The sequence below is a fragment of the Synechocystis sp. PCC 7509 genome, assembly GCF_000332075.2.
GTDB lineage: Bacteria > Cyanobacteriota > Cyanobacteriia > Cyanobacteriales > Chroococcidiopsidaceae > Aliterella.
In genome coordinates, this window is the sequence record NZ_ALVU02000001.1 from 1,606,216 (window position 1) to 1,663,150 (window position 56,935).

Sequence of the window (56,935 nt, forward strand, 5' to 3'; positions counted from 1 at the left end):
TTGAAGTTGAAGCCAAGCGGCTTTAAACCATCGGTTGCGGAGATTTTTTCCTTGCAACACTCTTGAGCTATATCCGCCGTGCGGCGTTACTATATAAGGCCGTCGTAAAATTGCCGCTAATTCTATGTTGTGCGGCATAAAAACTGAGTGTAAGTGCATTAGGTCTATTACCTGTTGCCGTTGTTGGACAAAATTTCTGGCGGCGGGAGTAAGTTTCAATAGAAAGTTCCAGGGGCGACGGTAAGCTGGAATATCAAAGATTTGCATTGAATCTACACTACGTTCTCGAACTGTGTCTACTTTGGTGGTAAAGTGCCATGCTTCAACCTCTACGCCGTATTGTGGCAACCAAGACATTAATCCTGCCACTGTTTTATCTACACCTATAGAACTTTCCGTTATATAGTTACCGACATGAACTACCCGCATCTTCACCTCCAAATAAACCTTTTTTCTTGAAACCAATTATTAAAAATGCTTTGTTGTAATACTGAACTGCAAATTATCAAAGGGCAATTTATTTAAAATACAATTTTTATTTAATATGAAGTTTTTTAAATAATTAATCTCAAAATTTTAGAGCGCATAAAGTTTTATATTTCTCAAACCTTAACTGTAGTTAATTTTTTCAAGTTCTAGATGCATAGGAACTCTAACGGCTTTTATGAGCTATAGTTGCTTAACTAAATTGATTAACTACTGGCTTTATATTTTCTTTTGAATCATTATCCCCCACAATTATTTCATAAAGGTTCTGCGATTAAGTTTGCTTTTGGAACATTTTTAAACAATTTTCTAAGCGTTTAGAGTCATTGAAAACTGGAATTATTACAGTTACAAAGGGATTGGCTAGTTTAACCATAGCTAGGTTAAATAACTTAATTTACAATGATGAATTGTTAAGAGATTATTGTTGATATACTTGCAGGGTTTTATTTGCAACATAATTCCAACTCCATTGTTCAACTATTTGCCTATTATGTTCACCCATATTTAGCACTTCACTTTGGCGTTGGATTGCGCAATCCATTGCTTGCAATAAACCATCGGCAATATCTGGATTGTAAAAAAATGCTCCTGACTCATCTAATACCTCTGTGAAACAGGACATACGCGGCGCAATACAAGCTCTACCAAAAGACATGGCTAGAAGTACCGCACCAGATGTCAAAATGTCTAAATACGGAAACTCAACCACATCACAAGCATTCATATATACTTGGATTTGTTTGTCAGGTACAAAGCCAGATATCAATTGAATATTGTCCTCCCCTGCTATTTTCTGCTTAAGCAGATTTTCTAATTCTTTAGTCTCTATTTTGCCAGCAATTACGAGTTGCGCCTCTTTATTATTCAACTGCTTGAAGGCATCAATCATTTCTACAACTCCCTTATAGCCCTCAATCCGACCTAAGAATAAAAACATTAAGCTCGAAGATGGAATACTTAAAGCTCTTCGCGCTTCAATACGATCAATTTTATTTTCATAATAGTCTATATAATTGCCGTGTGGAATTACAAATATTTTGTCTTCATTTTTCAACCCTAATGTTGTAATAACCTCGCGCTTTGCCACTTCGTAGTGAGTAATGATTTTATGAGTAAGCATCATAAAAAGTGTAGTTCCGAACCGATCTATTTTTAAGTATTGGCTGCTGTGACTTTTAAGGTCGTGTACTGTCCAAATAATCTTTGTGCCTATCAACCGCAAAGCAAACACTTGGCCAAGGAATACAACTAACTTGACTAGGGACTTAAGTCTACTTGAAGTCAAGAAAAATGAATGTAGTGAGTGAAAGTGTACAAAATTCGGTTTTTTATGCTTGAGTAATCTTGGCAAAAAAATAGTGGGGCAATTAAGCTCTTCTATCTCGACTCCCATTTTTGCTAAATGTTCAACCAACAATTTTTGATATGGATTAAATTTCCACCGAGACAGCAGAACTAATTTTGGCTTGTTAGTTTTGGACTGATTTTGTGCTAATTGTTTAATCGGGTTTACTTCCAGCTTATCCATGTTGATCTCCTACTAATTTATTGCAGCTAGACTGCTTTTAATTATCTGTCCAGACGCGCCAAAAGAGAATTTAGCTGTAAATTGAGATTTTTTCTGTAACTGAGAAAACACGCTTTGGATGCTTCTTGATAACTCTCTAGAGAAGTTTGATTAACGTAAAGATTATCTAGATGATTTATTAGTTCCTTGAGGTTGGGGAAATTATGAAATTTGTATGTGCTACCTGTACCAACAGAGCCGATCTCCGTTGAAAGTAAGGGAACACCATAGGAAAAAGCCTCTAGCGTTTTTATTTTAATTCCAGTTCCTACAATCATGGGATTTATATATAAATCTGCAAGATTGTAAAAATGCTCTAAATAATCTATTTGTCCTAAAATAACTACGTTAGGTAACGAACAAGAAATTTTTCCAGAAACGCTTCCAGCAATATATATTTTTATTGAGCTTAAGTTTTTTGTCTCAACGATTAAATCTAAAAATGATTGAACTGAGCGAACATTGATAGGATTAGAACTTGCAATTATGCCGACAGAAGTTAGAGAGTTATATTGCTTATAAATAAACTTTTCTTCTTCTAAATGAGTTAATTCAATAACTTCTGAAGTAGTGCGTTCTTCAAAGTATTTTTTTTCTTCTTCTTGTATAGCTATAACCAAGTTTGATCTGTTAAGTCCCTTTATTTCTTCTTTGGGTGAGGTGGTGAAAAATCTTGAATTAATTGTATTTTTGAACATATAAAGATTTCTATTGGCAAACACATCATGAGTATCTATAACTTTGAATATATTGGCGGGTAAAAATTCAAGTAGCTTGCTTAAAAAAACATACTCTACAAAAACTGTTGAGATAGCAAAATTTTTGCACTTCCAATTTACAAAATTAATCAAAGCATCACTGCACCAGTCATCAATTTTGTACTGTATGGGAAGATAAATACCTTTTGAGGCAATAGCAGAATAACGGGGAGAATTGAGAAGTTTTGTTCTTAAATTCCCAAAACCTTTATGGCGATCGCTACTAGGGAGAAGGAAATCAAAATAATCCCATTCTGCGCTCATAGCGTCGTAGGTTGACTCGTCGCAAGTATAGCCATTGCCATGGACATCGTACAATAAATAATGAATTTTAAAAGATTTTGTTTGAAGAAACTTAAAAAGACTGTAAATTCGTTTTTTATTACCTGCATCCTGCGGATGGGATGGAACTGGACTAACTACAAGTAAGTCTTTGGAATGAGGCATTTCAATAATATTTACTAAAGTTTTAAAAATTCAAATCTGATAAAGCTTGGACTTTTGCCAAATTGGTTTGAACTATTTGACGGATATCATCACTTTTGGAAATTATATCTGTTAGAAAACTAGCTAGAGTGCCGGTTTGAAAGGCTTTTTCTGGAGCAATAGTCATTCCTTGCAGACTAAAGTGATTAAAAAAAAACTCAAATTTACCTTGATAAGTAACGCCAGCTACAGGTACTCCTTGACCTAAACAAGCGATCGCTAAGGGCATCCTACCAGTAAAAACCAAGTCTAAATCGGCACCTATAGATTTGATTTCGGCGGCGTTACAAAGAGTTGGAACTTTAGTAGAGCAGCAATCCTTCCAGGAGTTACAAAGGAAATAACCCCCTAAATTAATCGTGTCTGTAACCAGATCCAGGTTTTCCCAGCAAGCACTAGATTTTAAATTGACTATCCCTAGGCGCTTAATACCTTGGTCAGCAAGATGTTTCATGCTTTCTAGTAGCATAACTTTATCTCCTAGACTGCTAGGAGCGGTAGGTGGCAAAAATAGTGCTGATACGGGATGATTGCTGGCTGCGATCTGCTTGAAAACTCTTAATGTATGAGCGTAAGCATTTAGCAATTGAGATAAGATTTGTTCTTTGACACTTGATTTTTGCATTAACCCAAATCTCAACTATTTTTACAGGCATCTGGCTATTAAGGAATCTAAGGCTCTAAGCATCAGACGGCGATCGCGCTCTATTTGCTTTCACTGGGTATAGGTTTAACTTACTTTTCCTACTTCATACTGCATTTGGTGGTACTTCCACAGCTTGCCACGCTGTTCTAGTAGCTCTTGATACGTCCCCTGTTCTACAATCTGACCTTGTTCTAGCACTACTACTTTATCGGCGCGAATAATTGTAGACAGTCTATGGGCGATCGCAATTACAGTTCGACCTACCGCCAGCTTTTCTAAAGATGCTTGAATCAATCGTTCGGAAACAGAATCTAGCGCACTGGTGGCTTCATCCAAAATGAGAATGTCTGGATTGCGCAGCAAAGCGCGGGCGATCGCAATGCGCTGACGCTGACCTCCAGATAACCGAACTCCCCGATCTCCTAGTTGGGTGTCAAAACCATCAGGCATCTCTGAAATAAATTCTAGGGCGTTAGCTAACTGCGCTGCTTCTATAATTGCCTTTTCATCCGCCTCCTCCGAACCGTAAGCAATATTATTTTTAACAGAATCGTTGAAAATAAATGTATCTTGACTAACAATCGCTAGTTTTTGACATAGAGATTTGATGTTTAACTTGCATAGATCGACTCCATCAATCAGAATTTCACCTTTTACAGGATCGTAAAATCGTGGAATCAAGTCTACTAAAGTTGATTTTCCAGCCCCAGAGGCTCCCACTAAAGCGGTCATTTCTCCTTGCTTGATAGTGAGGTTAATATTTCTTAGAATCATGTTTTCCATGTCATAACCAAAATCTACCCCCACAAAATCGATAGTTTTTTTCAACCTATTAAACTCAACGTTACCGTTGTGCAAATAGATTTTGTCATCTGTCCTAAGAAGGTTTTGAATATTTTCTAAAGAGCCTTGAAAACTATTAAGTCTTGCCCAAGATCCATTTAATTGCGACACCAACGGGCCTAAGCGTAGCAGCACAAACAAAAATGTTAACAAAGAAGCTATTTGCAGCCTCCCATTTTCCCCAGTAATTGTTACCGCTAGTACAACTATGACCAACAAAATTGTGGCAGCTACTCCCTCGGTGATAGGCTGAACCATTGAACCTGCGGCGGCTGCTTTAATATTTGCCTTCTCGACCTGTTCGCAAGCTTGATAAAATTTTCTTTGCTCAAAATCTTGAGTTGCAAAGGCTTTAACTGTGCGAATGCCAGTAATAAATTCCATTGACACCGAACTAAAATGACTGCCAGCTTTGGATATTTCAAAGCTAACTTCCCGCACCCATTTCACCAAAGTAGAAAGGCTTGCTGCTAGTAGACTAAATAACAGTACCGATATAATAGTTAGCTGCCAAGATATCCAAAACATTGCAACTACGTACACAAATAATGTTAGACCCTTGGCAATAAAAGCCGCCGCTACGTTACAAGCTGTTTTTATTTGGTTGATTTCGTTATTAATGCTATGAAACAGTTCCCCGGAACGTTTTTTGGCAAAATAGCTTAAACTTAGTTTTTGCAACTGATTGAATAAGCTTTTCCGCAAACGATCTCCCAAGTACAGTTCCGATAGTTTGATGTATAAGTTTCCTAAATATACAAAGCCAGAACGCAACCAAACTGCTATAAACACAAGCAAGCCTAGGCGGTAAAGCCGACTTGTAAAAGAGGCATTTGTTCCCAAAACCCAAATATCAAACCAACTAATCCCTGTCTGTAGAGGTGGGATGTCAGGATTGGTAAAACTTCTCAAGAAAACTGAGATTAATCCAATGGTAAAACCTTCAAAAATTGCTGACAACAATGAAAATACTAAAGCTAGGACAGCAATTTTACGAAAGTACTTAAACTCTCGTAAAATCAGATGGTTATCTCGCCAAAAACTCGTAGCCTTCATTAGTTGGGATAGCCAAATGGGGAGTTTGAGACTCATGAGTGTTTTCCAGCAACAGTTGTAAATTAGTCAGAGCTAAATATGAAACAGCTTTGACTAGCGGCAATTGCTGTTCATTTTAGCAGTATCTATTTTTTTACTTAGCTAGTTTAGATAAGAAATCTGATTTATTTTCATTAACAAAAACTCACCTCAAAGTTATCTAAACTATCTAAAGCCAGCCATCATCTACAAAGCGCGATCGCTCTATATTTCACATAGCCCTCATCAATTTTACTGAACAGAAGTTTGTAGCTTTTAGTCAAAAGCCTATCTTAGCTACTCCAAAATGTCTAGTCTTTTAAATTTATTTGTCTATCTCGTTACAATTAGGTAAAACATAACGAAATATGGTATAAGCATAAGCCTTTGCTTATTTCAGACGATGCCACTGCTAACCAATTGTTGAAAATACTCTTTTGCTCAATGCCCGCAATTAATAGTATTACCTGGGAAGCGATCGCTACGAAAATATTGCACTACTGTAGTATCAAAATATACTATTAGCGACTAATAATCTAGCTAGTGTCAGTAAAAACTCTAAGTTCGCAAAAAATTACGGTGAAAAGTTCAGTAGTGTAAAACATTAAAAGTCGTAATTCTACTGACGATAGTATTAGTGATTAATGGTTAAAATCAATGAAGCAAAATAGTTATTAAGTTTTTTCTTGCTTCAAAATTGCGCCGCTAATCTTTATTTAGCTGGTAGCTTTTCAAGAATTTGGACAACGACATATTTTTGTTTGAGCCTTGTTGCAATTAAGCAAATAAGGTTCGCAAATTCCTGTGGAAGCTTAACAGCAACCAGACAATTTTCTGTTGCTCAAATTTTGCCTATCTTACTTTTAGTGTACTACCAAAAAATATAATGAGCAGTAAAATTAACTTTCAAAAAATAGTCGGGCAATCTATAGCAATAATACTTATTCATGGATGTATAGCTGTACAGCAATGTATTGCCCAGCCATTACCTGCAAACTCTGGCATTATTAATGTCAAAGATTATGGTGCAAAAGGCGATAGTATTACTGATGACACGCAAGCGATTCAAACAGCAATTCAATCAGTAAATCGTAATAACTCCAAACACGTAACAATCTATTTTCCTAATGGTACTTATGTAGTTAGCAACTCACTAAAATGGTTAGATAGCCAAGGAAAATGGTGGCCGTATCTAAGTTTTGAAGGTGAAAGTCAGGCTAAAGCAATTATTAAATTAAAGAATTATGCTCCTGGATACAATGATCCAAATTATGCCAAAGCTGTTATTATTACCGGTTCGCAAAATCCTAAATTAGATGGTGGTGGCAACGAGGGATTTCGTAATTCTATTTACGATCTAACTGTAGATACGGGAATTGGTAATTTGGGAGCAATAGGAATCGATTATATTGCCAATAATAAAGGGGCGATTCGTGATGTAATAATTCGCGGACAGGGGAAATACGGTTTAAATTTGTCAAGAGAATGGCCCGGACCAAACTTAATTAAAAATGTCATTATTGATGGTTTCGACTATGGGATTGCCTCTCTTAATCATTACCAATATGGGATTACTTTTGAACACATTACTTTAACAAACCAAAAGTTGGCTGGAATTACTAATAAAAATAATGTGTTATCTATCCGGGGCTTGACAAGCATTAATTCTGTCCCAGTAATTCAAAATACATCCAAGTATGGTTTTGTGACCCTACTTGATAGCAAATTCAGTGGTGGTTTGTCAACAGTTAGTGCCGTAGAAAATACTGGTACGCTTTATGCACGAAATATAACAACTACAGGTTATCAATCAGCCATCAAGAACAAAGGCGTTGTCTTGGCAGGTACAACGGTTGCTGAATTTGCTTCTACTCCGTTCCAAAGTTTATTTTCATCACCGCAAACATCTTTAAATCTCCCAATCGCAGATCCGCCCTCATTTTCTGAAGATGTCAGTCAATGGGTGAGTGTAACAGCCTTTGGCGCAAAACCTGATGATAACAACGATGATACGGCAGCAATCCAAAGAGCAATAGATTCAGGTAAATCAACGGTTTACTTTCCTACAGGAGTTTATAACATCAGTAGTACCTTGCGCATCCGCAATAATGTTAGAAAGCTGATGGGGATGGAGTCGTTTTTGAAGCCGAGAGTAAATCAGATTATGCCTAGCCCAGCCATCCGATTTGAGCCAGGTAATTATGATGGTGTAACAGTCGAACGCCTTAATGTTAAAGGTGTGTGGGAGCATTCATCTCCCCAAACATTAGTTTTGCGTGATTGCGCTTATGGTAGTTATCAAGGTAGCGTGGGTGCAGGTTCGCTGTTTGGCGAAAATGTCATGATTGGTAAGTGGCAGTTTTCGCCAGGTCAAAAAGTTTGGCTACGACAGTTAAATACAGAGTTTACAAATGCGACTCGGCTAATCAATAACGGAGCCAAGTTGTGGATATTAGGGATTAAAACCGAAGATCCCTATACCGTTATAGAAACAAAAGGAGGGGGACAAACAGAAGTATTGGGTGGTTTACTATATCCTGGTCATGGTAATGTCGTTCCTACTACTGACGTAGCTTTAGTTAACAATGAATCTCAAGTTTCTTTTGTTTACGCAACCGCCGCCGATGCGACGAATCAAGATTATACGATCCATGTTCAGACAACAAAAAACGGAGTCACAAAAACTTTAAGAAAAAGTGCTGTTCCCTCTCGTGGTAATGGCTCTGTTATTTTATATCGTGACTAACACTTTAGTTACTTCTTATCCGCAATAAAGCCTGTATACAAAGGTACGCTTGCCCCTTCTCCCCGACTAGGAACGTTTTTACTAGCAAGTTGCCGCCACTGACCGCGCCGACGCTCTTTTACTTGGACTGCGTACTTTTGCCCACTTATAGCATAGCTGACCGCCAAGCGCCCCTCATCGTTAATGAAGGCGGGTATGCTGGCAGGGACGTTATGCAACGGGTATAATAGCGCTCCCAATAACTCTGTTGTGCCACCTACGGTTTCGATCGCCGTCACCTTGCCTTCGGTCTTCATGCCTAAAATCCAAACAGTTCCACCGTGATTTTGAACTAATGGTACTTTGCCAAACTCGGCGTTAAGTTGACGCGCCCAAACCTTTTGGGGACTGTTGATTTGATAAGGAGAGCCGATCGCATCTTCTACAAATAACTTGCCTGTACCGTTGCTAGTGTTGCGGTAGCCGCCAATATCTATGTGTCGCATCGCCAAGGTTTGGGGGGAAGCGTGTTCGACAATCCCACCAATCCGTAAATGTTCGAGAATGGTGGGATTAGTGCTGTTGCCTTCAAAGCGAATTAATGTATTACCTTTAAAGCCCTTTTTCTTTGTAAGTGATGCTTGCATACCTAGGAACTTACGGACTTTGCCTCGGAGAATAATTGTTTGTCCCACATGATATTGACCTCTGGGCAGATAGACGATCGCGTGATTGGAGTCGATGGCGGCTTGAATTGCTTGGGCATCATCGTTTGAGCGATCATCGGGGGTAGCGCCGCCAGATACAACGTTCTTCCACTGGCGGAAGTCATTGCTATGAAACTCTGGTGTCTCCTCAATCGGCAACAAAAGCGATCGCCCTGGGCTATCAGACAAACTTGCTACTTTTTTGGAGGTGTATTCCTCCACTTCGGTCGTTAAGGCATTGGTAGGGATATCTCGGTTGGCTTTGGTGCGATCGTCAACAACCTTTCCATAGCCAGTGCTAGTAATATTACGGATAAATATTTTGCCCTTAGTGGCGATCGCGGCGTTATTAGCTGCACCGCCATTGAAATTGCTATCTAAAAGCGTAATTTGACCATTACTACTAACAGACTCAATGGCTGGTACTGAGTTATTACTGACTAAATCTCGAATGTTCAAAACGTTTTCTTGATTAAAGATGCCAGCAATCTTTTGATTTTTTAACCTTAAGTGTTCAAAGGTCATGCTGTACTCGTAATTGTCGATCCATACGCCATAATCAAAACCTTCAATACTGGTGTTTTTCACCAGTGCTGGGCCTGGGGCATAACGTTTCATTAATATTCCGGCGTAGCCTTCGCCCTTCTCTGAACGAATGTTAACGTCTTCAATCGCACCCCGGTTATTGGCGAGATAATCAATGCCTACTGCTCCGTAGTTGCCGCGCCCTACGTCGATTGTCAAGTTGTAAATTGAATGGCGAAAAGCCCGGTTGCCAGCGCCGCTAGGGTTAGATTTGGTATCTTTCTCAGAACCAGTTTTGATTACTGCAAGGGGTTTTTTGGGATTGGAGAAAGCGACAAGATCGTTTGCTAGCTTGATTACTGTTCCATGACTACTTTCTCCCATCAAAATCATTCCCGCTCGCCACCCATCGCTCCAGCCGCCGCTCCCAATACGGCTTTCTAGTTGATTACTAATGTTGTACGTGCCTTTAGGAAAATAAATAAATGGTAAAGCCGAGTAGCGTGATTTAGATTTTAGTGCCGTAGCGATCGCTAATTGGATATTCGCTGTGTCGTCTACGCCATCGTTAGGCTTGGCTTCATAATCCGTCACGTTGAAAATGCCCGCATCAGGGGGGAATTGGAGGTCTGGCTTTAGTTGCTGGACAATCTTACTGTTTGCTTTTCCTATTTTTCCCGCCGGATTAGAGTTGCTGATAGGCTCGCTGTTATTGGTTATCTGCTCAATTTTATTGTGCGTCACCACCACAGCACTTACTAGCAATAGACTAAAAGTTAGCAACCATAACTTAAACATATTTAAAATTTTAAGTATAGATAGTTCTCTGCCCTTGCTGTCTTTTATGCAGCAGATTAAGAATTACCCAAATTTTTTCTAGAGTTGAGTGCTAAGGTTTTAGATAGTTTCAAATCTTCACCATTGTAGTAATCTTTTACAGTGTAAGAACTGTAATGATTATTGTCAGAACTCATGCCGTTAATCACTAAACCTAGAACATTTTGACCGGAATGCTCTAGAAATTCTTTAGCAGTGGTAGCACTAGCAGAATTTACTACTCCAGGGCGAACTACTAATAAAATGCCATCAGCTATCTTACCTAAAATAGCTGCATCGGCTCCAATATTTAAGGCTGGAGTATCAATAATCACAAAATCATAACTGTCTGAAAAATGATCTATTAATGAAGTCATGCGCTTAGATTCAAGTAAAGGCATTGGGTTTGGAGGTATAGCTCCCGCCGGAAGTACCGATAAATTAGGCATAACTTTTTTAATTGCTGTTTTTAAATCTGCCTTATTGACAAGCACATTACTTAATCCAACTTGATTGACCAAGTTCCAAATTTTATGCTGAGAAGGCTGGCGTGTATCTGCATCTATTAATAAAACTCTCCGCTCTGATTGAGCCATTGTTACAGCCAAGTTGGCGCATAGGGTTGATTTGCCTTCTTGAGGTATAGAACTTGTGACGACAACAACTTTTAGTTCTTTGTCAGAACTTAGAAAATTCAAGTTAGCTTGAAATGTTCTGTAGGCTTCACTAATAGATGAACGAGGCAAATCTCTTGCCACGATTATAGGAATATCTTGATCTAAATCTTTCTTACCAAAAAACGGAATCAACCCCAGCAAAGTACCTCCAAATACTTCCCTTGCCTCTTTGACTGTTTTGATTGAAGTATCTAGGGCATCTAAAATCAAAGCTGTACCGACTCCCAGCAATATTCCTAATAAAACTCCTAGGGCTATGGTTCTTTCTTCATTTGCGCCTACAGGTTTTTCTGGAACCTCTGCTACTTCTATCAGCCTAGCGTTTCCAACTACTCGGTTTTCTTCAACTCTAATTTCTTCAAGTCTACGCAAAAGAGTTTCATAAGTTGATTGGGCTGCTTTTACTTCTCGTTCTAGTTCCCCTTTACGTTGCTTTAATCCAGGTAAAACATTCGCCCGTTGTTTGTAACTTGCTAGTAAATTAGACAAAGCAGAAACTTGACTTTCTAAACCTAAGCGTTGTGTCTCTAGTTGAACGAGATTTGTAGTAAGTTGTTGTTTAAGCTGTCCCACCTGCAAGTCTTGGCTTACGGCGTTAGTAGGAGCGCCTATGACTTGTTCAACTCGTCCTTGCAATAGAGATTCTAGAGATGCTTTTTTACTTTGTAGATCGATTATTTTAGGATGAGTCTCTTGATAGATAGTTAGTCCGGTTGCTAACTGGCTTTCTACTTGCTGTAATTCTTCTACTGCCTTTTGTACGCCGGGTGATTGGCTAACAGAACTTGCAACTATAGCTTGTTGTGAACCCATGCCCAATAAGTCATTTTGCAATGTTTGAGATTGAGTAGTGGTGTCTGCAAGTTGAACTTGGGCAGTGCTAAGTTGACTTTCTAAGTTAGCAATTTCTGATACTGCTGACTTGGCTTCGCCTTCCAAATCTACAATACTGTTTTGTTCTTCAAATCTGCGCAAAAGTTCTTCCGCTTGACGGACTATAGCTTCAGTTTTGGGCAACTGCTTGACAATAAATCGGCGTGCCGTCGCAGCTTCGGAGCGATTATCTACTACATTATTAGCCAAGTAAAAATTTACAACTTCGTTGACTGCCAAAGCCGCTACTTTCGGATCGGAGTTTTGATAGGAAATTTCTAGGATGTCCGTTTTGCCAATTCTGAGTATTTTGAGGTCGTCTAAAAACGCTTGAGGCTTAATGTTTAGATTCAGTGTCGATATAGTTTTGCGGGCGACGGGGGTGGAACGAATAAGCTCGATTTCTGTAATTAAAGGGTCGCTTTGCGACCCTACAGAACTTAAACCTCCTATTTCTTCTCCTTGGGTGATGGCAGAAGTAACATTACTTGACTTTTTGATTAATATTTTGCCTTTTGCTTCATAGACGGGCTTTTGCAAAAACACATTCAAGAGTGCTAGTCCCACAACACAAGTAAAAATAGCTGTCGCTGGTAGCCAACGTCTTTGGATGGCTAGTAAATATTGCCGAAAGTCTATGTATTCTGTTGATTTCACAAAAGTATTTGTAGTTAAATAAAGTACTTAGAAATTTGCACCCAAGCGCGATCGCTCTATAGTTAGCTTTTTTCTCCTATTTTTAGCATATTTATTGCTTGGTATTTTGAAGCTACTAGCTGTCTTACACTCAACCATAGGAAAGGCGGAATTGTGAAGGCATATCGTCTCCAAAGTCTACGCGGTTCTTGAATTAATCTGTACAACCATTCCAATCCTAAGTTCTGTATCCATAAAGGCGCTTTTTTGTGAATTCCCGCCAGTACGGGGAAAACTCCTCCTAGCCCAATCATTACCGCCTGAATTTTATCTTTATGTTCGGACATCCATATTTCTTGTTTAGGGCATCCCAAGGACACTAATACTAACTTTGCTTTACTTTGGTTGATTTTTTGCACGATCGCCTCATCCTCAGTAGGTGTCAAAGGTCTAAAAGGTAGTGAAACCATATCGGCAATTTCTAGGCTAGGAAATTGCTGTTTTAAATTCGCTCTCATTTTTTTCAGTATTGATTCTTCAGAGCCTAGGAAGAAAATACTAATATTTTGCTTGGTCGCAAGTCGGCATAACTCCATCAATACATCCATTCCAGCCACGCGATTTTGCTGGCGAATCCCCATTAATTTCATCATCCAAACTAAGGGCATTCCATCTGGGGCAACCATATCTGCCTTTTTTAAAATCAAGGAAAACTCTGATTTCCAATACGCTTCCATTAGCATATGAACATTGGCAACACAAATAAATCTACTTTCATAATTACTAGCCCATTCTAGTATTGTTTTTATCTGTGTATCAAATGATAACGCCGTCACCGGAGAACCGAGTAAGTTGACAATGGGCTTGACTGAGTCCGCGTTTTCGTCCTCTTTTTTCAGGTCTAAAAACTGTTGTGAATTTCCATCATTTAATTTTTTTGTATCAATTTTTGCCATCACTTTCCCTCACTCTAATCAACTTAAAGTCACAAAGAACCAAACTATAAAGACATTTACAAATTAAAGTCTTGTATGAAAAAATACCTAAAAGCTCAATATTCCTACAGCTTTTTAGAGGCTTGAATCGATCATGGATTATCTTCAAGTCCGGTCAGGAGTAGAATCTCATTAACTTTTATTTACATTATCTATGCATAGTAATCACTTAGGTAGTTGTTCAATTTTAATGTTTGAAATTTAGCAATTGAGGTCTAAATCCATAAAAATCAATGCCAAACAGAAATTTTACTAATTCTGGTGCAGTGTATATTAATTTTTTTAAATAAAGTGTTTATTTTTATACAAAAAATATGAATCTCTCAATCGAGATGATTATAATATGCAGTATAAAAAAATACATCAATAAATTTTATATTGAAGTATGTTATTGACTATCGATAGATTTATTTTTGGGAAATTTTACTGTGTCAAGTTTTCAAAATTTACAAGGGCTGTTGCTATGCTTATATTGTTATTTGGCTATCAATGTTAATTGGTTATCTTAGAATTTAATCGCTATAATTTGGCTTAATTAAAATTACATAAGCTTTTTTGTTATTAAGTATATAAAATTACTCAAAATTAAAAATAAAAACTGTAACTAGATATAAAGCTGCTAAAGCAGAATAGAGGAACAAGAGCGATCGCCCAATTTTAGGATCGTTTGACAGTGAGAACAACAGTTAACTTCTCTCTTTTTTTAGTTATTGCTAGTCTTTTGGTGACTTTTTTCTAGATTTTAATTTTTTCAGTGGTAAAGAACTGATAAGATCCGGCTACCCTAAAAAGGAATCAACCCTTACTAAACTCATAGTGCATTAACCCGTTAAATTTTATGGCACAACAAAGTTTTGGCGTAATTGGTCTAGCAGTTATGGGTGAAAACCTAGCGCTAAATGTCGAGCGTAATGGCTTCCCAATCTCCGTTTATAATCGGACTCCCGAAAAAACCGATGCTTTCATGCACACGCGGGCGCAAGGCAAAAATGTCCACGCTGCTTACTCCCTTGAGGATTTTGTCGCTTCTTTGGAGCGTCCGCGCAAAATCTTAATTATGGTTAAAGCGGGTGCGCCCGTAGATGGTGTTATCGACGGGCTTAAACCCTTACTCGATGAAGGTGACATCATTATTGACGGCGGTAATTCTCTGTATGATGATACTGCCCGTCGTACCCGCGAACTTGAGCCAATGGGCTTTAGATTTATTGGTATGGGTGTTAGTGGTGGCGAAGAAGGGGCTTTAAATGGCCCTAGCATGATGCCGGGAGGCACAAAAAGCTCTTACGAGTTTCTAGAGCCAATTTTAACTAAAATCGCCGCTCAGGTAGAGGATGGCCCTTGTGTAACTTATATTGGCCCTGGTGGCGCTGGTCACTATGTCAAAATGGTCCACAATGGCATTGAGTACGGCGATATGCAGCTAATTGCGGAAGCTTACGACCTATTGAAAAATACTTTAGGTCTAAATCATCAGCAGTTACACGAAATTTTTGCGGAGTGGAATAAAACCGACGAACTCAATTCATTTTTAATTGAGATTACCGCCGATATTTTTAGATACATTGACACTGATACAAATCAACCTTTGGTAGATTTGATTATGGATGCCGCCGGACAAAAAGGTACAGGACGCTGGACGGTACAAAGTGCTTTAGAACTTGGGGTGTGTATTCCCACGATGACGGCGGCGGTTAATGCCCGGATTATGTCTTCCTACAAAAAAGAGCGGGTGTCAGCTTCGCAAATTCTTACCGGCCCGACAGGTAAATATGAGGGAGACTCAAAAGCGTTTATTGATGCTATCCGCGATGCTCTCTACTGCTCTAAAATCTGTTCTTACGCTCAAGGAATGGCGCTATTAAGTACGGCATCTAAAGAGTATTCCTACGATTTGAATTTGAGCGAAATGGCTCGCATTTGGAAAGGTGGCTGTATTATTCGGGCGGGATTTTTGGGTAAAATTCAAAGTGCTTTTATCGAAAACCCAGCGCTACCTAACTTGCTGCTTGCGCCAGAATTTAGACAGACAATTTTGGATAGACAAACCGCTTGGCGGGAAGTTTTATCATCGGCGGCAAAATTAGGGATTCCTGTCCCAGCTTTTAGCGCCTCTTTAGACTACTTTGATAGTTATAGACGCGATCGCTTACCTCAAAATCTTACTCAAGCTCAACGGGACTATTTCGGCGCTCATACCTATGAGCGCACTGATAAAGAGGGCTTTTTCCATACCGAATGGACGCAATTTTCGGAAGACTCGGTACAAACTTCGACTCCAGAGCAAATGCAAGCGGATCAGGCGACTACTCCCCCAACTTCTACCTCTGTGTAATTAATTTATAGAGACGTTGCACTGCAACGTCTCTACAATTGGGCGTACCAAATAGATTCGACTTGTTGAGCGACTTTCTCTACAGCTTTTGTACTATCTAACAACACTGTGACATGACCTAACTTTCTGCCCAGGCGGGAAGTTTTTTTGTCATACCAATAAACGTAGGCGTTAGGTAAAGCGGCTAATTGTTGGCGTTTAACTAAATAATCATTTTCCGCGTCTTCATAACCTAATAGATTTACCATTACTGCCGCCGGAGCGCGTAAAGCAGCGTTACCTAGAGGCAAATCGCAAACAGCGCGTAAATGCTGCTCAAATTGGGAACATTCGCAAGCATCTAAGGTAAAATGCCCGGAATTGTGAGTGCGGGGAGCAATTTCATTTACTAATACTTGGCGATCGCTCAGTAAAAATAACTCTATCCCAAATATTCCCACCGCTTGCAAACTATTTAGTAATTTGTGGGCGATTTCCTGAATTTGGGTTGCAACTTCGGTGCTAATCTCCGCCGGAGCAATGACACGATGGCAAACTTGGTTTTTTTGTTGAGTTTCTACTACTGGATAGGTGACAATTTCACCATTGGGCGATCGCGCCGCAATTATCGCTAATTCTTCAACAAAAGGTACAAACTCCTCCACTAAAAAAGTGTCTATACTCGCACTGGCGACAATTTGCTGCAAAGTATCCGCGTCAGAGACAATAAACGTCCCTTGTCCATCGTAGCCATGACGACGAGATTTTAAAACTAAAGGAAACTGGTAAGGTGCAGCATCTTCTAAAGTGGCAAACTTGGGTACAGGTAAGCCGATTTGTTGCAAATAACAGCGCTGATGGTATTTATCTAACAACGGTGATAAAACTTGTAAACTGGGACGAAAACATACACCGCGATCGGCTAAGGGTGCTAAAGCTTTTAAATCGACAAACTCATTTTCAAAAGTAACAACATTGCAGCGCGTCGCCAAGGTGGCTGTAGCTGTGGCATCATCTACAGGGGCAAAAATCGTCTCGGAGGCGATCGCAACGGCTGGATCGTCATGGTGTGGCGTTTGTACGACTAATTCTATATCTAGCTTCTCGGCGGCTGTTGCCATCATCCAAGCTAGTTGTCCCCCACCAATTACACCAACGCGCTTTATCGACATCCTAAAGAGTAACGAGTTTCAACACCAGTCTTGGGATTTACACCACTTGCTTTAGCGCACAATTCTTTAATTTGCGCCCGATCTAAAATCGCATCGGTAAAATCAGCATTAACAATACTAACATCATCAAAAATTGCTCGTAGCAGCAGCGCTTCGGTTAAAACCGCATCGCTAAGATCGGCTTTGGTTAAGTTTACTTGATCGACCATCGCATTACTCAAATCTGCGCCGTGCAAAGAAGCGCCCGTCATTACCGAAGCGCTAAAAACTGCGCCGCGTAAGTCTGCATTAGAAAAATTAGCTAATTCCATATTGGCATTAGAAAACTCTGCCGCCCTTAAAGTTTGTCCCGAAAAATCCCGACTTTTTAATTCAGCGTTACTAAAAGACAATGGTGGCGGATAATCTGTTGCTTGGGCTGGCATTGCCCCGAAAAAAAGCACTAATATCAAAATAAAGCCTGTAAATTGCCGCCACATATAAAAATTTAACTATTGAGGTGGGAATGCTGCTATTAAGCTTACAAGACTTTTCGATCCAATTTTTGAGAGAATGAGTAGATGCCGGAATTTTTGATTACTTGGTTGATTGCAACCGTAGCTTTGATGGTTACAGCTTATATAGTTCCAGGCTTTTTCGTCGCCAATATTATTAGTGCCGCGATCGCCTCGGTTATTCTAGGGCTAGTAAACGCTATCATCAAGCCGTTATTAGTGGTTTTAACTTTACCGCTAACTTTGCTAACCTTTGGCTTGTTTTTGTTTGTTATCAATGCCATTGTAATTTTGCTGGCAGGGAGACTGACACCGGGTTTTGTCGTTAGCGGATTTGTCCCGGCTTTAGTTGGTTCAATTGTTTTAACTTTAATTACGAGCGGGTTAACAATGTTGGTGGGTAAAAGAAGTTAAATTGCAGAGATAGCGAAAAGCAAGGTCTTTTCGCTATAAAGTTCTGAGCTTAACTGCTGGAAAGAAGAGGCGAAACTGCACTTAACTTTAATTCTGGACAATCCCCTTCTACCTGCTGACAATTCCACTCATTGCGAAATAATAATACTGGTCGTCCCAAGCTATCTTTAACTGTCACAGTATTAAACAATCTTCCAGCTTTTTCTAGTGCTTCCCAACCCGCCGTCACCCAACGAGCAACAGTATAAGGTAAGGTATCCAACAACGTTTCTACCCCGTATTCTTGCAGCAAGCGAAATTGTACTACTTCAAATTGTAGTTGTCCTACCGCCGCTAAAATGGGTTCGCGCTTCATTTCATCGGCGGAATACATGATTTGTACCGCACCTTCTTCGCGCAATTCTGAGACACCTTTTAAAAACTGCTTAAATTTGGAAGGGTTAGGATTGCGTAAACTTGCAAATAATTCGGGAGAAAAGCTCGGAATCCCTTCGTACTCTATTTTTTGACCGTTATAAATAGTATCGCCGATCGCAAATACACCCGGATTATTTAAACCAATCACATCGCCAGGGTAAGCATAGTCAATAGATTCTCGATCTTGAGCAAATAACTTTTGCGGACGCGATAAGCGAATTGTTTTACCTGTGCGGGAATGACTCACCGTCATATCTTTTTCAAACTTACCCGTACAGACGCGAATAAATGCTACGCGATCGCGGTGTTTGGGATCCATATTCGCTTGTAACTTAAATACAAACCCCGAAAACTCTGGATAAGTAGGCTGCATTTCCCCCAAATTACTATTACGAGCGCCAGGTTTGAGCGCATAGTCCAGAAAAGTATCTAAAAATAGCTCTACGCCGAAGTTCGTCATAGCGCTACCAAAGAACACCGGGGTCATTTTTCCTTGGTGGACTAAATCACTATCTAGCTCTGGCCCAATGCCTTCTATTAGCTCTAAATCGTCCTTAAATTGATGATATAGGTCTTTATCTAGCAATTGTTCAATGCGGGGATCGCCCAAATTTATAACCGTGCTAATAGCTTCACGGCTACCATGAGCGCTACGTTCAAATAGATGGATTTGTTGATTGCGGCGGTCAAATACACCTTTAAAGCGATCGCCTGTACCAATGGGCCAATTTACAGCATAGGTTTGTAAGCCTAATTCTTGCTCAATTTCATCTAATAATTCCAGTGGTTCTCGTCCTGGGCGATCGAGCTTATTTACAAAGGTAAAAATCGGCAACTTTCGCAGTTTGCAAACTTCAAATAACTTGCGCGTTTGGGGTTCTAAGCCTTTAGCCGCATCAATTAGCATCACGGCATTATCCGCCGCCGCCAAAGTGCGATAAGTATCTTCACTAAAGTCTTGGTGTCCGGGAGTATCGAGCAGATTAATTTGACAATCGTGATACTCAAATTGCAACACGGTAGAAGTGATCGAAATACCCCGTTGCTGTTCCATCGCCATCCAGTCAGAAGTTGCTTTACGCTGCGCTCTCCGAGCTTTAACCGCGCCAGCTTCATGAATTGCACCCCCGTACAATAACAGCTTTTCAGTCAGTGTAGTTTTACCCGCATCGGGGTGAGAAATAATTGCAAAATTGCGTCTATGCTCAACGGCTGTCTGCAATTCCGCCTCAAGGTCAGTGAATATCATGAAGTTTAGCTAGTAGGATGTTACAGGAGTCAATAATTAAAGTAAAAACGAGAATAAGCTTAGTTTTTAGGTAACAATCGGTAATATAGGTTGAAAACTAGAAACAACTTATTTTAAAGAGGTCATTATCATTATGTACGATGCAGATCAGCGAAAACTACTTTCAGCACTAGCTCACGGCTCAATCTTTTTTAGCGCTGCATTAGTATCTATAGGCATACCGATCGCAATTATGCTTGTATCTACCGATCCAGTGGTTAAAGAAAACGCCAAAGAAGCTATCAATTTCCATTTTAACGTTTGGCTGTACGGGCTTGTAGTTGGAGTAATTACTTTTATTACTTTTGGTTTACTTGGGTTTGTACTTTTCCCCGTTTATTTCCTTTTCCATTGGGGATTAGCAGCTTACGCGGTTTACCAGACTCTAACTAATTTTGATGTCGCTTTCCGTTATCCTTTTATTTTTCGCGTGCTGTAGTTTTTAAAGATGCGAAGCCCGTTACCGGGCGCGCTTGCACTATCGCGCTTTTTAGTGCAGACAACTGAAATTTACTAAAGATGCGATCGCACTTCCCAAAGTAAAATCTATGAATATTGAAAATAAAGATTGCTTTTTTGCCCCAAAAACTCCATCAGGATACGAGCCTAGTTTTGAGAAAATAATTGAAGTGGCAGGGCGAGGAATAAAAAAGCATCGAAATGCTTTGATTGAACTGGCTAAACAATAATCACTTTTTGACTAGACAAGCACAAAATTTGTGTTATTCAAAGTGAAATTATGGTAAATTCCCGCTTTATAAATAGTTAAACGATAGTAGTTGCTAAGAGTCCTTAAAAACATCTAGGAACGGGGCATAAGAAAAGACTCGATTACGTTTTTGCCCGGTAATTTCTTCTAGAAGACCTATATCGCAAAGATCCCTAACTAGCTTGTTGGCGTTGGGGTAAGACAAATTAGAAATTGTTTCAGCGTGTTCTATAGTAAAAATTGGTCTGAAATAAAGACTCTCAAGTAACCCTATGGCATTTCCCGATCTACCCTTCATTTTATTGAGTATCAGTTGGCGGTGTTCTTCTTTCATATTGACTATTTTGCGAGCATTCGCTGAGGCTTCCTGAGCAACTTCATCAACTCCACGCAGAAAAAACTTAAGCCAGCCTTCCCAGTTCCCACTATCTCTAACAGCTTGAAGACGGTCGTAGTATTCAGCACGATATTTTTTAAAATAGTGGGAGATATAAAGTAACGGACGTTTCAGTATATTTTGTTCGCATAGCAAAAACGTAATTAATAAGCGCCCTGTTCTGCCATTACCGTCGAGGAAGGGGTGAATTGTCTCAAACTGAGCATGAGCTAGTCCAATTTTGATTAGCGCGGGAATTGGTGTTGAATCGTGGAGAAACTTCTGCAAATTATCCAGAGATTGATTCATCTCGTATTCTGGTGGTGGTACGTAAGTAGCCTGTGTTAAGGAACATCCTGCTGGGCCAATCCAATTCTGAGTGCGACGAAATTCTCCTGGATCGTGTTCAGCACCTCTTACTCCTTGCATTAATTCCTTATGAATTTCTTTAATTAATCGCAAAGATATGGGTAAAGTCTTTAATCGCTCAAGACCATAGTTAACCGCAGCGACATAATTTACTACTTGCGCCACGTCTTGAGGATTATCTGGTTGCAAAGTTTGGGATTCAAATTCTAGAACATCTATTAAAGATGCCTGCGTTCCCTCAATCTGACTAGATAAAACAGCTTCTTTACGGACGTACATAAATACAAACAAGTCAGGGTTGGGCAGAGCATCTGTTGAGCCGTCTAGCCGACCCAGCGCACGGTCTGCTTGAGACAAAAGATGCCACATTTCTCCATCCATAACGAGTTCAGGTAAAGGTGGTAGAGAATTAGGTATAAAGGCTTTGTATCCCGTGATCTGTTCTACATATCGACCTGCTCTAGTAGCGCTGACCATTGTTATCGATTCCGTTAATACTGAATAATCTCTAAAAGTATATTATTAATATTAAACTTTTTCGTTAATAAAAAACTTTTTTGTAGATTATGTGACCGATGTCCGACTCATTTAAAGCCAAACCTGTAACTTAATTCTTCATTGGAGGAAAAAAATAAATATGGCAGTAATGAGGCATGGGTAGGATAAGCGATCGCCTCCACCAAAAAATAACTAATTACTTTACTCAATTAATCGTTTTGTAATCCGATGGGTTACAGCCGTGTTCCCCATGCGATCGCACTGCATTTAGAGATTAGATAAATACGATCGCACTATTACACCGCTAAAGCGATCGCACAGTTCTTTATACTATTAAGGCAGTCAAAATACGCTTCTTGGCGTAGAAGCCTAAAATAATATTCAAATGTTGAAAAAAATTGCCGCTTTTTTGCTAGTAATAACCGTTACGTTTAATTTGACGGGTTGCGTTACCGCCGGGGCAGGACTCAAAAGCTATGTAGATGCCATTAGTGGCTATGAGTTCTTATATCCTAACGGCTGGCAGCCAGTAAAAGTTGCGAACGGTGCAGATGTTGTTTTTCATGATTTGATTGAAATTAGCGAAAATGTATCTGTGGTAGTTAGCCCGGTTGCCAATGGTAAAACTTTAGCTGAACTTGGCACTCCAACAGAGGTAGGCTACAAATTAAGCAAAAGCGCGATCGCACCTCCAGATTCCGGGCGAGAAGCAGAACTTGTTAATGCAGCTTCGCGGGAAGTAAAAGGCAAAAAATACTACCTTTTGGAGTATGCTGTCAAACTCCCCAATCAACAAGAACGCCACAATTTAGCAAGTGTTGCTGTTAGTCGCGGCAAACTTTATACTTTTAACGCTTCCACACCCGAAAGACGTTGGCAAAAAGTACAAAAACAGTTTGAATCAGTTGTTGATTCTTTCTTAGTTTATTAATATGCCCTTGCCCCAGTTTGTCCTTGCTTCTGCTTCTCCTGCCCGTCGCCGCTTGCTGCAAATTGCCGGAATCGATCCAGTAGTCAAGGTAAGCAATTTTGATGAGTCGCAAATTCAAAGAAGCGATCCGCGTCAATTAGTCGAAATTCTTGCCAAATGCAAAGCCGAGAGAGTTGCAAGTCAATTTGATTCGGCTGTGATTTTGGGTTGCGATTCAGTATTGCTAGTGGATGGCGAGATTCATGGAAAACCCGCAAACTCTACAGAAGCGATCGCCCGGTGGCAAAAAATGCGCGGTAAAGTCGGCGAACTATATACTGGTCATGCTTTGATTGACTTAGCTCAAAATCGCACTGTTAGCCGCCCACAGATGACACAAGTTTATTTTGCTCAAATTAGCGATCGCGTTATTGCCAATTATGTCGCTACAGGCGAACCGCTCCTTTGTGCTGGGGCTTTTGCTTTAGAAGGTTATGGCAGCTTATTTGTAGACAAAATTGTTGGCTGCCATACTAATGTTATTGGCTTGAGTATGCCTTTACTGCGGCAAATGCTAGAACAGCTAAATTACGATGTTACGGATTTTTGGCAAGCAAGTTAGGTAGGATAAAAATCACGGGCATCTAATACAGTTTCTCCATAATTGGGAATCCACGCCACCCATTTATCTGCGCCCAGATCGCACAGTAGTAGTGCTTCGTCATAACTATATTCGTTGGGCAATTTTAGTAAGTGTACCCAAGTGTCGGACGCAAGCGTTAAGTTGCAGCTAGTTTTATTTGCCCAGTCAATTTGTCCTACAGGTACAATACAAAAGTTTGGCTGATAGTAATTTACTGGCATTGTTTCTTCCCCTTGCACAATTAACTTAAGACTTCTGTAGTCTATGTTACATATCTTCTTATTTATTTGGCTACAAGTGTTGAATAACTTTACTTAATGCCGCAATTAAAAAAAATACCTATGTCAACAAAAATTTCTTTGAGATCGCAACAACACCCTTTGATTTGTAAGTTAGCTAATGTAATTGAAGGCAGTTGGCAGCAATACTTAGACTTGTCACCTTACCCTATGCCCGCCGAATTAGGCTATGTAGAGGGCAAGCTAGAAGGGGAAAAGTTAGTAATTGAAAACCTCTGCTACCAAACCCCCCAGTTTCGCAAGCTGCATTTGGAACTAGCAAAAGTAGGCACAATGCTTGATATATTGCATTGCGTAATGTTTCCGCGCCCCGAATACGCCTTGCCCATGTTTGGTTGCGATTTGGTGGGAGGAAGGGGACAAATTAGCGCGGCGATCGCTGATTTATCGCCTTTGAATGCCGAACGCTTGACAACTCCTGAATATAGCAGCCAAATAAAAGCATTACCTACCCTCGATTTTAGTAATAACCGCGAGTTGCCAGAGTGGGGAGATATTTTTTCGGAGTTTTGTATTTTTGTGCGCCCAGGTTCGCCCGCCGAAGAAACCATGTTTTTGCAACGAGTAGAAGCATTTTTAGCTATACATTGCCAAAATGCGATCGCCTCTATTCCCCAAAGTCCCGAAAAAAAAGCAGAAATTGTTGCCGCACAGCACTACTACTGTACTAAGCAGCAGCAAAATGATAAAACTCGCAGAGTTTTAGAAAAAGCTTTTGGCAACCAATGGGCAGAACATTATATGACTACTGTTTTGTTCGATTTACCAGATAGCTAGAGATGGCGAAAATAAGCTTTTCAATGAGAAAAAAATTCTATCTTTACTTAGGTTTGATTTAGGATTTGTGGCGGGTGGAGAGAATAAAATTACTATTTAACCCCTAGCGATCGCTAAATTGAAAAGAGAATACTTCTAAACCCAAGCTTTCTAGTTAAAGTCAAAGAAATAATTAATTAACATTGTATAACTAAACTATTGCTGCCTTAAAAACTGTTATTTCTGAACTTGGTTTCAAGTTGTTCAACACATAACTGGCGTTTAGGTAATGGTTACTTAGTAATAAATCCGCTCGAATTTAAAGGTGTAAAAAAATTGACGCGATCGCCTAGATATATTTCCTCTACCAAAGGTTTGAATTTACCAATGTAAATATTTTTTTAGACAAGTTAAGCTCGTAAAATATTTTTGCAGTTCAATTAAACAACATACTTCATAAATTAAATCAACCGGATGGTGAAGAATTGAAAGTAGATGCTATATTGACCTAAGTAAATAAATAGTGATGGCAATTTATTCAATTAATTTGCTACTGTTAAAGTTAAAAGTGTCGTCAAAAAACGAATAATAGAGAGAATACTATGCCACATACAATTGTTACAAATATCTGTGAAGGCGTTGCGGATTGCGTAGATGCTTGTCCTGTAGCTTGTATTCATGAAGGTGCAAGCAAAAATACTAAGGGTACAAATTGGTACTGGATTGATTTTGCTACTTGTATAGATTGTGGCATTTGCATTCAAGTTTGTCCGGTAGAAGATGCGATTCTGCCTGAAGAAAGACCAGATTTGCAGCAAACACCGTAGAAAATATATAGTATTAAAAATCATCGATGTTAGTTAAATTCATTAGCTTAACTAATCCAGCGCCTTCCTAGAACTTCACCAATAATGATTGTAAAATTGCAACTAATTTCTCCGATAAGCTAAATATTAAAGTATGAAAAATTCCGCTCCTTTATTAGAGGTTGAAGATGTCTGGGCAGGTTACATTAAAGACCTAGATATTTTGCAAGGCATCAATTTTCATATTTTGCCTGGAGAATTAGTTGCGGTAATCGGGCCTAATGGTGCGGGAAAATCTACTTTAGCTAAAACAATTTTTGGCTTATTGACTCCTCACAAAGGAAAAATTACTTTCAAAGGGGAAAAGATTGCTGGATTGAAGTCTAATCAAATTGTCCGCCAGGGGATGTGTTATGTTCCCCAAATTGCTAATGTGTTTCCGTCTCTAAGTGTGGAAGAAAACCTCGAAATGGGTGCTTTTATTCGGAATATTTCTTTAGGTAGTCTAAAAAATAAAATCTATGATATTTTTCCTGGTTTAGCCAATCGGCGACAGCAAAAAGCCGGAACTTTATCAGGGGGAGAAAGGCAGATGTTGGCAATGGGCAAGGCATTGATGTTAGAACCAGATTTATTATTGTTAGATGAACCAAGCGCGGCTTTATCTCCGGTACTTGTAAGTAGTGTATTTGCCCAAATTCAACAAATAAATCAAAGCGGTACAGCAATTGTTTTAGTAGAACAAAATGCCCGCAAAGCCTTGTCAATGGCGCATAGAGGGTATGTATTAGATACAGGACGCGATCGCTTTACAGGCAATGGGCAAGACTTACTTAACGATCCTAAAGTAGGAGAATTGTATTTAGGTGCAGGGATGGCTTATTAAGTATGGTTTTGCAGCTTTCTAAGCATCATTTTGAAGCTATACGTCAGCACGGGGAAAGCACTTATCCTAACGAGTGTTGCGGTTTGTTGTTAGGAACACTCAGTAATAATAGCAAAACTGTAGTAGAAGTTAGAGCGGTTGAAAATGTTTGGAATGCGGAGGCGGCGGAATTATTTAGCATTGGAGAAGAAAAAAGAAGCATCAATAAACAGAGCAATTATGCGATTTCTCCTCAAACTCTCCTAGCAGTGCAAAAAGAAGTCCGCGATCGCACTTTGCAGATAGTCGGCATTTATCACTCCCACCCCAATCATCCAGCAATTGCGTCAGAGTGCGATCGCGCTCTAGCGTGGGAACAATACTCCTATATGATCGTGTCGGTAATTGAAGGCAACGCTCAAGAATTTCTCTGCTGGCAGTTAGATAGCGATCGCATCTTTCAAGCCGAGGAAATTATGATAGTAGATAACTTAGTTTGAATGTTTAGCAAAATATAAAACTAAAGTAGGTTGTTTTTGGATAGGATCTTATTTCGTTCCTCAATTAGTTGCCATGCGAAATCCTAATTTGGATGAAATTCAGTTAACCAAAGAAGAATACGAACGCTATTCTCGCCATATTATTTTGCCAGAGGTGGGGCTAGAAGGGCAAAAACGCCTGAAAGCTGCCAGCGTCCTATGTATTGGGACAGGAGGTTTGGGTTCTCCATTACTGTTGTATTTAGCGGCAGCAGGAGTGGGGCGCATTGGAATTGTTGATTTTGATGTGGTGGATAACTCTAACTTGCATCGCCAAATCATTCACAGCACTTCCTGGGTAGGTAAACCCAAAATTGAATCGGCTAAAAATCGTGTTTTAGAAATCAATCCCAATTGTCAAGTAGATTTATACGAAACTCGTATAAGTGCGGAAAATGCTTTAGAGTTGGTAGCACCCTATGACGTAATTGTTGATGGTACAGATAACTTTCCTACTCGCTATCTAGTCAACGATGCTTGTGTTTTACTAAATAAGCCAAATGTCTACGGCTCAATTTTCCGTTTTGAAGGACAAGCAACAGTTTTTAACTACGAAGGCGGGCCAAATTACCGCGATTTGTATCCCGAACCACCACCTCCTGGGATGGTTCCCTCTTGCGCCGAAGGTGGCGTACTTGGCGTTTTGTGCGGCATTATTGGGACTATTCAGGCAACGGAAGCCGTTAAGATTATTTTGGGTCAAGGCAACACTTTAAGCGGTAGGTTGCTGCTATACAACGCCTTAGACATGAAGTTTAGAGAGCTAAAGCTGCGACCTAATCCGGTGCGTCCAGTAATTGAAAAGCTGATAGATTACGAGGAATTTTGCGGGATTCCTCAAGCTAAAGCCGAGGAGGAAAAACAAAGAATGGCATTATCAGAAATCACTGTTCAACAGTTGCAAGCTTTAATTGAAAGTGGTGCAAAGGATTTTGTATTGCTAGATGTCCGCAATCCCAACGAGTACGAAATTGCTCAAATTCCGGGATCGGTTTTAGTGCCGTTACCAGATATTGAGAACGGACAAGGAGTTGCTAAGGTTAAAGAGTTACTCAACGGTCATCGGCTAATTGCTCATTGTAAGATGGGCGGACGTTCGGCGAAGGCTTTGGCAATTCTTAAAGAGGCGGGAATTGAGGGAACTAATGTTGTGGGTGGAATCGCCGCTTGGAGTCGGGAAGTCGATCCTTCTGTACCAGAATATTAGGACTCAACTCAATTAAAAGTTGGGCTTGATTTTTCCCCTTTTTTAAGGCGAGGATCGAGGTTTGACGAAATATTAAACCTCAACCTTCAACCTGTTATCCCAACTCAATTAAAAGTTGGGCTTGATTTTCCTTCCTTTTTAAGGGGGGTTAGGGGGGATCGAGTTTTGGCGTATTTCCCATGCAAGCCTTGTTAAAGCTAGAAGTTACTCCCCAAATTGCCGATAGAATTATCCAATTTAGAGTATTAGAGCGAAAGTCAAATAAAGTAACATCTACGGTATTGAATAGAGCGATCGCCAAAAAAGCTAAGATGTAACTAAAAAATATTAGTTTGTCTTGGCTTGATTGGTGGCGATCGCCTATAACTACAACAATTGCTCTCATAATCACCCCTCCTACTAAGCTACAAAATAAAAGCGTTGTAGGAATACCAACTTCCGCCGTCAGCATCAAAAAAAAGTTGTGGGGATGCCCTAGCCATAGGTGCGTCTTGGCTTCGTAAAGGGCGGTAAAGTTACGCAGTCCCCAACCAGTCCAGGGACGCTCTATAGTCAAATCCCACGCAAATTTCCATTGGGTAGTTCTGAGTAATGAGATGGGACGGTCGGGGTATAATTGGTCAGTTAGTCGCGCCCAAAAGAAAGCTGGGACAATTTTTCTAAATAATTCTTGTAAGGGCGATGGTGCAAAGGCTGCAAGTATAATACTACAAAAAATCCCACTTACTGCCATGATTATCCATCGCCAACGATGGTAAATAGCGTAACTTAAGAGTGCAGTTATAGCGATCGCCCAAGCATTACGAGAATTAGTCAATATTATTGCTGCTAAGTTGCCTATTGTGGCAACGCTTAAAAACATTAGGGTGAAATAGTTAGGCTTTTTTAAGCTAATTCCTGGGAATTTTTCTAGCAGCAAGCCCAAACCTAAAATAAAAACCACTACTAAGTAGCCAGCTAATATATTGGCGTAGAGAAATATAGAGGACATTCGCCCTGGGGGGTTTCCTTGTAGCGCTAGGTGCCAACCTAGTAATGGCTGCAAACTTAGGGGACTTACCCAACCTAGAAATAATTGTCCAAGCCCAATAATTACTACTGGTAAGGAACTAATTACTAATAGCCAACTAATGCGGCGCAGTTGGTTAGGGGTACGAATTAACTCGCTAAAACCAGCAAATAAGATAAAGAAAGGTAAAAAATTAAATAAGCCTAAAAAAGCATCGCCACGATTAGAAGCAAAACTTGTAGTAATTACTAGGAAAGTAGCCAAACTTGCCATTCCCCAAGTTAAGGGACGGTGAATAATGCGGCGGTACTGCTGCAAAATAATTAATAGGGAAGCCGTAATTGCCAATGCTCCGAATGATGGTAACAAAGGCAACAGCAATATCCCTATTTGAGCGTAATTCCCAGCAAATTGGGGTGGGCAACAATGCTGTTGCAGTTTGAGATAATAGTGCTTTAAACTGTCTCCCAGCACGCTTCTTCTGCACGGGTAAGGCGAATTTGGGCTAAAGCAAAGATAATCGGGATAATCCGCCCGTAATTAGTAGATATTGACCGCCAACCTAAATCAGCAAAAAACCACGTCCATAAAACCGGCCCCATACAAGCAAAAATGCCTCTAACAGCGCCATAGCGGGCGGCGGTCATGGTCATACCCTGCCGTGCGCCTTGAAGTAACAGTTGGCTTTGCAACTGCATTGCGGCGGCTGTCCCGCCTTGAATGAGAGCTTCTTTAGCTACTTGATAGCTGGCAAATTGGAGAGCAAATTGACGGGCAATTTGTTGTAGTAATATTGGTTGAATAATTGAACTAACAGCGATCGCACTTCCACCTTTGACTAATAAAGCCAAGGGATCGCGCTGGACAGCTAAGGGTAATGGTTCGGATAGTTCGCATTTAGCTAAAGATTTTTGGACTTTGGTTGTCAGTTGAGAACGATCGCTTTGGGGTAATTGTTTCCAAGCTTTACCTAAAAGGTTTAAAAATACCTCGGCTTCTAGGTCAGTAGTAGCGAGGTTGTTGGAGTAGGGAATTTTGAGATAGCGACACACCTGGATAATAGCGGTACGATAGGTGACGCGATCGGTGTGTCCGCGTAAAACGGTTATACCATCGGCGGCTAAGTAGCGAAATCTTTGTTCAATGGCATCAAGCCAAGCTTCTCGATCGCGGCTTTGAATATCTATCGGTTGTGGCGTATGTACGTAGTCTAAAGGATTGAATCTGCGACAAAACAAGAGTTCTGTCAGTTGTTGCAATTCGTCTTCTGTAGCTAACTCTAGCGCCGATCTCATTTCGTCCAATTTTTAACCCTCCAGACCCCAACTCGTTTTCTTATTCTACTATTTGCTTTGAATGCTAGTTAAAACTGTTTTACTTTGCTGTAGGTTGCGCGATTATATTATTAAAACAGATACTACTAAATAATTATGTTTGATGTGGCGATCGTTGGCGCTGGGATATCGGGGTTAATTTGCGCCCAGCAGCTACGTCAAGCTGGCTATCGGGTAGTTTTGATGGAAAAGTCGCGCGGGTTGGGTGGACGGGTCACAACGCGCCGCTTACAGGATACTTGCGCCGATCGCGGATTGAGTTATTTAACTCCTAATGGTGAACTAACTACAAGGTTTGTGGAATTACTAAAATCCCAAGATATTGTCACAGTTTGGACGGATACCAGACACGAATTTAAGGCTGATTTTGGGCTAAAAACAGTTAAGGGAGAGCCTTTATATATTGCCCCTAATGGAATGAGTGCGATCGCCCGTTTTTTAGCTAAAGACTTAGAAGTACAGTTATCTAGGCGTGTAGTTGGTTTAAATCTTTTTAACGATTGTTGGCATCTCCAATTTGAAAGTAGCAATACTGAAGTAATTGCTAAAGCCGTAGTTATGGCGATTCCCGCACCCCAAGCATTAGTGTTAATAGAAAGCTTTGCTGCACCAAGAGTTTTAGATAGTTTGCGAAAGGTGGAGTTTTCCGCTTGTATTAGTGCGATCGCCCGTTATCCTACTAATACACCTTTACCCTCTTGGCGATCGCTGACAGTGCTTGATGACGATACCCTGGCTTGGATTGGGAATGATAGTAGCAAACGGTTGGGAAATACTTTGCCTATTTTTGTTTTTCATAGTTCAGCTAAATTTGCTCAAACTTATATAGATACAGAGGATTTGCAACCTGTAGGACAACTATTACTGGCGAAAGCGGCTAAACTGTTTCCAGAACTTGCTAATTTTGATTGGCTGCAATGCGATCGTTGGCGTTATGCTTTTCCCACTGTATCTTTAGCCGATCATTGCTTAGATGCTCGTACACCACAACCATTATTTTTCTGTGGTGATTGGTGTGGGGGAATTAATTTAGAAAGTGCAATGCGATCGGGGTTAGCGGCAGCAGAACAAATAAACCAAGTTTTACAGCCGACATTAAGTTAAAATTTAAGCATATAATTTCATTTTTGCAAATGTCGGCAAGAGATAAATTTCATCATCTTGTCAGAACTGCTCTTGAAAATGAGGGTTGGACAATTACTCACGATCCCTATCATATAGATTTAGGATTTTTTGATTTTTATATCGATCTAGGTGCAGAAAGGTTAATTGCAGCAACAAGAGAGGGTGAAATAATTGCCGTTGAAATTAAAACTTTTTTAGCTTCCTCAACTATTTCTGAGTTTCACACGGCGATTGGGCAATTTATTAATTATCGCATTGCTTTAGAAACGGACGATCCCAAACGAAGACTATATCTAGCAGTTCCATTAGATATTTATAAGGGATTTTTTAAAAATCCATTTATTCAAACTGTTATTAGCCGCAATCAAGTTCCAATTTTAGTATATAACATCGAAAAACAGGAAGTTGCTCAATGGATAAACTAGACTTGTATCGTCAATTAATCCAGCAATGCCTAGAAAAAAGAGCTAAACTACGCTCAAAAAACGATCCGGTAGAAAGTCAAACGATTTTCGATCCTCAAAGCGATCGCTACGTGCTGATAAATGTAGGCTGGAAAAATAGCAATACTCGTATTTATGGCTGCGTACTGCACGTAGATATTAGAGATGGGAAAATTTGGGTACAGCACGATGGGACAGAAGATGCGATCGCCGAACAGCTAGTAGAATTAGGAGTACCCAAACAAGACATCGTACTGGCATACCATGCGCCCTATGTCAGACAGTATACAGACTATGCCCTAGGATAAATTTTAAATTGTTACTTCAAAACATCGTGTCCCCAGTTTTTTAAGGAGTACAACCAGCGCGAATGTTCAATATCCTTTACAGGTTTTTGAGCGCTATGACGATGCACGTAACTAATTACTTTTTTCCTGTGTGATACGTCATCGTCGCCATATTTATCTTGCTGTTTGTGCAATATATCAATAATTTTTTGCCCTGATTTATGACCGATGGATTAATCGTTACCATTTTTTTGTCCAATTTCTTTTGATTCTTAAGTTTTTAGCCAAGCTTCAATTTCTTTCGGTGTCATATTTACAGCTTGTTTAAAATCTTTGATGATAGCTTCAATATCTTTACTCACAACTTAAATCTTTACCCTTTTACTCTTTTCAATGACTCCGGTTTATGTGCTGCTTCTTTACCTGTTTTATCGCTTTCGACTAAATATTGGGAATTTTCTTCGGAAGCTGCAACATGGTGTCCTTTAATTTCTATGGGTGAGGTGAGCTTTTCTTTTATTTTACCTACAGTTGTACCTTGGGCAGTTTCCCATTCTACTTTGTCACCTTTTTTAAATGTCTCAGTCATAGCTTTAACTTTTACACTTTACTTGACTTGTTAACTTATTTTTTTAGTTGCAAACATCATTCCTAAAGCTGATTATATTTTCATTTACTTGTTGTATGAATGCTATTTACAGTCAAAGTAAAATGTATGTTTAAAACTCCTCATCTTCTTCACTTTCTGGCGGTTTCACTGTTAAACGCCAACTATTAGAAACTTCTTCTTGCAGGTTTAATTGTTCTAAAATTTGTCCTAAATCTTTTTGTAGCTTTTGAGTTAAAGTAATGGGAAAATCTAGCTTAATACTATTTTGATTGGCGACTTCTGCTAACTGATTAAACTCTACTTTAAATGTATGTCGTGCAACGGAAGATATTTTTAAACTGTTAGTTTTCGATACGTTTTGCGCTTGCATTGCTGCTTTTAATCTAGTGTCAAAATGGTTGTATTCTGATTCGACAACTTGCAATTGGTGTTTTAATTTTAAATATCTTTCAGCTAACAAAGTAATATTTTCGTTATTTGGATTTGGGTTAGTTACTGATTTTAAATGCAACAGTTTTTGATGCACCATGTATAAGTAAACTGGATCGAGATTTGCGTAAGTTAATTGAGTAGCCGTTAAAGGTCTTTTTCCCCAATCACTAGCTTGCTGGCTTTTGTCTACAGCAACAATATCACAAAGAGATTCGGCTAAAGTTTTTAGCGTTAAGTCGGGTAAAGGTAATAAATAATAAGGGATATCTTTCGCCATTTCCAACGTGCAAGTTACATTTTCAGCTTTGGTTTTGCCTAAAAACTTTAAATCGTACTTAGCATTATGAAAAACCTTCTCAATTTCTGGGTTTAACATAATTTTCTGGACAAATATATCTGTAATTTTTGGATCATCTAAAACGTCTAATATAGCAACATTTTCTGTTAAATTCGCAGAGTAACTACTTAATACTTGAATAAGCGACAGTTTAGGACTACGACTTTTAAAATCGGCGACTTCAGTATCAATCCATAAAGTTTTTGCTTGAGCGTATTTGTCAATTAGTGAAATGATATCGTTTTGTGCTAAAAAGTATTGCATTAATTATTTTAATTTTGGGTGTAATTACTAACCGTAGGAGTGAGAGTTGTTAAATCTTCAATATTACGCAACATTGTATTACAAATTGCATCAAGGGGAAGATCGTTTGCATCGTAACCAAAAGGATTTTCGATTTCAATCCCAATTTCTTCAATTCCCAACAAGGTAAAACTAATTAAACCAACAACTGCACCAGTCCACAAACCCAAGGTACTAACTAATTGAAAAGGTAGTAATAAACAATAAATCAATAGTAATTGCTTTAAATGAATAGCGTAAGCTAAAGGTATAGGGGTTTTTAAAATTCGTTCGCAACCTCCTAAATCGTTTACCATTTTACTGAGCAAATCTTGCATTGCTACCAAATGATGAATATTTAATAATCCTCTTTTATATTGTTTTTGTAGATAATCGCCAATCCAAAAAGCAACCTCCAGTGGGGGGTTACTCATTGTTTTTAATTTAAAATATCTTGACAGCGAGATTAATTCCTCTAATTCTTGGTTTACAGGTTCACTTCTTAAATGTAATTTTGCTGCTACAGCAAAAGCAACTAATAACCGCATATTTAAGATTTTTTGGTGTTTGTCTTCTACTACATTTTCTTCAATATTTATCCAAATTTGCCTTGCTAAGTTACGAACATTGTTAATTAGACTACCCCAACATTTACGTCCTTCCCAAAAACGATCGTAGGCGGTGTTTGTTCTAAAAACTAATAATAATCCTAAAACAATGCTAGGAATTACACTTGATAAAATAGGTTGAGAAACTGGCAACTTAAAATAGTGCATTAAAGAAATAAATACACCAAATAAACCACAGTACAAGACGCGATTAAAAATAGCTGGAATTACCGAACCTTTGATTTGTAATGCTACTCGAAACCAACGGAATTTTTCACTTTTCATTATTTTATGTTTATAGTCAGTATTAATTTATACATTATAAAAATATTGATTATAAGTTAATACTCCGGTTTTTGCTCGCAGCTAATAACATAAGAAATTAGCACAACTAAAAACTTAACTTATGAATAGCGATCGCAACTGGCAATTTTGGATTGATAGAGGTGGCACGTTTACTGATATTGTGGCGCAACGTCCCGACGGACAATTAGTAATTCATAAGCTACTGTCAGAAAATCCCGACTTCTATACCGATGCGCCAATTCAGGGTATACGGGAAATTATGGGTATTGCAACTAATGTACCAATTCCAGGTGAGCAGATTGCGGTGGTAAAAATGGGGACAACGGTAGCAACTAATGCTTTATTAGAACGCAAAGGCGATCGCACTTTACTGATTATCACTAAAGGCTTTGGGGATGCGTTGAAAATTGGCTACCAAAACCGCCCAGATATCTTTGCGCGGCACATTGTTTTACCTGAGATGCTATACGAGCAGGTAATTGAGGTTGAGGAGCGTTACAGCGCTCAGGGGGAAGAATTAATAACTTTAAACACTCAAGCTTTAATCCCGCAATTGCAGGCTGCTTATGATAGTGGGATTCGTGCTTGTGCGATTGTTTTGATGCACGGCTACCGCTATCCGAAAAATGAGCAAAATATTAGCAACATAGCATTTGACATTGGATTTGTCCAAATATCAGTATCGCACAAAATTAGCCCTTTGATGAAGTTAATCAGCCGGGGAGATACGACGGTTGTTGATGCTTATTTGTCACCAATTTTGCATCGGTATGTAGAGCAAATATCTAGTCAAATTGGCTCTGTACCTTTGCAGTTTATGCAGTCCAATGGCGGGTTAGTTGATGCCCAAAGTTTTCAGGGAAAAGATAGTATTTTGTCAGGGCCTGCGGGGGGAATTGTGGGGGCTGTAGAAACAAGTTTGCAGGCGGGTTTTAATAAAATTATTAGTTTTGATATGGGGGGAACTTCTACCGATGTCGCTCATTACAACGGCGAATATGAAAGAACTAATGAAACAGAAGTTGCTGGGGTAAGAATGCGATCGCCCATGATGGCAATTCATACTGTCGCGGCGGGTGGTGGCTCTATTTTATACTTTGACGGTGCGCGTTATCGCGTAGGTCCAGAATCGGCAGGAGCAAACCCTGGCCCGGCGGCTTATGCCAAAGGTGGAGCGTTAACGGTGACAGATTGCAATGTGATGGTAGGTAAGTTGCAACCCCAGTTTTTTCCGCAAGTGTTTGGGATAAATGGAGATTTGCCTTTAAATACCGAGGTTGTAGAGCGCAAGTTTAGGGAATTGGTAGCGAAAATTGGCGATAATCGGACACCCGAACAGGTGGCGGCGGGTTTTTTGGCGATCGCAGTGGAAAAAATGGCAAGTGCGATAAAAAAAATCTCTTTGCAGCGCGGTCACGATGTGTCGGAATATACTTTGTGTTGTTTTGGCGGTGCGGGAGGTCAACACGCTTGCTTAATTGCGGATGCTTTGGGAATGAAACAAGTATTTATTCATCCTTATGCGGGGGTATTGTCGGCTTATGGGATGGGTTTAGCAGATGTGCGGGAAGTGAAAGAACGCGCGGTAGAAGCTAAGTTAACCCAGGAGTTGAATTTAGAGGAGATTTTAAAAGAGTTAGAGACGCAAACTCAAGGAAAAGGAGAGATTTTGCGGCGGGTACATTTACGCTACGAGGGGACAGATTCGCCTTTAGTAGTAAAGTTTGGCTTGGTGGAGGAAATGCGAGAAAACTTTGAAAAGTTGCATCGTCAGCGTTATGGGTTTGTGGTGGATAAAGCGCTGATTGTGGAAGCGGTGGAAGTGGAATTAGTTTGCAAGCAAGACGTACCGAAAGAAAGCGTAATTTCACGTAGAGTTAATAAAAGTATAGTGCCTGTTGCTACGGTTAAAACTTATATGGCTGATACTTGGCGAGATACGCCAGTTTATCAGCGAGAAAACTTGCAGGGGACAAGTATTGATGGCGCGGCGATTGTGGTAGATGCTACGGGGACAAACGTTATTGAACCAGGTTGGCGGGTGGAAGTTAGCGATCGCAATTATCTAATTTTGTCTAAACAAGAAACCTTAAACAAGCAAATTGTTACCATTACGTCCGTAGATCCGGTAATGTTGGAAATATTTAATAATTTGTTTAGTGCGATCGCAGAACAAATGGGAATTACGCTACAAAATACCAGTAGTTCTGTAAATATCAAGGAAAGATTAGATTTTTCTTGTGCTATTTTTGACCAAAAAGGGCAACTGGTGGCTAATGCGCCGCATATACCCGTACATTTGGGTTCAATGAGTGAAAGTGTCCGCGCTTTGATTTCCGCAAGAGGTGAAGCGATTAAACCGGGGGATGTGTACGCTTCTAACAACCCCTACAATGGCGGTACGCATCTTCCCGATATTACGGTGATTACTCCTGTATTTGAGGGTGAAAAAATACTTTTTTATGTTGCATCAAGGGGACATCATGCTGATATTGGCGGAATTACGCCGGGTTCTATGCCTCCTAATAGCAAAACTGTAAACGAGGAAGGGGTATTAATTGATAATTTTCTGTTGGTAAGTGAGGGTATTTTTAGAGAAAAAGAATTATTAGAAACTCTTGCTAATAACGATTATCCAGCGCGAAATCCTGCCAAAAACATCGCTGACTTAAATTCTCAAATTGCTGCAAATAAACGTGGTGTACAAGAATTAAATCAGATAGTAGAAAAATACGGAATTGAAACTGTACAGGCATATATGGGTTATGTTCAAGATAATGCCGAAGAATCTGTACGTCGAGTAATTGAGGTTTTAAATGATGGTTACTTTAGCTACGAACTTGATAATGGTAGCGTTATCAAGGTAGCAGTTACTATTAATAAATCTAGCCGCAATGCTAAAATAAATTTTACGGGTACTTCTCCGCAATTAGAAAGTAATTTTAATGCACCTTCGGCGGTATGCAAAGCAGCAGTTTTGTATGTGTTTCGGACTTTAGTAAATGATGCTATTCCCCTAAATGCTGGTTGTCTTAAGCCTTTAGAAATTATTATTCCTGATGGTTGTATGTTAAATCCGCGTTATCCGGCGGCGGTTGTTGCCGGAAATGTAGAAACTTCTCAAGCAATTACTGATGCTTTATATGGCGCTTTAGGAGTTTTAGCAGCTTCTCAAAGTACCATGAATAATTTTACTTTTGGTAATGCCAATTATCAATATTACGAAACTATTTGTGGGGGTTCGGGTGCGGGAGCAAATTTTGATGGTACAGACGCGGTGCAAACTCACATGACAAATTCACGTCTTACCGATCCAGAAGTTTTAGAATGGCGCTTTCCTGTAGTTTTAGAAAGTTTTAAAATCCGTCTTGGTAGCGGTGGAAAAGGACATCACAAAGGCGGTAACGGTGTTATTCGTCGCTTGCGTTTTCGGGAAGAAATGACGGCGGGAATTTTATCAAATCGTCGGGTTATTCCTCCTTTTGGTTTGCAAGGTGGAGAAGCTGGGAAGTTAGGAAAAAACTATGTTGAACGTCAGGATGGAATTGTAGAAAATTTTAGTAATACAGCTACGGTAGAAATGAAAAAAGATGATGTTTTTGTCATAGAAACTCCTGGAGGTGGAGGCTTTGGAACTTAGTTAAATATAAATAATATTTATTGGTTAGATTGCCAATGATTTAATTCTTCTTCAATAAAGTAAGCAACTAAATCTTGATAAAGTTTTTCAATTACATCTGGATTCAAACCTTCCTCTTGCGCCCATATACGTCTTTGTTGTAACATTGCTACAAATCTTTCTTTAGCTTTAACGCTAGTTGCATCCGTTTTAAATTTAGATGCAGCTTTAACATAAGCAAATCTTTTGGCAAAGCTGGCAATAACTTGGCGATCAATTTCATCTATTTCTGTACGGATTTCTTGAATACTCGTACATTCATCTGGCATTTTCATCTGCTAATTACTGAATATGATACAAGTTTTATTATATAAAATGGTTTGCTAACTAACTCAATTGCAAAAACCAACGTATAAATCAGCTAATTTTTAACCAGTTTTTAATCTCCTGAATTAACCAAAGTCTTTCTACATCAGTTAAAGGTGGAGAAATTGAGTGTTTTTTGCTGTTTGTTTCTATAACTAACGCCAACCTAGAATATTCAATATTTCTTTCTAGAGTTGTGGAAAAAATATTTTTAATTTCTGCGTTGCATCCTTTTTTTTGATTATAAGTAAAACCAAATAGTTTTAATTTAACTAAAAAGTTCTCTCTACTTAAGTTAATTTCCGTTCGTCCGCAAGAACTTTCTAAGGTGCGAAACCACATAAAAACAAAAGGAATCAATATAGAGCAAATAATTACAGAGGGAATAATATAAGTAATTCCAGGCTTGAGTAAAAAACCTACTGTTAGCATCGATGCAACAGCCAAAAAGGGCGTAATAAAAACTGTGGAGATTAGGAAAAAAGGTAAGCTACCAATATTTGCATCTATCGGCGGTATAGATATATTTAATTCATCAAAAGACTTCTTTAAATTGATGCGAGTATCTTGAGGTTGAATACTTTTACTAATACTAAAAGCTTTGTTTTCTAGCATTTCTAAAGCTTGATGAGCGGTGCTAGGTCTGCGTTCGGGTGCGGGTTCTGTAAGGTGTTCTAACCATTGAATTAAAAACGGACTAATGCTAACAAAATTGTTAAATTGAATCCGTAATTCTTTTTGAGGCAAATCCGCCGGACTTGTACCTGTAATTAAATGAATTAAAGTTGCACCTAAACCATATAAATCTGTTGCTGGAATTGCGCGATCGCCAAATTGTTCCATTGGCGCATAACCATAAGTCCCCACCACTGTAAACGTCGCTCCTACAGTAGCTACGCGGTTTTGTACTGCGCCAAAATCAACCAAATATACTCGCGTATCCTCCCCCAAAATTAGATTGCTAGGCTTGATATCTCGATGAAGTATTGGGGTGTTTTGTTCGTGCAAATAAATGAGAATCTGTAAAATATCTTTAGCAATATTTTCTATTTCGAGTTCGCTAAACTTTCTGCCTTGTGCTAATAACTCTTTGAAAGAAGCACCGCAAATATAACTTTCTACAAGGACAAACTTAATATCTTGCTCGTCAATCCTAAAAGAGTCTCGATATTGGGGAATTTGGGGATAATTAAGCTGCTTGAGAATTTCTGCTTCTCGCTCAAATAGCTTAACATTTGTCCAATCCATCGTCGTCCCAAAGGTCAATAACTTAACTACAACTTGTTCTTGAGTATCTAAATCTACCGCCAGCCAAGTTTGTCGTAATGAATTATGACTTAACAGTTTTTGTAGTTGATAGCGATCGCGTAATACTTGATGAACTTCTAACATTGTTATTGAAAAGTCAATTGACCGCTTTGATACAAATCTTGCACAACTTGAGTAGCACAGACAAAAGCAACAATCCCAACTACCCCAAGCGGAGACAAACCAACTCCTACAATAGCAAGAATGATTAATAATGCAGCCGTTCCAAAGCGATATTTGCTTCTAACTTTGCACTTAAAAATTACTCCCGTGCGGTGCAATAACCCAAGAGACAGCAAACACAGCGCCACCGCACCACACAATAACCACCGATTAGGCGTACTTAAAGCGTTACCCGCCTCCGTAGCGATGATATGTTCAACACCTACACCCGTCGCCGATAACCCAATAACTAGAGGTAAATGACCGTAAAGCCAAACTTGAAAAATCTCAATTTGACCTCCCGCACCCGCCGAACGCAACGCCGAACCGCTAACATTTTCAAAATAAATCCACCATAAGCTAAAGGCAATAATAAAGCCAAGTACCGCACAACTAGCACTGGTGACATTCCATTTTTGCTCGGCTACTCCATCAACTACGGCAATTATTGCCTCGCCTAACACAATAATTGTAAATAGTCCAAAACGTTCGGGTAAGTGTTCCGGGTGTGGCAATAGTCCTAAATGCAAGCTTTTCGGCGCTGTTAAGGGTGTAGCAAAATCTACAAATAAACCCAGTCCCCACAAAATGAACCGCCAGGGAGTAGGAATAAATACCGATATTAACCATAAAATAGCTGCGATCGCAAAACCCGTACCATAACGAGTTGCTAATCCTCGTGCTTGAGGAATATGTTTAGCAGCGCGGAAGTATTCCAGCACCAGTACTGCTCTCCCGGCGGCATAAGCTATAGCGAATCCGGCGGAAGACTCCCCCAGACCATCATGCACATTAACAGCTAAAGCAGCGATCGCCAGCATTTGCACGCCAAGTAATAACCGATGTCCGATATCGTCGCTATCAAAGCGATTAGAGTAAAATGTCGTCCCAATCCACGCCCACCAAATCGGGATAAACAAAAATCCAAAACTTAAAAAACCCGTTATGGATACATCTGCATATAAGTTATGGGCAACTTGGGATACCGCAACTACAAAAACCAAGTCATAAAACAGTTCTAACCAAGTAGCATGACGATGTTCTTGTTCGCTTTCTTCCCCAGTCCGCAAGCGCGGCGGTTGTAACCAACTACTCATCTTTGCATCCCAATTAATTTATCTGTAATTTAGCTTGCAATGGTCTAACTTTTTGAACAATCTTTAATTGTTAATAAGCTAACGATCGCACTTGATAGCGCCAGTCCTACCGCAATCCACATTACTAAACGAAATCCATCAATAAATGAATTGGCGATCGCATTTTTTACTTGAGCGCTTACTTCTGCACTTAGTCCGGGGGGAATTGCTGCACCTGCAAGTTTGATTCGTTCTTCAGCGAGAAATTGTTGCGCTTGGAGAGGTAAATTTATAACTTCCAAACGCCGATCTAGGCTGCGGTTAAAGGTGTTGGAGACAAAAATACTACTAATGGCGATTGCCAGCAATCCCGCCGTGCGGGAAACGGCGTTGTTAATTCCTGAAGCCACCCCAGCTTGCTGCACTGTCACAGCATTCATAACTGTAGTTGTAAGCGGTGCGACGCTAATTGCCATCCCAAAACCTAAAACTAGGATCGCCGGAAAAAAACTTGTCCAATAGCTAGTAATAATTCCTGGCAATGCAAATAAAATAAATCCTATTGATGCGATCGCTGGCCCAACTATTAATGGTCGTTTTGCACCGTAGCGACTAACTAAAGAACCAGACCACCGGGACAATACAAACATTAACAAAATAAATGGCAAAAAAGCAGCCCCCGCCGCCGTAGCCGAGTAACCTTGCACTTGAATTAAATTAAAAGGAAAAAAGAAAAATACCCCGCTCAAGGCGAAGTAAAGCAGTAGTGTGAGCAAATTTGCCCCGCTAAAGGTACGAGACTTAAACAGCGATAAAGGCATCATGGGAGTGCGGCTGTTACGCTCTACAAATATAAAAGCCGCCAAAATAAGTAAGCCTACAACGAAACATCCCAGCACCAAGGGAGCAGTTAAACCCAAAGTAGAAGCTTCAATTAGTCCAAATACAATTACCCCTAAGCCTAAAGTTACTAAAATTGCGCCCCACCAATCCAAGCTTCTCGCTCCTTCGTCGTCGCGGCTTTCGGGTACGCGCCAAAATAAAATAAATAATACGATCGCAGCTAATGGCACGTTAATAAAAAATATCCACCGCCAAGAAGTATTTTCTACTAGCCAACCGCCCAAAACAGGCCCAAACGCCGAAGTAATTGCTGTAAACCCCGACCAAGTACCGATCGCTTTCCCGCGCTCGTCACCGCTAAAAGAGGCGCTAATAATTGCCAAGCTTCCCGGTACGAGTAACGCCCCACCGATTCCTTGCAAGGCTCTAGCCATAATCAATTGATTAACGTTAGGCGATAAACCGCACCAAATTGAGGCTAAAGCAAATAAAGTAACGCCATAAGCAAAGATCCTTCGCCTTCCAAAGAAGTCACCTAAAGAGCCGCCAACTAAAATTAAAGCTGCTAAAAATAAAGCATAGGATTCTACAATCCACTGCACGTCTTTCACCGTAGCATTGAGCGCCTCTTGCAGCACGGGCAGCGCCACATTAACTACTGTGCCATCAATTAACGCCATGCTAGAGCCGAGAATTGTTGCCGCCAGCACCCACCGCCTCACATTTCGACTACAGGGAGCGGCGCTTTTCCCGGCACGAATAACGCCTTCATCGCAGGGTGGCTTAATTATGGTTGTCATTATTTAATGTTTAGAGAAGGATTTGGTCGATATAACACCACTTCCAATCCTCACCCGGCTCGATAGATTGGATAATAGGATGATTAGTAGTTTGAAAGTGTTTGGTTGCGTGCTTGTTTTTAGAAGCATCGCAACAGCCAACATGACCGCAAGTTAGGCATTTCCGCAAATGTACCCAGCGATCGCCTATTTTTAAACAGTCTTCACAGCCATTAGCGCTGGGTATGACTTCTTGAATTTGCTCAATATGCGGGCAATTAGTTGTCATAAGGTTTTTGGCGTTGCGATTAAATTAAACATGAACTTGTCTTAACTGTATATCTCATTTTTATTTTCAAATCAAGATAAGTTTAAGCTCTTTTGCTTTTGATTAGCGATCGCTAAAACATAAAAACTTTAGCTTGATAACTTATACAATTTATTAGTAAAATCTAATACTGTTGATATTTACTACTAAACGCACAACTATTGAAGTTTATGATAAAAATTGCTCCGGGGATTTTGTTGTTATTATCTCTAGCTTTTGCCGCTTGTTCGTCTAACGTAGCTGAAACTGAAAAACCTGAGATAAAACCTTTAGTTACTGGCGCAATTCCCGACCAAAACCCAGAAAAATTACAGCGCCAATATAGTAAGTTAAATGCTTACTTAGAAAAAGAATTAGGCGTAAATGTTATCTACAAACCCGTTACTGATTATACTGCCGCCGTTACTGCTTTTAAAGTGGGAGATTTAGATTTAGTTTGGTTTGGCGGTTTAACTGGAGTGCAAGCACGGTTGCAAGTACAAGGCGCTGAAGCGATCGCCCAACGAGATATAGATGCTAAATTCCATAGTGTATTTATTGCTAATAAAAATACGGGCTTAAAACCACTTAAAAATACTACCGATTTTCAGCAATTAAAAGGGCGTACTTTTACTTTTGGGAGCGAGTCTTCTACCTCTGGGCGTTTGATGCCACAGTACTTTTTGCAACAAGCTGGGCTTAAACTGAGCGATTTTAAAGGTGAAGCTGGTTTTTCGGGCGATCACGATAAAACTATTAAACTTGTTGAAGCTGGTAGCTATGAGGTGGGTGCTGTAAATGAAAAAATTTGGTTAAAAAGAGTAGCTTCTAAAGAAGTTGATTTAAGTAAAGTAGCCGTTATTTGGACTTCGCCTGCTTACTACGATTACCACTGGCTAATTAATCCTCAAGTCAAACAGCGCTACGGCGCAGATTTTGTAAATGAAGTTCAAAATGCTTTGCTAAAACTAGATCCAACTGTTCCCGAACATAAAGAAATTCTCGAATTATTAGATGCTAACAAATTTGTGGCTACTAAAAACTCCAATTATGCTCAAATAGAACAAGTGGGTAGAGAAATTGGCAAGATAAAATGAACTTTTTGTCAAGTTTTAGAAGTTGCTATTTGCTTAACAAAAATAATCAAAAAAATTGGCAAAACTATTGCTTTTTGACTTGTGATGTCATACTATAGTAATTGTATTTGTCTACCTAAATGCTTGCTAAAAGTAAGTAGGTAGAGCGCAGAGGACAATGTCCTCTGCGCGGAAATCGACAGATTGAGCAGATGATAGAAAAAACTAATAATATCGCTGCAAATAAGTCAATAAATCCCATCTTTGAACTTAAAAACGTTACTAAACAGTTTGGTAACTTTTCATCGATTAAAAAGATTAACTTAAAAATTTATCCGGGGGAAAGAGTCGCTTTATTAGGTTCTAGCGGTGCGGGTAAAAGTACGTTAATAAACTTACTTAATGGCACAGTTCGCCCAACTAGCGGGGAAGTGTGGGTATTGGGAAAGAATTTAGCTTTAAAGCCTGCAACAGTGCGTCAAATCCAACGGCAAATTGGGACGATTTACCAGCAATTACATTTGGTGGATAACCTGCAAGTAATTCATAATGTAAATGCGGGGCATTTGGGGCGGTGGACGTTTTGGCAAGCAGCTTTTTCGCTGGTGTTTCCATTAGAAGTTGCTACAGCGACTCGCGCTTTAACTCAGGTGGGGATTGCGGAGAAGTTGTACCAAAGGTGCGGAGTTTTGTCAGGAGGACAACAGCAAAGAGTAGCGATCGCGCGGGTATTGGTACAAAATCCGGCAGTGATATTAGCAGATGAACCGATAGCGAGCTTAGATCCAGAACGCAGCCGCGAAATTATCCAATTGCTTTGTCAGTTGAACACCCAATTAAATAAAACGTTGGTTACAAGTTTGCATGACTGGGAAGTAGCCCGTAATTATTATCAAAGAATTGTGGGGTTGTCTGGCGGAGAAGTTTTGTTCGATTCTCCGGCTAATTTGGTGACTTTAGAGATGGTTGATGGGTTATATAAACAAGCAAACTAAACCGCAGGGAAGGAGGGTTTTTACTCTGTGCTTGCTGGCGGTTATTTGGGCATTGCATACGGCGGGAGTGTTTAGTGGAGACGTTGTAAATGCTGGTGGCGGGGATTTAGTAAGGCAGTTTTTAGTTGCAGCGATTCATCCTAATTTGAGTTGGGAGTTTTTGCTATTGACTTGGGAAGCGACATTAAAGACGTTTGCTTACGCGGTGTGCGGTACTTTTTTAAGTTTAGCGATCGCTACTATTGGCGGAATATTTTGCTCTCAAGTATGGTGGGAGTCAGTTTTAGGAGTATCTGGGCTACCTTGGTTAGGAATACGAGCGGGTTTAGCAATTCCTATAGCGATTCACGAATTAATCTGGGGATTATTTTTTATAAATATCTTTGGATTAGATCCGTTAGTTGCGGTGCTGGCGATCGCAATTCCCTTTGGCGCAATTACAGCTAAGGTATTTTCCGAGATTTTAGACGAAACTCCCCGTCAGGCGTTTTTAGCATTGCTTAATAGTGGAATTTCACCGCTTAATGCGTTTATTTATAGCTTGATTCCCCAAGCACAGACTAATTTAATTTCCTATGCTTTTTATCGGTTTGAGTGTTCAATTCGGGCGGCGGCGGTATTAGGAATTATTGGCGCGGGGGGATTGGGTTATCAAATTCTCCTTTCTTTGCAATCTTTGCGCTACGAGGAAATGTGGACTTTATTAATTGCTTTGGTTTTGCTTAGTGGGGTTACAGATTTTGCTAGTGCGTTGGTACGGTGTAAAATTGGCGCACCTAGTCGGTTAGATTTGATGTCAAAACCGACGGCAAGCAAGAGTGTACCTTGGTGGGCGACTTTAGGAATAGTTATGGCGATCGCCTGCTCTTTTTGGTACGTTGACGCAGATTTTAGTAAACTTTGGATACCGCGCACCGGAGAATTATTAATTGATGTTGTAAAACAGGCATTTCCCCCTGACTACAGCCAACTGAGGGAGATTTTGAGGCTTTGCGGTCAAACTTTGGCTATGTCGATCTTGGCGATCGCGTTTGCGGGGTGTGGGGGGATATTTTTATCTTTCTTTGCCGCCAACAACTTACGATTACCAGGAGGAATAGTAACTTTAGTTTCGGCGAGGTTTTTTTTATTATTTACTCGCGCTATTCCCGCGCCAATTTGGGCATTGATATTCTTATTTGTACTGTTTCCAGGAATCTTACCAGGTGCGATCGCCCTTGGTATTCATAACATGGGAATTTTGGGGCGACTAATGGCAGAAGTTACCGAAAACTTAGACGATCGCCCTTTAAAATCTCTTAAAGCTTTGGGTGCTAGTAATTCCCAAATATTTTTGTACGGAGTTCTGCCCCAAACTATGCCTAAATTTATTGCTTACATCCTTTATCGGTGGGAAGTCTGCATTCGGGCGACAGTAATAGTCGGCTTAGTAGGGGCGGGAGGTTTGGGGCGCTTACTTACCGAACAACTTAGCAGCTTTGACTATCCTGGAGTAGTTGCTACATTAGTTTGTTTTATCGGTTTAACTTTTTTTGTAGATATAATTAGCGCTACAATTCGGCAAATGCTTTAGTTAAGCAGATTTTAAACCGTGACGCTGTTGTAATTGGTGCATATGATTAAACAAATTCCAGCAATATTGTTCTGGTAAACCGCAAGTAACAGCACCGCGCAATACAACGTTAAAGTACCAATCATTAGGCGCAAGTTCTTCGCTTAACTTATCTATAACCATGTAAGTACGGGCATTTTCGTACAACTTACCATTGCAAGCAATATCTACTTGTTCGTGTCTGTACCAATTGTGATGCACCCCTTCGCGCTCGTCTAAAGCATAACCCAATCGTTGCGGTAGTTTGTAAAGTACCCCTTCAACAGAGCTTGACGGATCTTTGATAATATCTAATACGCCACAGTTACGAAAAGCGGAATAGCAATAAAAACCTAATCGGTAGCCAATCAGCGTCGCCGCACCGACAACATAGATATGAGTTTTTTCACCGAGACTTCGTTTTAAATCCACTGGACACATACAAGAACCATAAGCAAAATAGTAGAACATGGGTTCTTGCTGCTGCTGTTTTCGCATTCTTCCATTAGTATTTGTCCAATTATAAACTGGCAAAGTGTTTTTAATTTGTTCAGTCTGAACGCTCATATCGCCCTGGGTATTTTCTACTTAGGCAGATTCTAACAGAACTTTTAGGTTAATACAACTAAATTCCGACCGGTAAACCGTAGATTAAATATTTTATCTAAAAAAAGCAGTTTGCCTTGGAAGGTAAACTGCTCTAAAAATAAGTCTTTTATTTTCCCCCTTTTTAAGGGGGATTGGGATATTCAGTACGATAAGTCCTGTAACTACGTAGCACAGGATTATTACATCATCCCCATACCGCCCATACCACCCATACCGCCCATACCACCCATACCACCCATACCGCCCATATCAGGCGCAGGAGCATTCTTTTCAGGCTTCTCAACGACTAAGGCTTCAGTAGTTATTACCATCCCAGCAATAGAGCCAGCATTTTGCAGAGCCGATCGCACGACTTTAGCCGGATCGATAATCCCCGCAGCAATTAAGTCTTCAAATACGCCCGTAGCAGCGTTGTAGCCAATATTTAGGTCAGTTTCGCGGACTTTTTCCACGATTACCGAGCCTTCTACACCCGCATTATCTGCCATCTGACGTAAAGGAGCTTCCAAACTGCGCCCGACTATATCAGCGCCAATTTTTTCTTCTTCATTTAAGCTCTTTTTAATCTCATTGATTTGCTTGCTTAAATAAATTAAGGTTGCACCACCACCAGGAACAATACCTTCTTCTACCGCCGCTTTGGTAGCGTTTAAAGCGTCTTCAATTCGCAATTTACGGTCTTTAAGTTCAGTTTCTGTTGCTGCACCGACTTTAATTACCGCTACACCGCCTGCAAGTTTAGCAATCCGCTCTTGGAGTTTTTCGCTGTCGTACTCCGAATCAGTGTCTTCTAACTGTCTGCGAATTTGACCGATGCGCTTTTCAACTTCGGCGGTATATTCGCCCGTAGCCACGATAGTTGTTGATTCTTTGTCAATGGTAAGTTTACGCGCAACTCCCATCATTTCCAAAGTTACGGCATCCAAAGTTAAACCGACTTCCTCAGAAATCATTTGTCCGCCAGTGAGAACGGCAATATCTTGTAACAAAGCTTTGCGGCGATCGCCAAATCCAGGAGATTTAATCGCACACGCACTCAATACGCCCCGTGCTTTATTTACGACCAAAGTTGCCAAGGCTTCCCCGTCTACATCTTCAGCAATAATTAGCAATGGTTGACCAGAACGCGCTACTTTTTCTAGTACCGGAACTAAGTCTTGAATGCTGCTAATTTTTTGGTCTGCAATTAAAATCCGGGCATTTTCGTACTCTACAACCATCCGCTCGTTGTCGGTAATAAAGTAAGGAGAAATATAACCGCGATCGATTTGCATTCCTTCGACTACTTCCAAATCTGTAGTTAAAGACTTGGATTCTTCGACAGTGATTACACCATCGGTAGTCACTTTTTCCATTGCGTCAGCAATCATTAAACCTACTTCTTCATCGTTTCCCGCCGAAACTGTAGCAACTTGCGCGATCGCACTTCCTTCAACTGGTTTAGCAATTTGGGCGATTACTTCTACCAATTTGTCGATAGTTTTTTCGATTCCGCGACGCAAGCTCACAGGATTTGCACCCGCCGCTACGTTCTTCAAGCCTTCTTTAATCATCGCTTGAGCAAGGACTGTAGCCGTCGTTGTCCCGTCTCCAGCCACATCTTTAGTTTTTGAAGCAACTTCTTGCATTAGCCGTGCGCCCGTGTTTTCTAACGGATCTTCTAATTCAATCTCTTTAGCAACGGTAATGCCATCATTGACAATTTGCGGTGCGCCAAATTTCTTTTCTAGCAGCACATTCCGCCCTTTTGGTCCTAAAGTAATGCGAACTGCATCCGCCAAGGCATTTACGCCCCGCTCTAACGCTCGCCGAGATTCTTCGTTAAATGCAATAATTTTTGCCATATTCTATGTATCCACGCGCTTCTATTAGCCAATTTAGCACTCTCTAGCCTTGAGTGCTAATTATCAAGCATTATAAATATGTTGCGCTTTGTTGACAAAACTCATTTTTGGCTTTAAGGGGGGGTTTCTATCTACCACTTTAAATTAGGTTCGAGTATGGCAATATGAAAGCCTTTTCTCACATCAATACTCAAATACTTAGTTTGCACGTTTTGCCACTGCTGCCAAGCATCGTAGTTTGCTTTTGCTAGTTCAGCTACTAGAGTAGGAATAGAACGCCTAATATTATCGGGTAATGATTGGGTTAAAAACTCTGTTAAAACATTGCTGTCTTGAATCTTGCCAAGAATTTCTTGAATAGCTTTTATATCTTCTAAATAACTAGCATAACTTTCGCCGTAAAACTCGCTAAATACTTCCATTTGATAGCGTAAGCGTTTTGTTTCTTTTCGCAAACTATGCAGAAATTCTCCTTGTTTTGCGAGGATTTTTTCTACAAGTTCTACTTCTACTATTTTGGCATCGCTACCTACTAGCCAGCCTGGATGTAAAAGTAACTTACTTACTTCTGGTAGTAACAAGTCTGGTAATACTTCCTCCATCGGCATTTTAGCAATTTCCTGGTACTCAGGCTGCTGCAACCATTGGTTTAACGACTCTTTTAATAATTTATATTTCTTGCCTGCTATAGTTTCTTTAACTTCCGCTAAAGCATAACGTCGCTGTTTTTTTATATCTACCAAAGCTGTTTCTAAATACTTTTGTTCTTGGGCGGGTAAACTGGGCTTGTAGTTATTTTCTAAAGCAGCGCCTAGTACGTCTAAATCGCGCAAAGATCCTAAAATTCGGGCAATTTTACTAACTTTTCTTTCTGTTGCTGCTTTAGGTAATTGTAAAGCTGGGGAAAATCCGGCGATCGCACTCCTTAAGCGCCTCATCCCCACCCGCATTTGGTGCAAGTCTTCCGGGCTTTTACCCGTAAGTACATCTTTTTCGTGCTTGACAATTTTTTGCAAATGTTTAGCGATCGCCATAGATGCCCAATCGCCTAAAGTTTTTAATTGCGTTTTTTGATCACTGACTACCATGCTACTTAGCCTCTTGAATCACTTAAAGTCTTTAATATTGTTACTAAGTAAGCAAAGTATCAACCCACTTTCAGCTTATATCTTAAGTAATAGTTAAAAAAATTAACTTAATTGATACCAGATAATGCTTGCCAAGGTGGAGTTGTCATGTCTAAAGGTTGAGAAATGCCTAAGTCATAGCGAATCGTTGCTTCTCCGGTGTCTAGTTGCTTGATAAAGGGTGGGCGCGTCCAAATTTGGCAACCACAAGCGTTTTTTGGTTCTTGCAGTTTGTAGCCGCCGTCTGTTGCCTCTAGTTGAAAAAACTCAATATGCCAATGGGCAGGTTCTACACCAATATTACCCTCAGCTTCGTTAGTCCTTACCGTTAAAGGGAAAAAATCAATATCTACAACGTCAGGATTTAACTTACTTTCGCGCACTAATTTTAATACTTGCTGCCAATTATTAACATTGCTGCTAGGTTCTACACCAATAAAGCGCCCACCCCACAACCAGACAAGTTTAGTTAAAATACTTTCTAGGCGGTTGTAGTCGCTTTGCAATAATGCTACATCTTCGGGCAGTAGCAATCGTCCTGGAACGCACCACCAGTAAGCCCAAGAAGTGCTATTGTCTATAGGGATAATACGTTTGACTATTCCTGGGATGCGAAGCCCGTAACCGGGCGCGCTGGCGTTATCGCCTTTTTGCTCTTTAATATCTCCTGATATTGACAATTCTAAACTGTCGGTTAAAGGATGTTCTGGTGCATTCATTATCTCTGATGAAATAAACAAACTAGCTTCATTCACAACAACACTCCTGACAATAAAATTGCTCTTTTTAGAGCTTAGTTCATCTCCTGGGATTAGTAGCATTTTTTATTTTGGTTAACAACAAGTTAAGAAAAACCATGGATTACGCACCTGTATTAAATAAAATAACCCTAAAGTTTACTGGTAGTTTTCAAGCACATCGTCAAGACATTTCTGCTATCCGGCTAACATCAGATAATTATTTATGGTTGGGTTCAGATGAAACTTCAACGATTGAAAGGTTATCTTTTATTGATACTCAAACTTATGCAAATCACAAGCATTTTAATGTAACAGATTTTATTAGTTTGCCAGCCCCCGCCGATGAAGAAATTGATATTGAAGGCTTGGCGGAAAATGACTATTATTTATGGTTTATTGGCTCTCACAGTTGGAAGCGTAAAAAAGTTAAAGAAGATAAAAATGACGAAAAAAATATTAGTAGATTAACCAAAGTAAAAACTGAGCCAAATCGTTATTTAATAGGGCGGATACCCTTAATTGATGGAGAGTTGGTCAAATCTGCTCCTCATCCAGAAAAGCCAGAAATCAAGTTAACGGCGGCAAAATTGGAAATAACAAGTCTTGGTAACTTACTAATAGATGCTTTGGTAAATGATGCTCATTTAGGTGCCTTTGTCCAAGCTACTATTCCAGGTAAAGAAAACGGTTTTGATATTGAAGGATTAGCAGTACATGGTGATCGCATATTTTTGGGTTTGCGCGGCCCAGTGTTACGCGGTTGGGCGGTAATGTTAGAAATTGAATTAGAAGCAAATGGTACAGATTTATTAAAGTTAAAAGCGGGGCAATATAAAAAGTATTTTATTAACTTAAATGGGCTAGGAATTAGAGATTTATGTTTGCAGGGAGAAGACTTATTAATCTTAGCCGGGCCAACAATGGATTTAGATGGGCCGGTAAGAGTTTATAAACTAGAAAAGCTTGCACTTTTACAAGAAAATGTATTGCATAAACCCACCCAAATATTAGAAATTCCCTATGGAAATGGTAACGAACACGCCGAAGGCATGACGCTAATTACAGATACGGAAACACCTTCAATATTAGTTGTTTATGACTCCCCCGCGCCGGAAAGATTGGTAGGAGTTAGTGATGTAATGGCGGATGTCTTTAAACTTTAGAGATTGGTAGAAATTGCTTGTACGGGGCAAGTAGGTATACACTGTTCGCAGACTATACAACGCGATCGCAAAAAAGCCAACTGGAAAGTTTCGGGATTAATAGTTAACGCTTCGGTAGGACAAACCCCCGTACACAAACCACAGTCTACACAAACATCTCTATCGATCACAATTTCCGCTAAAGTCTGAGATACGCCAATGTTTTGCGATCGCATCCAGTCAATAGCCGCATCTAGCTGATCGATATCTCCAGATAATTCTAATACCAGCTTTCCGATTTGATTTGGCGCTACTTGAGCGCGAATAATATTAGCAGCAACGTTGTAATCTTTAGCAAGTCTATAGGTGACAGGCATTTGGATAGTACGTTTGGGGAAGGTTAAAGTTACTCGTTTTTTCACAGGGATTTACTGAGGTAAAATAAATAAGATACTTAATAAGTTGTAATAAAATCTTTTATGGCTACAAATATAAAACCTACACCCGAAACAACTATCGGGACAAAAGTTAGAAATTTAATAATTGTTTTAGTTGCCGTTGCTCTGAGTGTAGCTTTATTTTTGGGCTTGCGAACGAATAGCAACGAGGTTTCTTTAACATCTTTAGCCGAAAAATCTACACCTTTAGAAGTTGCTATCAGTAATGGTAAACCAACTTTGATGGAATTTTATGCTAACTGGTGTGGTAGCTGTCAAGCAATGGCTCCAGATATTGCTCAATTAGAGAAAGAGTATAACAAATCAGTAAATTTTGTAATGCTGAACGTGGATAATACAAAATGGTTGCCGGAAATATTGCAGTATCGGGTAGATGGGATTCCGCATTTTGTATTTAGTGGTAAGGATGGAAAAGAAGTCGCCCAAACCGTAGGCAAGCAACCCTATGATATTATGAGCAGCAATTTAGAGGCTTTGATTGCCCAAACGCCTTTACCTTACGTTCAAAGTAACCAGGGAGCGGTTTCTAAGTTTACTGCACCCGTTGCACGTAGTGGAAACAACTCTGACGATCCGCGTTTGCATGGTAATCAAGTAGTTAATTAATTGGGATCTTTTTCAAGAGTGGCGATCGCTTGTTTTGGAAAAATTACTACAAAATAAATCATCCAAGTTAGTACAGGGATGGCGACAAGAATTGTTACCCAAAGTTTACTTAGCAGCACCCAGCTACCACTAATTAGTAAAATACTTGTCAGGATTATTGACCAAGGCTGACACCACCAAGGCTTATAATCCCAAATGCTCGGAGTTTTTTGAGTCATAGTCAAAGAAATTAAACGTTGCTAGTTGTCGTATTCTAGAAGTTTAGGCAGACAAATAGTTAAAAAAAATTGATTAACAGGAATTTTTTAGATGGCATCGCCCCCAAAGATAATTGTTGTAAGTAATGGTAAAGGCGGTGTGGGTAAAACTACAACAACTATGGCATTGGCGAGTATTTTGGCAGAAAAGTACAAACTGTTAGCCGTTGACGCTGATAGTCAAGGAAGTTTTACTTGGTGGGTACAACAAAGTAAAAAAGGTATAGGCTTCGATCTAGCTCAAGAAACCGATCCGCGATTATTAGCGAATTTGAGAAACGTTGTAGGCTACGATCTAATCATAGTAGATACACCACCAGCCTTGAGTTCTGAAACTTTAGCCGCCGTTATCCCTGCGGCGGATTATTTGGTTTTACCTACGCCGCCAGCGCCAATGGATTTGGCGGTTTTGGTAGAAACCGTTAAACGTGCGATCGCGCCAGCGAAAGTCGCCCATCGTGTACTGTTAACGAAAGTGGACACGCGCAGTTTGGGGGAAGCACTGGAGGCACAAAAAACACTCAGGGAACTTGGAATTCCTGTCTGTACGGCGTTTGTAAGAGCTTACAAGGCTCACGAACGAGCCGCCTTAGAGGGGATGACAATTACTCAGTGGCGGGGGAGCAATGGACGAGAAGCAGAGGCGGATTATCGCCGGGTAGTAAACGAAATACAGCGAGATTGGAGGAAGTAATGGTTAGAAAACGAATTGGGGATATGTTACGGGAAGAAGTCAAAGAGCCTGTAGCCAGAGAAGACGCACCAGTGACAGCAGAAACTAGCAACCAAACAGAACCAGAAAATGGAGAAGTTAGCGAACAATTGCAGCCTGTAAATATTCCTGCAACTAAAAGCAAAAGCTCTACAGAACTAGAAACTACCATCGATGAGTTAAAAAAACAATTGCAAGCCGCTCATAAAACAGAAACCTCTTTACAAACACAAATTACCGAATTGAAGTCACAACTTCAAGAACAAAAAAAATTAGTTAAAGAGTTACAAACTCAAGTATCCCAAGGACAACAGCTTAAAACTGAGCTAGAAGAAGCAAAAAAAACTATCTTAAAACTTGCGGAAGTTAGTTCTAAACCAACGGCAAAAGCTAGTCCAGCTAAACAAGAAACTCTAGCAAGAGCAACGTCTACTCGCGCCGAAAAATTACCTAATTATTCCGATCCTTCGGAGCGCCCAAATACAACTCTTGGCAACAAAGATATTGGCTGGTTTGACTAGGTAAATAAAAAAATAGCGATCGCACTTCTATAGTTCCGCGTTTAGTAAAGGCGATCGCATTTTAATCATTCAATTCAAAATTAACCTTGTTGTACAAGTCTTTTAAAGAAATCTGCAAGGAAATCGAGCTTAAAGAAATCGCTTCATCTTCAGTGTTATATACCCGCAATTCCCAGCGTTTTTCCCCAATTTTGACGTACTGTTCTACATAAGTGCGAGTTTGGTCAATTAGTAAGTATTCCTGAAAACTAGGGATGGTGCGATAGTCTATAAATTTTGCTTGGCGATCGTATCCTTGGGTAGACTTTGATAAAACTTCAGCAATAATTAAAGCATTGGTAATTGTATCGGTGCGATTAGAGAAATATTGTGTCCCACCAGCAATAACCATTACGTCAGGATAAGTATAAATTTGCTTATCAGGTATCCACAGGCGTACATCTCCCATAAAAACCTTGTAATCTTGCTGTTTAAAAGCAAAATTTAGCTCTGTACTTAAATTTAGGGCAATTGTGTTGTGATTTGTTGAACCTCCAGTCATGGGAAAAATTTGTCCGTTATTGTATTCACTTTTGTACTCGGCTTTTTCCTCTAGTTCGAGGTATTCGGCGGGAGTGTAGGATTGCACAGTTGCTACTTGCATAATTTTTATTGCTTTAATATAGTTACAGGTAAAGGCGATCGCATCTTAATCATTCAATTCAAAACTAACCTTGTTGTATAAGTCTTTTAGCGAAACCTGCAAACCAACGGAGTTTAGAGAAATTGCCTCATCTTCAGCTTTACACTCTTTTAATTCCCAACGGTTTTCTCCAGTTTTGGCATACTGCTCTACATAAATGCGAGTTTGGTCAATTAGCAAGTATTCTTGAAAACTAGGGATGGTGCGGTAGTCTGCAAATTTTGCTTGGCGATCGTATCCTTGAGTAGACTTTGATAATACTTCCGCAATAATCAGGGGATTGGTGATTGTATCGGTGCGATTAGAAAAATATCGTGTTCCACCTGCAATAACCATCACATCAGGATAAGTGTATATTTGCTTATCGGGTATCCAAAGACGCACATCTCCCATATAGATTTCGTAGTCTTGCTGGCTAAATGCACCATTTAGAGCAAAGCTTAGATTCAGGGCAATTTTATTGTGATTTGTCGATCCGCCAGTCATAGGAAAGATTTGTCCGTTAACATATTCGCTCTTGTACTCGGCTTTTTCCTCTAATTCGAGGTATTCGGCGGGGGTGTAGGACTTTTTGGTTGTTACTTGCATAATGGGGAAGTGCGATCGCTAATTTTTAACTATTATCTCTTTTACTAAAGCTGCAAGTCTCTCCGCACTATCAACAATTGCAATGCTTTTTGATTTTTCTGCCATTATTTGCAACTGTTGCGGGGAATTTAGCAAATTCATTACTTTACTTTCTAATAACGGTTGTGTTAACTCGGCTTGATTGAACACCAACGTCGCGCCAGCTTTTGTAAACACCTCTGCGTTAAAGAATTGATGATCTTCCGCCGCGTAAGGATAGGGAATTAAAATTGCTGGAGTTCCGGTTACTGCTAATTCCGTTAAACTCGCCGCACCAGCACGACTAATTGCTAAAGAAGCTCTATTTAATAAAGCTGCCATATTGTCATAAAAAGGCAGAGTTAAATATTGAGGATGCTGCAAACTCCCAGCATCGGGATCTTTATCGCCTGTTAGATGCACAACCCAAGCACCCGCAGCACACCAAACGGGGACGCACTCGCGTACTAATTTATTTACTGCTACCGCGCCTTGAGAACCCCCAAAAACGACAATTAACGGTACATTTTCGGGAATGGGTAGTTCTAAAGGTAATTGCTGGGAGCGAAATTGCGATCGCACGGGTGTACCTGTATAGATAGTTTTTACCCCAGGTAAACGCTTTGCGGCGCTTTCAAATCCGATCGCAACTACAGTACAAAAACGGCTAAAAGTACGGGTAACTTTGCCAGGTAAAGCATTAGATTCATGGAAAATTACTGGTATTCCCAGAAGTCGCGCCGCAATCACCGCCGGAGCGGAAATATAGCCACCTGTGGTAAATACACCTTGAAAATTACCTTGTTTTAACAGCTTTCGGACTTCAAAAATTGACCCGACTAA

The 56,935-nt window shown here is 39.9% G+C and carries 54 protein-coding genes and 2 pseudogenes (2 of these 56 running past the window's edge); 23 read left to right on the forward strand and 33 right to left on the reverse strand.

Annotated elements, in window-relative coordinates:
• The 5 genes and pseudogenes from SYN7509_RS0208250 to hepA all read right to left on the reverse strand — a co-directional run.
• A pseudogene (locus tag SYN7509_RS0208250) lies at window positions 1-429 on the reverse strand (glycosyltransferase) (it extends 735 nt beyond the left edge of the window).
• A gap of 478 nt (window positions 430-907) precedes the next feature.
• A complete protein-coding gene (locus tag SYN7509_RS0208255) occupies window positions 908-2,017 on the reverse strand; it encodes a glycosyltransferase family 4 protein (RefSeq protein ID WP_009632910.1) in 1,110 nt (369 codons plus the stop codon).
• Window positions 2,018-2,058: 41 nt separating this feature from the next.
• Entirely contained in the window at window positions 2,059-3,261 is a 1,203-nt protein-coding gene (locus SYN7509_RS0208260; protein WP_009632911.1) for a glycosyltransferase family 4 protein, read from the reverse strand.
• A 22-nt stretch (window positions 3,262-3,283) separates the two neighbouring features.
• Window positions 3,284-3,925, reverse strand: a complete 642-nt coding sequence (locus SYN7509_RS0208265) for a hypothetical protein (RefSeq protein ID WP_009632912.1) — start codon at window positions 3,923-3,925, stop codon at window positions 3,284-3,286.
• Between the two features lie 105 nt (window positions 3,926-4,030).
• Window positions 4,031-5,881, reverse strand: a complete 1,851-nt coding sequence (gene hepA, locus SYN7509_RS0208270; protein ID WP_009632913.1) for a heterocyst formation ABC transporter subunit HepA — start codon at window positions 5,879-5,881, stop codon at window positions 4,031-4,033.
• A gap of 868 nt (window positions 5,882-6,749) precedes the next feature.
• Here hepA and SYN7509_RS25455 point away from each other — a divergent pair.
• Entirely contained in the window at window positions 6,750-8,609 is a 1,860-nt protein-coding gene (locus tag SYN7509_RS25455) for a glycosyl hydrolase family 28-related protein (RefSeq protein WP_009632914.1), read from the forward strand.
• A gap of 8 nt (window positions 8,610-8,617) precedes the next feature.
• Here SYN7509_RS25455 and SYN7509_RS0208280 read toward each other — a convergent pair whose 3' ends face one another.
• The 3 genes from SYN7509_RS0208280 to SYN7509_RS0208290 form a co-directional block, all read right to left on the reverse strand.
• A complete protein-coding gene (locus SYN7509_RS0208280) occupies window positions 8,618-10,618 on the reverse strand; it encodes a glycosyl hydrolase family 28-related protein (RefSeq protein WP_009632915.1) in 2,001 nt (666 codons plus the stop codon).
• A 56-nt stretch (window positions 10,619-10,674) separates the two neighbouring features.
• Window positions 10,675-12,843, reverse strand: a complete 2,169-nt coding sequence (locus SYN7509_RS0208285) for a GumC family protein (RefSeq protein ID WP_009632916.1) — start codon at window positions 12,841-12,843, stop codon at window positions 10,675-10,677.
• A 62-nt stretch (window positions 12,844-12,905) separates the two neighbouring features.
• Window positions 12,906-13,778 (reverse strand): WecB/TagA/CpsF family glycosyltransferase, encoded by an 873-nt coding sequence (locus tag SYN7509_RS0208290; RefSeq protein WP_009632917.1) that lies wholly within the window; start codon window positions 13,776-13,778, stop codon window positions 12,906-12,908.
• An 877-nt stretch (window positions 13,779-14,655) separates the two neighbouring features.
• Between SYN7509_RS0208290 and gndA the strand changes: the two genes are divergently transcribed.
• The gene (gene gndA / locus SYN7509_RS0208295; RefSeq protein ID WP_009632918.1) at window positions 14,656-16,152 is read left to right on the forward strand and encodes an NADP-dependent phosphogluconate dehydrogenase; all 1,497 of its coding nucleotides are present in this window, start codon (window positions 14,656-14,658) and stop codon (window positions 16,150-16,152) included.
• Between the two features lie 32 nt (window positions 16,153-16,184).
• On the opposite strand, the gene SYN7509_RS0208300 is transcribed toward gndA, so the two are convergent.
• On the reverse strand, window positions 16,185-17,303 hold the full coding sequence (locus SYN7509_RS0208300) for a 5-(carboxyamino)imidazole ribonucleotide synthase (protein WP_009632919.1): 1,119 nt from the start codon (window positions 17,301-17,303) through the stop codon (window positions 16,185-16,187).
• On the reverse strand, window positions 17,294-17,782 hold the full coding sequence (locus SYN7509_RS0208305) for a pentapeptide repeat-containing protein (RefSeq protein ID WP_009632920.1): 489 nt from the start codon (window positions 17,780-17,782) through the stop codon (window positions 17,294-17,296). Before SYN7509_RS0208305 ends, SYN7509_RS0208300 begins: the two co-directional genes overlap by 10 nt.
• 81 nt (window positions 17,783-17,863) lie before the next feature.
• Here SYN7509_RS0208305 and SYN7509_RS0208310 point away from each other — a divergent pair, with 81 nt between their 5' ends.
• Window positions 17,864-18,211: a phage holin family protein gene (locus tag SYN7509_RS0208310; RefSeq protein ID WP_009632921.1), complete on the forward strand. Its 348-nt coding sequence runs from the start codon at window positions 17,864-17,866 to the stop codon at window positions 18,209-18,211.
• Between the two features lie 49 nt (window positions 18,212-18,260).
• Here the strand turns inward: SYN7509_RS0208310 and prfC are convergent, their stop codons facing one another.
• Window positions 18,261-19,877 carry a peptide chain release factor 3 gene (prfC, locus tag SYN7509_RS0208315; protein WP_009632922.1) on the reverse strand — a complete coding sequence of 539 codons (1,617 nt, stop codon included), beginning with the start codon at window positions 19,875-19,877 and terminating at the stop codon, window positions 18,261-18,263.
• A gap of 133 nt (window positions 19,878-20,010) precedes the next feature.
• On the opposite strand from prfC, the gene SYN7509_RS0208320 reads away from it, so the two are divergent.
• A complete protein-coding gene (locus tag SYN7509_RS0208320; RefSeq protein WP_009632923.1) occupies window positions 20,011-20,355 on the forward strand; it encodes a DUF4870 domain-containing protein in 345 nt (114 codons plus the stop codon).
• A 109-nt stretch (window positions 20,356-20,464) separates the two neighbouring features.
• Window positions 20,465-20,605: a hypothetical protein gene (locus SYN7509_RS0208325; RefSeq protein WP_009632924.1), complete on the forward strand. Its 141-nt coding sequence runs from the start codon at window positions 20,465-20,467 to the stop codon at window positions 20,603-20,605.
• A gap of 93 nt (window positions 20,606-20,698) precedes the next feature.
• On the opposite strand, the gene SYN7509_RS0208330 is transcribed toward SYN7509_RS0208325, so the two are convergent.
• Window positions 20,699-21,847 (reverse strand): Fic family protein, encoded by a 1,149-nt coding sequence (locus SYN7509_RS0208330; RefSeq protein ID WP_009632925.1) that lies wholly within the window; start codon window positions 21,845-21,847, stop codon window positions 20,699-20,701.
• Between the two features lie 406 nt (window positions 21,848-22,253).
• On the opposite strand from SYN7509_RS0208330, the gene psbP reads away from it, so the two are divergent.
• The gene (gene psbP / locus SYN7509_RS0208335; RefSeq protein WP_009632926.1) at window positions 22,254-22,799 is read left to right on the forward strand and encodes a photosystem II reaction center PsbP; all 546 of its coding nucleotides are present in this window, start codon (window positions 22,254-22,256) and stop codon (window positions 22,797-22,799) included.
• A 1-nt stretch (window position 22,800) separates the two neighbouring features.
• Window positions 22,801-23,400: a nucleoside triphosphate pyrophosphatase gene (locus tag SYN7509_RS0208340; RefSeq protein WP_009632927.1), complete on the forward strand. Its 600-nt coding sequence runs from the start codon at window positions 22,801-22,803 to the stop codon at window positions 23,398-23,400.
• Here SYN7509_RS0208340 and SYN7509_RS0208345 read toward each other — a convergent pair.
• Window positions 23,397-23,642, reverse strand: coding sequence for a hypothetical protein (locus SYN7509_RS0208345; protein ID WP_038021410.1), 246 nt, complete (start codon window positions 23,640-23,642; stop codon window positions 23,397-23,399). The genes SYN7509_RS0208340 and SYN7509_RS0208345 overlap by 4 nt on opposite strands.
• 114 nt (window positions 23,643-23,756) lie before the next feature.
• Between SYN7509_RS0208345 and SYN7509_RS0208350 the strand changes: the two genes are divergently transcribed.
• The 5 genes from SYN7509_RS0208350 to moeB all read left to right on the forward strand — a co-directional run bounded on the left by SYN7509_RS0208350 (window position 23,757) and on the right by moeB (window position 27,893).
• Window positions 23,757-24,497: a phycocyanobilin:ferredoxin oxidoreductase gene (locus SYN7509_RS0208350; protein ID WP_227501545.1), complete on the forward strand. Its 741-nt coding sequence runs from the start codon at window positions 23,757-23,759 to the stop codon at window positions 24,495-24,497.
• A 581-nt stretch (window positions 24,498-25,078) separates the two neighbouring features.
• Window positions 25,079-25,303, forward strand: a complete 225-nt coding sequence (locus SYN7509_RS0208355) for an indolepyruvate ferredoxin oxidoreductase subunit alpha (protein ID WP_009632930.1) — start codon at window positions 25,079-25,081, stop codon at window positions 25,301-25,303.
• 133 nt (window positions 25,304-25,436) lie between these two features.
• Complete coding sequence (locus SYN7509_RS0208360; protein WP_009632931.1) at window positions 25,437-26,168, forward strand: ABC transporter ATP-binding protein; 732 nt, start codon at window positions 25,437-25,439, stop codon at window positions 26,166-26,168.
• A 2-nt stretch (window positions 26,169-26,170) separates the two neighbouring features.
• The gene (locus SYN7509_RS0208365; RefSeq protein ID WP_009632932.1) at window positions 26,171-26,647 is read left to right on the forward strand and encodes a M67 family metallopeptidase; all 477 of its coding nucleotides are present in this window, start codon (window positions 26,171-26,173) and stop codon (window positions 26,645-26,647) included.
• Window positions 26,648-26,720: 73 nt separating this feature from the next.
• Window positions 26,721-27,893 (forward strand): molybdopterin-synthase adenylyltransferase MoeB, encoded by a 1,173-nt coding sequence (gene moeB, locus SYN7509_RS0208370; RefSeq protein WP_009632933.1) that lies wholly within the window; start codon window positions 26,721-26,723, stop codon window positions 27,891-27,893.
• Between the two features lie 148 nt (window positions 27,894-28,041).
• On the opposite strand, the gene SYN7509_RS0208375 is transcribed toward moeB, so the two are convergent.
• Both SYN7509_RS0208375 and SYN7509_RS0208380 read right to left on the reverse strand, forming a co-directional pair.
• On the reverse strand, window positions 28,042-29,376 hold the full coding sequence (locus SYN7509_RS0208375) for an O-antigen ligase family protein (RefSeq protein ID WP_009632934.1): 1,335 nt from the start codon (window positions 29,374-29,376) through the stop codon (window positions 28,042-28,044).
• On the reverse strand, window positions 29,358-30,197 hold the full coding sequence (locus SYN7509_RS0208380; protein WP_009632935.1) for a YaaW family protein: 840 nt from the start codon (window positions 30,195-30,197) through the stop codon (window positions 29,358-29,360). The genes SYN7509_RS0208375 and SYN7509_RS0208380 overlap by 19 nt, the downstream gene beginning before the upstream one ends.
• 135 nt (window positions 30,198-30,332) lie before the next feature.
• On the opposite strand from SYN7509_RS0208380, the gene SYN7509_RS0208385 reads away from it, so the two are divergent.
• From SYN7509_RS0208385 to SYN7509_RS0208395, 3 genes are read left to right on the forward strand one after another with little or no spacing between them, the layout of a single operon-like run.
• The gene (locus SYN7509_RS0208385) at window positions 30,333-31,340 is read left to right on the forward strand and encodes an NAD(P)/FAD-dependent oxidoreductase (protein WP_009632936.1); all 1,008 of its coding nucleotides are present in this window, start codon (window positions 30,333-30,335) and stop codon (window positions 31,338-31,340) included.
• A gap of 29 nt (window positions 31,341-31,369) precedes the next feature.
• Window positions 31,370-31,786: a XisH family protein gene (locus SYN7509_RS0208390; protein ID WP_009632937.1), complete on the forward strand. Its 417-nt coding sequence runs from the start codon at window positions 31,370-31,372 to the stop codon at window positions 31,784-31,786.
• Window positions 31,774-32,112, forward strand: a complete 339-nt coding sequence (locus tag SYN7509_RS0208395; RefSeq protein ID WP_009632938.1) for a XisI protein — start codon at window positions 31,774-31,776, stop codon at window positions 32,110-32,112. Before SYN7509_RS0208390 ends, SYN7509_RS0208395 begins: the two co-directional genes overlap by 13 nt.
• A gap of 11 nt (window positions 32,113-32,123) precedes the next feature.
• On the opposite strand, the pseudogene SYN7509_RS31900 reads toward SYN7509_RS0208395, so the two are convergent.
• From SYN7509_RS31900 to SYN7509_RS0208415, 4 genes and pseudogenes are all read right to left on the reverse strand, one after another.
• Window positions 32,124-32,453: pseudogene (locus tag SYN7509_RS31900) on the reverse strand (DUF3140 domain-containing protein).
• A gap of 11 nt (window positions 32,454-32,464) precedes the next feature.
• Window positions 32,465-32,680 (reverse strand): hypervirulence associated TUDOR domain-containing protein, encoded by a 216-nt coding sequence (locus SYN7509_RS0208405; protein ID WP_009632939.1) that lies wholly within the window; start codon window positions 32,678-32,680, stop codon window positions 32,465-32,467.
• 130 nt (window positions 32,681-32,810) lie between these two features.
• Window positions 32,811-33,734, reverse strand: coding sequence for a ribonuclease D (locus SYN7509_RS0208410; protein WP_009632940.1), 924 nt, complete (start codon window positions 33,732-33,734; stop codon window positions 32,811-32,813).
• A gap of 8 nt (window positions 33,735-33,742) precedes the next feature.
• Complete coding sequence (locus tag SYN7509_RS0208415; protein ID WP_009632941.1) at window positions 33,743-34,645, reverse strand: bestrophin family protein; 903 nt, start codon at window positions 34,643-34,645, stop codon at window positions 33,743-33,745.
• Between the two features lie 121 nt (window positions 34,646-34,766).
• Here SYN7509_RS0208415 and SYN7509_RS0208420 point away from each other — a divergent pair, with 121 nt between their 5' ends.
• Window positions 34,767-38,306 carry a hydantoinase B/oxoprolinase family protein gene (locus SYN7509_RS0208420; protein ID WP_028954190.1) on the forward strand — a complete coding sequence of 1,180 codons (3,540 nt, stop codon included), beginning with the start codon at window positions 34,767-34,769 and terminating at the stop codon, window positions 38,304-38,306.
• Window positions 38,307-38,323: 17 nt separating this feature from the next.
• Here SYN7509_RS0208420 and SYN7509_RS0208425 read toward each other — a convergent pair whose 3' ends face one another.
• The 5 genes from SYN7509_RS0208425 to SYN7509_RS0208445 all read right to left on the reverse strand — a co-directional run bounded on the left by SYN7509_RS0208425 (window position 38,324) and on the right by SYN7509_RS0208445 (window position 43,108).
• Complete coding sequence (locus SYN7509_RS0208425; RefSeq protein ID WP_009632943.1) at window positions 38,324-38,614, reverse strand: isochorismate lyase; 291 nt, start codon at window positions 38,612-38,614, stop codon at window positions 38,324-38,326.
• Window positions 38,615-38,702: 88 nt separating this feature from the next.
• Window positions 38,703-40,043 carry a serine/threonine protein kinase gene (locus tag SYN7509_RS0208430; protein WP_009632944.1) on the reverse strand — a complete coding sequence of 447 codons (1,341 nt, stop codon included), beginning with the start codon at window positions 40,041-40,043 and terminating at the stop codon, window positions 38,703-38,705.
• Between the two features lie 2 nt (window positions 40,044-40,045).
• On the reverse strand, window positions 40,046-41,218 hold the full coding sequence (locus tag SYN7509_RS0208435) for a low temperature requirement protein A (protein ID WP_009632945.1): 1,173 nt from the start codon (window positions 41,216-41,218) through the stop codon (window positions 40,046-40,048).
• 44 nt (window positions 41,219-41,262) lie between these two features.
• Entirely contained in the window at window positions 41,263-42,840 is a 1,578-nt protein-coding gene (locus SYN7509_RS0208440) for an MFS transporter (protein WP_009632946.1), read from the reverse strand.
• 10 nt (window positions 42,841-42,850) lie between these two features.
• Window positions 42,851-43,108 (reverse strand): ubiquitin carboxyl-terminal hydrolase 14, encoded by a 258-nt coding sequence (locus SYN7509_RS0208445; protein WP_009632948.1) that lies wholly within the window; start codon window positions 43,106-43,108, stop codon window positions 42,851-42,853.
• Between the two features lie 209 nt (window positions 43,109-43,317).
• On the opposite strand from SYN7509_RS0208445, the gene SYN7509_RS0208450 reads away from it, so the two are divergent.
• From SYN7509_RS0208450 to SYN7509_RS0208460, 3 genes are all read left to right on the forward strand, one after another.
• Window positions 43,318-44,223, forward strand: coding sequence for a putative selenate ABC transporter substrate-binding protein (locus tag SYN7509_RS0208450; protein WP_009632949.1), 906 nt, complete (start codon window positions 43,318-43,320; stop codon window positions 44,221-44,223).
• Window positions 44,224-44,414: 191 nt separating this feature from the next.
• The gene (locus SYN7509_RS0208455; RefSeq protein ID WP_009632950.1) at window positions 44,415-45,197 is read left to right on the forward strand and encodes a phosphonate ABC transporter ATP-binding protein; all 783 of its coding nucleotides are present in this window, start codon (window positions 44,415-44,417) and stop codon (window positions 45,195-45,197) included.
• Window positions 45,172-46,770, forward strand: a complete 1,599-nt coding sequence (locus SYN7509_RS0208460; protein WP_009632951.1) for a PhnE/PtxC family ABC transporter permease — start codon at window positions 45,172-45,174, stop codon at window positions 46,768-46,770. Before SYN7509_RS0208455 ends, SYN7509_RS0208460 begins: the two co-directional genes overlap by 26 nt.
• Here the strand turns inward: SYN7509_RS0208460 and SYN7509_RS0208465 are convergent, their stop codons facing one another.
• The 4 genes from SYN7509_RS0208465 to SYN7509_RS0208480 form a co-directional block, all read right to left on the reverse strand.
• Complete coding sequence (locus SYN7509_RS0208465) at window positions 46,771-47,355, reverse strand: gamma-glutamylcyclotransferase (RefSeq protein ID WP_009632952.1); 585 nt, start codon at window positions 47,353-47,355, stop codon at window positions 46,771-46,773. It abuts the gene before it with no gap.
• 221 nt (window positions 47,356-47,576) lie between these two features.
• Window positions 47,577-49,241, reverse strand: a complete 1,665-nt coding sequence (gene groL / locus SYN7509_RS0208470) for a chaperonin GroEL (RefSeq protein WP_009632953.1) — start codon at window positions 49,239-49,241, stop codon at window positions 47,577-47,579.
• Window positions 49,242-49,372: 131 nt separating this feature from the next.
• Window positions 49,373-50,329 (reverse strand): CHAD domain-containing protein, encoded by a 957-nt coding sequence (locus SYN7509_RS0208475; RefSeq protein WP_009632954.1) that lies wholly within the window; start codon window positions 50,327-50,329, stop codon window positions 49,373-49,375.
• 107 nt (window positions 50,330-50,436) lie between these two features.
• Entirely contained in the window at window positions 50,437-51,189 is a 753-nt protein-coding gene (locus SYN7509_RS0208480; protein ID WP_051482559.1) for a hypothetical protein, read from the reverse strand.
• Between the two features lie 35 nt (window positions 51,190-51,224).
• Here SYN7509_RS0208480 and SYN7509_RS0208485 point away from each other — a divergent pair, with 35 nt between their 5' ends.
• The gene (locus SYN7509_RS0208485) at window positions 51,225-52,271 is read left to right on the forward strand and encodes a DUF3616 domain-containing protein (RefSeq protein WP_009632956.1); all 1,047 of its coding nucleotides are present in this window, start codon (window positions 51,225-51,227) and stop codon (window positions 52,269-52,271) included.
• On the opposite strand, the gene SYN7509_RS0208490 is transcribed toward SYN7509_RS0208485, so the two are convergent.
• Window positions 52,268-52,672 (reverse strand): NIL domain-containing protein, encoded by a 405-nt coding sequence (locus SYN7509_RS0208490; RefSeq protein WP_009632957.1) that lies wholly within the window; start codon window positions 52,670-52,672, stop codon window positions 52,268-52,270. The two genes, SYN7509_RS0208485 and SYN7509_RS0208490, sit on opposite strands and share 4 nt — an antisense overlap.
• Before the next feature lie 57 nt (window positions 52,673-52,729).
• Between SYN7509_RS0208490 and SYN7509_RS0208495 the strand changes: the two genes are divergently transcribed.
• Window positions 52,730-53,314, forward strand: coding sequence for a thioredoxin family protein (locus SYN7509_RS0208495; protein WP_009632958.1), 585 nt, complete (start codon window positions 52,730-52,732; stop codon window positions 53,312-53,314).
• Here the strand turns inward: SYN7509_RS0208495 and SYN7509_RS0208500 are convergent.
• The gene (locus SYN7509_RS0208500) at window positions 53,311-53,532 is read right to left on the reverse strand and encodes a DUF6737 family protein (protein WP_009632959.1); all 222 of its coding nucleotides are present in this window, start codon (window positions 53,530-53,532) and stop codon (window positions 53,311-53,313) included. The genes SYN7509_RS0208495 and SYN7509_RS0208500 overlap by 4 nt on opposite strands.
• Before the next feature lie 91 nt (window positions 53,533-53,623).
• Here SYN7509_RS0208500 and SYN7509_RS0208505 point away from each other — a divergent pair, with 91 nt between their 5' ends.
• Both SYN7509_RS0208505 and SYN7509_RS0208510 read left to right on the forward strand, forming a co-directional pair.
• The gene (locus SYN7509_RS0208505) at window positions 53,624-54,265 is read left to right on the forward strand and encodes a ParA family protein (protein WP_009632960.1); all 642 of its coding nucleotides are present in this window, start codon (window positions 53,624-53,626) and stop codon (window positions 54,263-54,265) included.
• On the forward strand, window positions 54,265-54,804 hold the full coding sequence (locus SYN7509_RS0208510) for a hypothetical protein (protein ID WP_009632961.1): 540 nt from the start codon (window positions 54,265-54,267) through the stop codon (window positions 54,802-54,804). The genes SYN7509_RS0208505 and SYN7509_RS0208510 overlap by 1 nt, the downstream gene beginning before the upstream one ends.
• Before the next feature lie 61 nt (window positions 54,805-54,865).
• Here the strand turns inward: SYN7509_RS0208510 and SYN7509_RS0208515 are convergent, their stop codons facing one another.
• The 3 genes in view from SYN7509_RS0208515 to murG are tightly spaced (at most 45 nt apart) and all read right to left on the reverse strand, a layout consistent with a single transcriptional unit that may run on beyond the window.
• Window positions 54,866-55,447, reverse strand: coding sequence for a Uma2 family endonuclease (locus tag SYN7509_RS0208515; protein ID WP_009632962.1), 582 nt, complete (start codon window positions 55,445-55,447; stop codon window positions 54,866-54,868).
• Between the two features lie 45 nt (window positions 55,448-55,492).
• Window positions 55,493-56,074 carry a Uma2 family endonuclease gene (locus tag SYN7509_RS0208520; protein WP_009632964.1) on the reverse strand — a complete coding sequence of 194 codons (582 nt, stop codon included), beginning with the start codon at window positions 56,072-56,074 and terminating at the stop codon, window positions 55,493-55,495.
• 18 nt (window positions 56,075-56,092) lie between these two features.
• On the reverse strand, window positions 56,093-56,935 hold the 3' portion of the coding sequence (murG, locus tag SYN7509_RS0208525; RefSeq protein ID WP_009632965.1) for an undecaprenyldiphospho-muramoylpentapeptide beta-N-acetylglucosaminyltransferase. The gene runs 225 nt beyond the window's last position; only the last 843 of its 1,068 coding nucleotides appear in the window; its start codon lies beyond the right edge, outside the window — the gene reads right to left on this strand; its stop codon occupies window positions 56,093-56,095.

What these genes read in the sequence shown, in the direction of transcription:
- SYN7509_RS0208520 (WP_009632964.1), bottom strand. Translation starts at nt 56,074, where the DNA reads ATGCAAGTAACAACCAAAAAGTCCTACACCCCCGCCGAATACCTCGAA.
- SYN7509_RS0208365 (WP_009632932.1), top strand. Translation starts at nt 26,171, where the DNA reads ATGGTTTTGCAGCTTTCTAAGCATCATTTTGAAGCTATACGTCAGCAC.
- SYN7509_RS0208330 (WP_009632925.1), bottom strand. Translation starts at nt 21,847, where the DNA reads ATGGTCAGCGCTACTAGAGCAGGTCGATATGTAGAACAGATCACGGGA.
- SYN7509_RS0208425 (WP_009632943.1), bottom strand. Translation starts at nt 38,614, where the DNA reads ATGCCAGATGAATGTACGAGTATTCAAGAAATCCGTACAGAAATAGAT.
- SYN7509_RS0208325 (WP_009632924.1), top strand. Translation starts at nt 20,465, where the DNA reads ATGAATATTGAAAATAAAGATTGCTTTTTTGCCCCAAAAACTCCATCA.
- SYN7509_RS0208515 (WP_009632962.1), bottom strand. Translation starts at nt 55,447, where the DNA reads ATGCAAGTAGCAACTGTGCAATCCTACACTCCCGCCGAATACCTCGAA.
- SYN7509_RS0208420 (WP_028954190.1), top strand. Translation starts at nt 34,767, where the DNA reads ATGAATAGCGATCGCAACTGGCAATTTTGGATTGATAGAGGTGGCACG.
- SYN7509_RS0208455 (WP_009632950.1), top strand. Translation starts at nt 44,415, where the DNA reads ATGATAGAAAAAACTAATAATATCGCTGCAAATAAGTCAATAAATCCC.
- SYN7509_RS0208480 (WP_051482559.1), bottom strand. Translation starts at nt 51,189, where the DNA reads ATGCTACTAATCCCAGGAGATGAACTAAGCTCTAAAAAGAGCAATTTT.
- SYN7509_RS0208310 (WP_009632921.1), top strand. Translation starts at nt 17,864, where the DNA reads ATGCCGGAATTTTTGATTACTTGGTTGATTGCAACCGTAGCTTTGATG.
- SYN7509_RS0208465 (WP_009632952.1), bottom strand. Translation starts at nt 47,355, where the DNA reads ATGAGCGTTCAGACTGAACAAATTAAAAACACTTTGCCAGTTTATAAT.
- SYN7509_RS0208280 (WP_009632915.1), bottom strand. Translation starts at nt 10,618, where the DNA reads ATGTTTAAGTTATGGTTGCTAACTTTTAGTCTATTGCTAGTAAGTGCT.
- SYN7509_RS0208385 (WP_009632936.1), top strand. Translation starts at nt 30,333, where the DNA reads ATGTTTGATGTGGCGATCGTTGGCGCTGGGATATCGGGGTTAATTTGC.
- groL (WP_009632953.1), bottom strand. Translation starts at nt 49,241, where the DNA reads ATGGCAAAAATTATTGCATTTAACGAAGAATCTCGGCGAGCGTTAGAG.
- SYN7509_RS0208255 (WP_009632910.1), bottom strand. Translation starts at nt 2,017, where the DNA reads ATGGATAAGCTGGAAGTAAACCCGATTAAACAATTAGCACAAAATCAG.
- prfC (WP_009632922.1), bottom strand. Translation starts at nt 19,877, where the DNA reads ATGATATTCACTGACCTTGAGGCGGAATTGCAGACAGCCGTTGAGCAT.
- SYN7509_RS0208435 (WP_009632945.1), bottom strand. Translation starts at nt 41,218, where the DNA reads ATGAGTAGTTGGTTACAACCGCCGCGCTTGCGGACTGGGGAAGAAAGC.
- SYN7509_RS0208320 (WP_009632923.1), top strand. Translation starts at nt 20,011, where the DNA reads ATGTACGATGCAGATCAGCGAAAACTACTTTCAGCACTAGCTCACGGC.
- SYN7509_RS0208340 (WP_009632927.1), top strand. Translation starts at nt 22,801, where the DNA reads ATGCCCTTGCCCCAGTTTGTCCTTGCTTCTGCTTCTCCTGCCCGTCGC.
- SYN7509_RS0208390 (WP_009632937.1), top strand. Translation starts at nt 31,370, where the DNA reads ATGTCGGCAAGAGATAAATTTCATCATCTTGTCAGAACTGCTCTTGAA.
- SYN7509_RS0208265 (WP_009632912.1), bottom strand. Translation starts at nt 3,925, where the DNA reads ATGCAAAAATCAAGTGTCAAAGAACAAATCTTATCTCAATTGCTAAAT.
- SYN7509_RS0208405 (WP_009632939.1), bottom strand. Translation starts at nt 32,680, where the DNA reads ATGACTGAGACATTTAAAAAAGGTGACAAAGTAGAATGGGAAACTGCC.
- SYN7509_RS0208410 (WP_009632940.1), bottom strand. Translation starts at nt 33,734, where the DNA reads ATGCAATACTTTTTAGCACAAAACGATATCATTTCACTAATTGACAAA.
- SYN7509_RS0208450 (WP_009632949.1), top strand. Translation starts at nt 43,318, where the DNA reads ATGATAAAAATTGCTCCGGGGATTTTGTTGTTATTATCTCTAGCTTTT.
- SYN7509_RS0208305 (WP_009632920.1), bottom strand. Translation starts at nt 17,782, where the DNA reads ATGTGGCGGCAATTTACAGGCTTTATTTTGATATTAGTGCTTTTTTTC.
- hepA (WP_009632913.1), bottom strand. Translation starts at nt 5,881, where the DNA reads ATGAGTCTCAAACTCCCCATTTGGCTATCCCAACTAATGAAGGCTACG.
- SYN7509_RS0208355 (WP_009632930.1), top strand. Translation starts at nt 25,079, where the DNA reads ATGCCACATACAATTGTTACAAATATCTGTGAAGGCGTTGCGGATTGC.
- SYN7509_RS0208485 (WP_009632956.1), top strand. Translation starts at nt 51,225, where the DNA reads ATGGATTACGCACCTGTATTAAATAAAATAACCCTAAAGTTTACTGGT.
- SYN7509_RS0208500 (WP_009632959.1), bottom strand. Translation starts at nt 53,532, where the DNA reads ATGACTCAAAAAACTCCGAGCATTTGGGATTATAAGCCTTGGTGGTGT.
- SYN7509_RS0208475 (WP_009632954.1), bottom strand. Translation starts at nt 50,329, where the DNA reads ATGGTAGTCAGTGATCAAAAAACGCAATTAAAAACTTTAGGCGATTGG.
- SYN7509_RS0208505 (WP_009632960.1), top strand. Translation starts at nt 53,624, where the DNA reads ATGGCATCGCCCCCAAAGATAATTGTTGTAAGTAATGGTAAAGGCGGT.
- SYN7509_RS0208380 (WP_009632935.1), bottom strand. Translation starts at nt 30,197, where the DNA reads ATGAGATCGGCGCTAGAGTTAGCTACAGAAGACGAATTGCAACAACTG.
- SYN7509_RS0208300 (WP_009632919.1), bottom strand. Translation starts at nt 17,303, where the DNA reads ATGTCGATAAAGCGCGTTGGTGTAATTGGTGGGGGACAACTAGCTTGG.
- SYN7509_RS0208415 (WP_009632941.1), bottom strand. Translation starts at nt 34,645, where the DNA reads ATGAAAAGTGAAAAATTCCGTTGGTTTCGAGTAGCATTACAAATCAAA.
- SYN7509_RS0208290 (WP_009632917.1), bottom strand. Translation starts at nt 13,778, where the DNA reads ATGGCAAAAATTGATACAAAAAAATTAAATGATGGAAATTCACAACAG.
- SYN7509_RS0208395 (WP_009632938.1), top strand. Translation starts at nt 31,774, where the DNA reads ATGGATAAACTAGACTTGTATCGTCAATTAATCCAGCAATGCCTAGAA.
- psbP (WP_009632926.1), top strand. Translation starts at nt 22,254, where the DNA reads ATGTTGAAAAAAATTGCCGCTTTTTTGCTAGTAATAACCGTTACGTTT.
- moeB (WP_009632933.1), top strand. Translation starts at nt 26,721, where the DNA reads ATGCGAAATCCTAATTTGGATGAAATTCAGTTAACCAAAGAAGAATAC.
- gndA (WP_009632918.1), top strand. Translation starts at nt 14,656, where the DNA reads ATGGCACAACAAAGTTTTGGCGTAATTGGTCTAGCAGTTATGGGTGAA.
- SYN7509_RS0208460 (WP_009632951.1), top strand. Translation starts at nt 45,172, where the DNA reads ATGGGTTATATAAACAAGCAAACTAAACCGCAGGGAAGGAGGGTTTTT.
- SYN7509_RS0208445 (WP_009632948.1), bottom strand. Translation starts at nt 43,108, where the DNA reads ATGACAACTAATTGCCCGCATATTGAGCAAATTCAAGAAGTCATACCC.
- SYN7509_RS0208345 (WP_038021410.1), bottom strand. Translation starts at nt 23,642, where the DNA reads ATGCCAGTAAATTACTATCAGCCAAACTTTTGTATTGTACCTGTAGGA.
- SYN7509_RS0208510 (WP_009632961.1), top strand. Translation starts at nt 54,265, where the DNA reads ATGGTTAGAAAACGAATTGGGGATATGTTACGGGAAGAAGTCAAAGAG.
- SYN7509_RS0208495 (WP_009632958.1), top strand. Translation starts at nt 52,730, where the DNA reads ATGGCTACAAATATAAAACCTACACCCGAAACAACTATCGGGACAAAA.
- SYN7509_RS0208260 (WP_009632911.1), bottom strand. Translation starts at nt 3,261, where the DNA reads ATGCCTCATTCCAAAGACTTACTTGTAGTTAGTCCAGTTCCATCCCAT.
- SYN7509_RS0208440 (WP_009632946.1), bottom strand. Translation starts at nt 42,840, where the DNA reads ATGACAACCATAATTAAGCCACCCTGCGATGAAGGCGTTATTCGTGCC.
- SYN7509_RS0208360 (WP_009632931.1), top strand. Translation starts at nt 25,437, where the DNA reads ATGAAAAATTCCGCTCCTTTATTAGAGGTTGAAGATGTCTGGGCAGGT.
- SYN7509_RS25455 (WP_009632914.1), top strand. Translation starts at nt 6,750, where the DNA reads ATGAGCAGTAAAATTAACTTTCAAAAAATAGTCGGGCAATCTATAGCA.
- SYN7509_RS0208430 (WP_009632944.1), bottom strand. Translation starts at nt 40,043, where the DNA reads ATGTTAGAAGTTCATCAAGTATTACGCGATCGCTATCAACTACAAAAA.